The 57,671-nt window shown below is 30.6% G+C and carries 47 protein-coding genes and 1 tRNA gene (2 of these 48 cut by a window edge); 36 read left to right on the forward strand and 12 right to left on the reverse strand.

Going from position 1 to position 57,671, the window contains the following annotated elements:
* The 3 genes from KSU54_RS02730 to KSU54_RS02740 form a co-directional block, all read left to right on the forward strand.
* Nucleotides 1-304: the end of a glycoside hydrolase family 1 protein gene (locus KSU54_RS02730; protein WP_003538710.1), read on the forward strand. The gene continues 1,040 nt to the left of window position 1, outside the view; the window shows 304 of its 1,344 coding nt (coding positions 1,041-1,344); its start codon lies off the left edge, out of view; it ends in the stop codon at nt 302-304.
* A gap of 42 nt (nt 305-346) precedes the next feature.
* Nucleotides 347-1,369: a LacI family DNA-binding transcriptional regulator gene (locus KSU54_RS02735; protein WP_003538709.1), complete on the forward strand. Its 1,023-nt coding sequence runs from the start codon at nt 347-349 to the stop codon at nt 1,367-1,369.
* Between the two features lie 157 nt (nt 1,370-1,526).
* Nucleotides 1,527-7,040 (forward strand): discoidin domain-containing protein, encoded by a 5,514-nt coding sequence (locus tag KSU54_RS02740; RefSeq protein ID WP_117791976.1) that lies wholly within the window; start codon nt 1,527-1,529, stop codon nt 7,038-7,040.
* A gap of 35 nt (nt 7,041-7,075) precedes the next feature.
* Here the strand turns inward: KSU54_RS02740 and KSU54_RS02745 are convergent, their stop codons facing one another.
* From KSU54_RS02745 to KSU54_RS02755, 3 genes are all read right to left on the reverse strand, one after another.
* On the reverse strand, nt 7,076-9,493 hold the full coding sequence (locus KSU54_RS02745) for a CoA-disulfide reductase (protein WP_217746579.1): 2,418 nt from the start codon (nt 9,491-9,493) through the stop codon (nt 7,076-7,078).
* A gap of 640 nt (nt 9,494-10,133) precedes the next feature.
* Complete coding sequence (locus tag KSU54_RS02750) at nt 10,134-10,661, reverse strand: chromate transporter (RefSeq protein WP_003538706.1); 528 nt, start codon at nt 10,659-10,661, stop codon at nt 10,134-10,136.
* A complete protein-coding gene (locus KSU54_RS02755; RefSeq protein WP_003538705.1) occupies nt 10,655-11,224 on the reverse strand; it encodes a chromate transporter in 570 nt (189 codons plus the stop codon). The genes KSU54_RS02750 and KSU54_RS02755 overlap by 7 nt, the downstream gene beginning before the upstream one ends.
* A gap of 104 nt (nt 11,225-11,328) precedes the next feature.
* On the opposite strand from KSU54_RS02755, the gene KSU54_RS02760 reads away from it, so the two are divergent.
* Both KSU54_RS02760 and KSU54_RS02765 read left to right on the forward strand, forming a co-directional pair.
* Nucleotides 11,329-12,195, forward strand: coding sequence for a LysR family transcriptional regulator (locus KSU54_RS02760; RefSeq protein ID WP_003538704.1), 867 nt, complete (start codon nt 11,329-11,331; stop codon nt 12,193-12,195).
* Between the two features lie 223 nt (nt 12,196-12,418).
* Nucleotides 12,419-14,047 (forward strand): SulP family inorganic anion transporter, encoded by a 1,629-nt coding sequence (locus KSU54_RS02765; RefSeq protein WP_003538703.1) that lies wholly within the window; start codon nt 12,419-12,421, stop codon nt 14,045-14,047.
* Between the two features lie 12 nt (nt 14,048-14,059).
* Here KSU54_RS02765 and KSU54_RS02770 read toward each other — a convergent pair whose 3' ends face one another.
* The 4 genes from KSU54_RS02770 to KSU54_RS02785 all read right to left on the reverse strand — a co-directional run bounded on the left by KSU54_RS02770 (nt 14,060) and on the right by KSU54_RS02785 (nt 15,653).
* Entirely contained in the window at nt 14,060-14,929 is an 870-nt protein-coding gene (locus KSU54_RS02770; RefSeq protein ID WP_003538702.1) for an aminoglycoside phosphotransferase family protein, read from the reverse strand.
* Nucleotides 14,930-14,933: 4 nt separating this feature from the next.
* Complete coding sequence (locus KSU54_RS19380; protein WP_081446388.1) at nt 14,934-15,119, reverse strand: CatA-like O-acetyltransferase; 186 nt, start codon at nt 15,117-15,119, stop codon at nt 14,934-14,936.
* 22 nt (nt 15,120-15,141) lie between these two features.
* Nucleotides 15,142-15,366, reverse strand: a complete 225-nt coding sequence (locus KSU54_RS19385; protein WP_368735794.1) for a CatA-like O-acetyltransferase — start codon at nt 15,364-15,366, stop codon at nt 15,142-15,144.
* 202 nt (nt 15,367-15,568) lie between these two features.
* Nucleotides 15,569-15,653: transfer RNA gene (locus tag KSU54_RS02785), tRNA-Leu, on the reverse strand.
* A gap of 574 nt (nt 15,654-16,227) precedes the next feature.
* On the opposite strand from KSU54_RS02785, the gene pepD reads away from it, so the two are divergent.
* From pepD to KSU54_RS02805, 4 genes are all read left to right on the forward strand, one after another.
* Nucleotides 16,228-17,667, forward strand: coding sequence for a beta-Ala-His dipeptidase (pepD, locus tag KSU54_RS02790; protein ID WP_003538701.1), 1,440 nt, complete (start codon nt 16,228-16,230; stop codon nt 17,665-17,667).
* 108 nt (nt 17,668-17,775) lie between these two features.
* A complete protein-coding gene (locus KSU54_RS02795) occupies nt 17,776-19,146 on the forward strand; it encodes an MATE family efflux transporter (protein ID WP_003538700.1) in 1,371 nt (456 codons plus the stop codon).
* Nucleotides 19,147-20,466: 1,320 nt separating this feature from the next.
* Nucleotides 20,467-20,754, forward strand: a complete 288-nt coding sequence (locus KSU54_RS02800; RefSeq protein WP_008792158.1) for a hypothetical protein — start codon at nt 20,467-20,469, stop codon at nt 20,752-20,754.
* 537 nt (nt 20,755-21,291) lie between these two features.
* Nucleotides 21,292-21,444, forward strand: a complete 153-nt coding sequence (locus tag KSU54_RS02805; protein ID WP_003538698.1) for a hypothetical protein — start codon at nt 21,292-21,294, stop codon at nt 21,442-21,444.
* 224 nt (nt 21,445-21,668) lie between these two features.
* Here the strand turns inward: KSU54_RS02805 and KSU54_RS02810 are convergent, their stop codons facing one another.
* From KSU54_RS02810 to KSU54_RS02820, 3 genes are all read right to left on the reverse strand, one after another.
* Nucleotides 21,669-22,289: a hypothetical protein gene (locus tag KSU54_RS02810; RefSeq protein ID WP_003538697.1), complete on the reverse strand. Its 621-nt coding sequence runs from the start codon at nt 22,287-22,289 to the stop codon at nt 21,669-21,671.
* Nucleotides 22,277-22,789, reverse strand: a complete 513-nt coding sequence (locus KSU54_RS02815) for an NAD(P)H-dependent oxidoreductase (protein WP_003538696.1) — start codon at nt 22,787-22,789, stop codon at nt 22,277-22,279. The genes KSU54_RS02810 and KSU54_RS02815 overlap by 13 nt, the downstream gene beginning before the upstream one ends.
* Before the next feature lie 838 nt (nt 22,790-23,627).
* On the reverse strand, nt 23,628-24,623 hold the full coding sequence (locus KSU54_RS02820; protein WP_008792154.1) for an NADH:flavin oxidoreductase: 996 nt from the start codon (nt 24,621-24,623) through the stop codon (nt 23,628-23,630).
* 285 nt (nt 24,624-24,908) lie between these two features.
* Between KSU54_RS02820 and KSU54_RS18770 the strand changes: the two genes are divergently transcribed.
* From KSU54_RS18770 to KSU54_RS02850, 6 genes are all read left to right on the forward strand, one after another.
* Nucleotides 24,909-24,974 carry a hypothetical protein gene (locus tag KSU54_RS18770; RefSeq protein ID WP_230328614.1) on the forward strand — a complete coding sequence of 22 codons (66 nt, stop codon included), beginning with the start codon at nt 24,909-24,911 and terminating at the stop codon, nt 24,972-24,974.
* A gap of 526 nt (nt 24,975-25,500) precedes the next feature.
* Nucleotides 25,501-26,034, forward strand: a complete 534-nt coding sequence (locus tag KSU54_RS02830) for a GNAT family N-acetyltransferase (RefSeq protein WP_003538694.1) — start codon at nt 25,501-25,503, stop codon at nt 26,032-26,034.
* A 141-nt stretch (nt 26,035-26,175) separates the two neighbouring features.
* On the forward strand, nt 26,176-26,787 hold the full coding sequence (locus KSU54_RS02835; RefSeq protein WP_003538693.1) for a TetR/AcrR family transcriptional regulator: 612 nt from the start codon (nt 26,176-26,178) through the stop codon (nt 26,785-26,787).
* The gene (locus tag KSU54_RS02840) at nt 26,784-27,677 is read left to right on the forward strand and encodes an ABC transporter ATP-binding protein (RefSeq protein ID WP_009008740.1); all 894 of its coding nucleotides are present in this window, start codon (nt 26,784-26,786) and stop codon (nt 27,675-27,677) included. The genes KSU54_RS02835 and KSU54_RS02840 overlap by 4 nt, the downstream gene beginning before the upstream one ends.
* Entirely contained in the window at nt 27,667-28,467 is an 801-nt protein-coding gene (locus tag KSU54_RS02845) for an ABC transporter permease subunit (RefSeq protein ID WP_009008741.1), read from the forward strand. Before KSU54_RS02840 ends, KSU54_RS02845 begins: the two co-directional genes overlap by 11 nt.
* A 101-nt stretch (nt 28,468-28,568) precedes the next feature.
* Nucleotides 28,569-29,378, forward strand: coding sequence for a MurR/RpiR family transcriptional regulator (locus tag KSU54_RS02850; protein ID WP_003538688.1), 810 nt, complete (start codon nt 28,569-28,571; stop codon nt 29,376-29,378).
* A 53-nt stretch (nt 29,379-29,431) separates the two neighbouring features.
* Here the strand turns inward: KSU54_RS02850 and KSU54_RS02855 are convergent, their stop codons facing one another.
* Nucleotides 29,432-30,883 (reverse strand): alpha/beta hydrolase, encoded by a 1,452-nt coding sequence (locus KSU54_RS02855; protein WP_117791977.1) that lies wholly within the window; start codon nt 30,881-30,883, stop codon nt 29,432-29,434.
* A gap of 211 nt (nt 30,884-31,094) precedes the next feature.
* Here KSU54_RS02855 and KSU54_RS02860 point away from each other — a divergent pair, with 211 nt between their 5' ends.
* From KSU54_RS02860 to KSU54_RS02945, 18 genes are all read left to right on the forward strand, one after another.
* The gene (locus KSU54_RS02860; protein WP_217746581.1) at nt 31,095-32,933 is read left to right on the forward strand and encodes a putative bifunctional diguanylate cyclase/phosphodiesterase; all 1,839 of its coding nucleotides are present in this window, start codon (nt 31,095-31,097) and stop codon (nt 32,931-32,933) included.
* Between the two features lie 190 nt (nt 32,934-33,123).
* On the forward strand, nt 33,124-34,458 hold the full coding sequence (locus tag KSU54_RS02865; protein ID WP_003538681.1) for an FtsX-like permease family protein: 1,335 nt from the start codon (nt 33,124-33,126) through the stop codon (nt 34,456-34,458).
* Nucleotides 34,430-35,812, forward strand: coding sequence for an ABC transporter ATP-binding protein (locus KSU54_RS02870; RefSeq protein WP_117791987.1), 1,383 nt, complete (start codon nt 34,430-34,432; stop codon nt 35,810-35,812). Before KSU54_RS02865 ends, KSU54_RS02870 begins: the two co-directional genes overlap by 29 nt.
* 175 nt (nt 35,813-35,987) lie before the next feature.
* Nucleotides 35,988-36,368 carry a hypothetical protein gene (locus KSU54_RS02875; protein ID WP_117791978.1) on the forward strand — a complete coding sequence of 127 codons (381 nt, stop codon included), beginning with the start codon at nt 35,988-35,990 and terminating at the stop codon, nt 36,366-36,368.
* Nucleotides 36,369-36,499: 131 nt separating this feature from the next.
* Entirely contained in the window at nt 36,500-37,918 is a 1,419-nt protein-coding gene (locus tag KSU54_RS02880; RefSeq protein ID WP_003538675.1) for an amidophosphoribosyltransferase, read from the forward strand.
* Between the two features lie 25 nt (nt 37,919-37,943).
* Nucleotides 37,944-38,729 carry an AraC family transcriptional regulator gene (locus KSU54_RS02885; RefSeq protein ID WP_008792148.1) on the forward strand — a complete coding sequence of 262 codons (786 nt, stop codon included), beginning with the start codon at nt 37,944-37,946 and terminating at the stop codon, nt 38,727-38,729.
* Between the two features lie 77 nt (nt 38,730-38,806).
* Entirely contained in the window at nt 38,807-40,450 is a 1,644-nt protein-coding gene (locus KSU54_RS02890) for a glycoside hydrolase family 13 protein (protein WP_009008745.1), read from the forward strand.
* 67 nt (nt 40,451-40,517) lie between these two features.
* Nucleotides 40,518-40,886 (forward strand): fluoride efflux transporter CrcB, encoded by a 369-nt coding sequence (crcB, locus tag KSU54_RS02895; protein ID WP_003538669.1) that lies wholly within the window; start codon nt 40,518-40,520, stop codon nt 40,884-40,886.
* 27 nt (nt 40,887-40,913) lie between these two features.
* On the forward strand, nt 40,914-41,768 hold the full coding sequence (locus KSU54_RS02900) for a MurR/RpiR family transcriptional regulator (protein ID WP_003538667.1): 855 nt from the start codon (nt 40,914-40,916) through the stop codon (nt 41,766-41,768).
* 149 nt (nt 41,769-41,917) lie between these two features.
* Nucleotides 41,918-42,700: a MurR/RpiR family transcriptional regulator gene (locus tag KSU54_RS02905; protein WP_003538664.1), complete on the forward strand. Its 783-nt coding sequence runs from the start codon at nt 41,918-41,920 to the stop codon at nt 42,698-42,700.
* 331 nt (nt 42,701-43,031) lie between these two features.
* A complete protein-coding gene (gene trpS / locus KSU54_RS02910; RefSeq protein WP_003538662.1) occupies nt 43,032-44,105 on the forward strand; it encodes a tryptophan--tRNA ligase in 1,074 nt (357 codons plus the stop codon).
* Nucleotides 44,106-44,178: 73 nt separating this feature from the next.
* On the forward strand, nt 44,179-45,264 hold the full coding sequence (gene eutH / locus KSU54_RS02915) for an ethanolamine utilization protein EutH (RefSeq protein WP_054322719.1): 1,086 nt from the start codon (nt 44,179-44,181) through the stop codon (nt 45,262-45,264).
* A gap of 1 nt (nt 45,265) precedes the next feature.
* On the forward strand, nt 45,266-45,784 hold the full coding sequence (locus tag KSU54_RS02920; protein WP_226816556.1) for an HD domain-containing protein: 519 nt from the start codon (nt 45,266-45,268) through the stop codon (nt 45,782-45,784).
* Nucleotides 45,785-45,892: 108 nt separating this feature from the next.
* Nucleotides 45,893-46,582 (forward strand): HD-GYP domain-containing protein, encoded by a 690-nt coding sequence (locus tag KSU54_RS02925; protein ID WP_009299561.1) that lies wholly within the window; start codon nt 45,893-45,895, stop codon nt 46,580-46,582.
* Between the two features lie 100 nt (nt 46,583-46,682).
* Nucleotides 46,683-47,318: a YczE/YyaS/YitT family protein gene (locus KSU54_RS02930; protein ID WP_008792142.1), complete on the forward strand. Its 636-nt coding sequence runs from the start codon at nt 46,683-46,685 to the stop codon at nt 47,316-47,318.
* A gap of 98 nt (nt 47,319-47,416) precedes the next feature.
* The gene (locus KSU54_RS02935) at nt 47,417-48,958 is read left to right on the forward strand and encodes a plasmid pRiA4b ORF-3 family protein (protein WP_003538652.1); all 1,542 of its coding nucleotides are present in this window, start codon (nt 47,417-47,419) and stop codon (nt 48,956-48,958) included.
* Nucleotides 48,959-49,061: 103 nt separating this feature from the next.
* Nucleotides 49,062-50,258 (forward strand): FprA family A-type flavoprotein, encoded by a 1,197-nt coding sequence (locus tag KSU54_RS02940; RefSeq protein ID WP_029481683.1) that lies wholly within the window; start codon nt 49,062-49,064, stop codon nt 50,256-50,258.
* Nucleotides 50,259-50,346: 88 nt separating this feature from the next.
* Nucleotides 50,347-50,805: a hypothetical protein gene (locus KSU54_RS02945; RefSeq protein WP_009008750.1), complete on the forward strand. Its 459-nt coding sequence runs from the start codon at nt 50,347-50,349 to the stop codon at nt 50,803-50,805.
* A gap of 66 nt (nt 50,806-50,871) precedes the next feature.
* Here KSU54_RS02945 and KSU54_RS02950 read toward each other — a convergent pair whose 3' ends face one another.
* Complete coding sequence (locus tag KSU54_RS02950; RefSeq protein ID WP_008792139.1) at nt 50,872-54,555, reverse strand: EAL domain-containing protein; 3,684 nt, start codon at nt 54,553-54,555, stop codon at nt 50,872-50,874.
* Nucleotides 54,556-54,725: 170 nt separating this feature from the next.
* On the opposite strand from KSU54_RS02950, the gene KSU54_RS02955 reads away from it, so the two are divergent.
* From KSU54_RS02955 to KSU54_RS02965, 3 genes are all read left to right on the forward strand, one after another.
* Nucleotides 54,726-55,616, forward strand: a complete 891-nt coding sequence (locus KSU54_RS02955) for a MurR/RpiR family transcriptional regulator (protein ID WP_008792138.1) — start codon at nt 54,726-54,728, stop codon at nt 55,614-55,616.
* A 122-nt stretch (nt 55,617-55,738) separates the two neighbouring features.
* Nucleotides 55,739-57,172 (forward strand): family 1 glycosylhydrolase, encoded by a 1,434-nt coding sequence (locus KSU54_RS02960; RefSeq protein WP_009299564.1) that lies wholly within the window; start codon nt 55,739-55,741, stop codon nt 57,170-57,172.
* Nucleotides 57,159-57,671 carry the 5' portion of an RDD family protein gene (locus KSU54_RS02965; RefSeq protein ID WP_008792136.1) on the forward strand. Its footprint extends 18 nt past the window's final position, so the window shows 513 of its 531 coding nt (coding positions 1-513); it begins with the start codon at nt 57,159-57,161; the stop codon falls past the right edge of the window. The genes KSU54_RS02960 and KSU54_RS02965 overlap by 14 nt, the downstream gene beginning before the upstream one ends.

A 57,671-nucleotide genomic window follows, 5' to 3' on the forward strand; every position in this document is an offset into this window, starting at 1 on the left:
AAATGGTTTTGGTTATAATGATCAAATAAATGCAGATGGCCAAATTATCGATGATTATCGTATTGATTATATGAGGAAACATCTTGAGGAAATGAAATTAGCGATTCAAGAAGGTGTTGATTGCCGTGGTTACTTGTCATGGGGACCGGTTGACATTTTAAGCAGCCGGGCACAAATGAAGAAAAGATATGGTTTTATTTACGTCAATCGTGAAAATGATGATTTAAAAGATATGCGTAGAATTAGAAAAAAATCATTTGCCTGGTATCAACAAGTAATTGCATCAAATGGAGAAGTACTATAATCGAGGAGCATGTGCTATACTATTTAATGAGGTGAAACAAAGATGAAAGTGACGATGAAAGATATTGCTAATAAATTAGGAATTTCAATTAATGCCGTTTCAATTGCACTAAATGATAAACCTGGTGTCAGCGATGAAATGCGTTTAGAAATTTTAAAAATGGCTGATAAAATGGGTTACATTAATCAAAAAAGACAATATCTATCAGTTTATTCTAAATCAAATATTTGTATTTTAATGCAAAGTTATTATGCAGATACAGGACACTTTTATTCGATTGTTTTACGGTCAATCGTTGAACAAGCAAAAGTATTTGGTTATTTTTCAATTTTAAATTATTTTGAAGAAGGGCACTTCGTAGTACCTGAATGTATTGAAGAAAGGAAAGTGGCTGGAATATTAGTTGTAGGCAAAATATCTGATAGTAACCTGCTGCTGCTTAAAAATATTGGTGTACCCGTTGTTCTAGTAGATTTTACATCATTATGTACACCGTGTGATTGTGTTTTGACGCATAATAAACAAGGTAGTTATATGATGACTACGCATGTTATTAATAAAGGGTATCAACGGATTGGTTTTTTTGGAGATCTTGATTATTCCTTTAGTTTTGAGGATCGTTTTATTGGATTTAAACAGTCACTGTTAAAGAATAATATTGTTAGTTATTCAAAGGTTGATGAATATATTCAAAAATATTCTTTTCTACAAGGAATTGAAGAATATGTTTTAACTAATCAAATTGATAAAATAATTGAAATTTTGAATACTAAAAAATTACCAGAGGTCTTAGTATGTGCAAATGATTCTAATGCATTTGCTGTGATTACTGCGTTAAAAGATATGGGCTTAAAAGTCCCCAAGGATATTAGTGTCGTTGGATTTGACGATACACCGTTGTGTGTTAAATCAGTACCGCAGATCACAACAGTTCAAGTTCAAAAGGAACTGATGGGCGAGGTGGCGGTATCTAATCTAATTGATCGGATTCATCGTAAAGATAATATTCCGATGACACAATTATTAAGTGTGAAAATAGTTGAACGAACGTCTTTAAAAATTTAAAGACGTTTTCATCATTTATAATTCAACCATATTCTACTGATTATAAAGGTTTATAAAAAACTTTTTCAAGTGATTTTTCGTTGAAATTCAAGTGATAATAACTAAAAATAATAGATGTAGTAAGCGTTTTCAATATTATTTAAAAGGAGGATATTATATGATTAAAAAGGCATTGAGAATAATCCTGTCATTAGTTATGTCTTTTGGGCTTGTTTTAAGTTCCATGAATGTAACTTATGCAAGTGAGAGTGATTTTGCAACAATCAAAACGCGTTTAAAAGATTACTTTTTAACTTTAGACACGATTGATGATGGGTCAAAAGTAGAAACATGCTATGTTTCAAAAGCAAAAGATTATCTTGATTTGATTCAAGAAGATGGTGCTTTTGGGGATGTTGACTACAAAGCGACATCAAGTGCTGCTAATGGAACAGCATGGTCACCTTATTTAGCTCTTGATCGTCTACAAGCAATTACAGTTGCTTATCATAAAGAGGGAAACGCTCTTTATCATGACGAAGAAGTAATTAATAAGCTAAATAAAGCAATTGTTTATTGGGGAAAAATGAATCCATCTTCTTCTAACTGGTGGGAGAATCAAATTGGAGTTCAATTAAGATTTTCTAGAATTGCTTTATTTATGGAAAGCATTGTAAGTAAAGATGCAATGGATATTATGCTTAATAAATTATTGGAAAAAACACCAGTTAAATATGGTACAGGTCAAAATAATTTATGGTTTGATCAAAATTATGTTTATTACGCAATTATTACAGAAAATGGGACTAAACATACCAATTCTACAGGATTTAAGAAATTAGATTTAAAAGAACTTGTAGATGATTATTTAAGTTATTGCTTAGTTGTTCAAACTGATGATAATACTGCTGAAGCAGTTCAGGTTGATAACAGTTTCTATATGCATGGTAGGCAGTTCTATTCTAATGGATATGGAATGTCAATGTTTAGAGATATGAGTTTTTGGATTTATATGCTAAGAGAAACTAGTTATGCATTTGAACAAGATGTCATTGATTTAATGGCTGATTATATGATTGATGGGACAAGCTGGACAATCAGAGGAGATATTATGGAGCTTTACCTTGGATATCGGCCATATGATTATGATGTTGGCTATGATAACTATGCAGCAGAGTATATCGATCCACTTAAGAGAATGATTGAATCAGATCCTGATCGAGCTGATGAATATCAAGCAATCCTTGATAACATCCAAGGAAAAAATACAGTTAATGGAAAAAATGGTAATTATTATATGTGGCGTTCTGGTTATGCTTCTCACATGCGAGATGGGTACGGAGTTAATATTAAAATGGACTCTAACCAAATCATCGGTGGTGAATGGCGTGGCAGCTGGTCAGGTTATGATAAAGACGGAGGACAATTAATTTATTGGACATCATCAGCAGCTTCAACAATCACAGTTGACGGAGATGAATATACTAACGTTTATCCAACATATGATTGGGCTCATTGTCCAGGAACAACAACAGCAGCACGAATCGTTCAAGATTATGCTAATGCAGGTCGTTTTAAAAATGGAACTGAACATACAATTGGGGTATCCAATGGTAAATATGGAAATACTGCTTATGATATGAATAAAAAGGGGACTCAAGTAAAGAAAGGATATTTCTTCTTTGATGATGAATTTGTTGCTCTAGGTTCGGGGATCAATTCTACTGAGGGAGTCAATATCCATACAACATTAAATCAATGCGAAGCTGAAGATGTAAATGTTGGTGGTCAAAGTGTGGCTGAGGGAACGAAAGAACAAATTTATAACACTAATTGGCTATATAATGGAAAAGTTGGATATGTTTTCTTAGAAAATACGGATGTAGTTGTAAGTAATAGTGTTCAAACTAATAATCCGTCATTATGGGATGAAGCAAAAAAGAATGAAACTCCGGCTACTTTTACAGCCTATTTAGATCATGGATTAAAGCCAAGCAATGATAGCTATGCCTATATTGTCGTACCAAATACCACAGCAGGTGCAGTTAGTCAATATGCCGGTAATACACCAGTTACTGTAATTGCTAATAACGAAAAAGTTCAAGCGGTAAGACATGACGGTTTAAAACAAACTCAAATTAATTTCTATCAAGCTGGTTCATTGGAATATAAAGATGGCTATATAATTACTGTTGATCAACCTTGCAGTATTATTATTGATGAATCAGAGGATACAAGAAAAATCTCTGTAGCAGTCAATGATACAGCAGCCAATCAAACTGTAAATGTAAATTTAAATTATGATAATCAAGAAACACAAACAACATTTGTTTCAGGAGCATTACCATATGCTGGACAAACAATGACGTTATCAGAAGGCTCAGATAATCGTTATCATACTAATTCTTCAATGATTGGACACGAAGTCGAAAAAGCTTTTGATGGTGATGAAAATACATATTGGCAAAGTGAAGAAACGCAAAATGAATGGATCAGTATGTTTACTGGCAATAATAAACATTTAGCATCTATGAATATTCTTTGGGGTGATAATTATGCTAGTGCTTATGATGTTATGGTTTCTCAAGATGGTAAAAATTATGAATTATTGAAATCTGTAAGTAATGGTGATGGTAAGACAGACACGATTGAATTAAAAGGAGTCTACCCATATATTAAGATTATCATGAAAGATGGAAATGGAAATTGTTTTGAAATTAAGGAAATTACATTTAAAGCAAGTGATTCAATAGCGCTTAATAAATCTGTTGAAGCAAGCAGTACGTCAACAAATGACCCTGGAAATACTAAAGAATTAGTTGTAGATGGTAATACAAGTACAAGATGGAGTTCATTACGAAATGAAGATGAGAACTGGATCATGGTTGATTTGGGACAATATTCAGAAATTAATGCTATGAGCATTCAATGGGAATCCGCTTGTTCTGATGATTATGATATTCAGGTCTCTAGTGACAAAAATAACTGGATAACGGTTAAAAATAGTATGGCAACTGGAAGTAGCTTATTGGATGAATACAATTTTGATGAACCTGTATATGGGCGTTATGTTAGAGTTTCGTCACATAAATCAAGAACTTTAAAATATGGTATTAGTATTTATGAAATTTCTGTGTATGGTTCTTATAAAGATGAGGATATTGCAGCTAATAAAAATGCATTTTCAAGTACAATAAAGGATTTGAACTTACCGACTCATGCAATTGATAATAAAGCCAATACGTCTTGGATTTCGAGTGCAGCCGGTGATCAATGGATCTATGTAGAATTAAAAGGAATTTATAAAATTTCAAGTATGCAGGTTGATTGGGGAAATAATTATGCACCTAATTATGAAATTCAGATTTCTGATGATGCACAAATGTGGCAAACAGTAAAAACTATAATTGATGGACAAGGTGGTAATGAGAACATTTCAGATTTAGGTAATCAAGAAGCACGATATGTTAGATTAAAATTAAATGGTTCTAGTGGCTCATCATACCAAATCATCCAGTGGTCAGTTTATGGCGAACTTGTTGAAGCAGAAAATTTAGAGAATATTGCTTTAAATAAAACAGCAACAGCTTCTTCAGTTTATAACAATGTTTATACTGCAAATAGAGCTATTGATGGAAGTTTTGAAAATAATGGTGGAAATGATCAATCAAGATGGGTTTCAAATAGAAATTCGAATGATGAATATATTCAAATAGATTTAGAAGCGAATTATGATTTAACGGGTGTAAAACTTTATTGGGAAGGAAATGGTGCTAAAAAATATCAAATTCTTGTCTCTGAAGATGGAAAAACATGGCAAAAGGTTTATCTAGAAGAGAATGGACAACCTGGAATTGCAAATATCCCATTTAATGAAACTGTTACTGCTCGGTATGTTAAAATGCTAGGTATAGAATGTGCTTCTAAATACGGATATTCATTATGGGAATTTGAAGTGTATGGAAAATTACACCAAGAACCAGTGGTGCCTGAAGTAAATATTGCATTGAATAAAACCTCTAAGGCAAGTAGCGAGTTTACTGACCCTAATGATGGTAATAAAACATATCAATCTTTATTAGCGTTTGATGGCAAAGGTACAAATGAAACAGTTGATGGAAAGCAATCACGCTGGGTATCTTTAAGAACAAAAGATGATCCAACAGCAACATCACAATGGATCTATGTTGACTTAGAAGCTGATTACGATATTTCTAAAGTTGTTCTTAACTGGGAAGGAAATGGTGCTAAAGAATATAAAGTGCAAATTTCTAATGATGGTCAGAATTGGACAGATATATCACATATTACAGATGGTAAAGGTGGTATTGATGAACTGACATATAAAAATACAACAGGCAGATACGTAAGAATGTTAGGAATCGAGCCTGGAGGAATTTATGGATATTCATTATGGGAATTTGAAGTTTACGGGGAAGCTGTATTAGAACCTGAAAATCCAAATGTAAATTTAGCTTTGAATAAATCTTCGAATGCGAGCTCAGAATATGTTGATTCGAAAGATGGAAATAAAACATATGAATCTTCGCTAGCGTTTGATGGTAAAGGTACAAATGAAATAGTTGATGGAAAGCAATCACGCTGGGTATCTAATCGGAAATCTAATGATGAGTGGATATATGTAGACTTACAAGATATTTATAATATTTCTAAAGTTATTTTGAATTGGGAAGGAAGCGGTGCAAAGAAATACAAAGTGCAAGTTTCTAATGATGGTCAAGTTTGGACAGATATATCAGATATTAATGATGGCGATGGAGGTCTTGATGAATTATCATATAAAGATGTAACAGGACGATATGTAAGGATGTTAGGGATTGAAGTTGGAAGTGATTATGGGTATTCACTATGGGAATTTGAAGTTTATGGAACAACTTTAAAATCTAAGTTACAGGAAATTTATAAGAAATATAAAGATTTAGATATTTCATCATACACCCCTAATAGTATTGCGCGATATCAAGAAGCATTAAATAATGCTGTTAAAGTTTATAACGATGATGATGTTACATCTGAAGATATCTTAAAAGCAATTGATCAGTTGGAAGATAGTGTTAAAGGACTTACTAAGATTGTTGATAAAATGGAGTTGGAAGAAACAATCAATTCAGCAAGTAAACAATTAGATACAGCTAAATATACCCCTCAATCAATTGAATTACTTACAGTCACTTTACAAAAAGCTAAAGAAGTTTTCAATGATGATAATGCTACGAAACATGAAGTTGATGAAGCAATTAATAAATTAAATGAAGTAGTCGCAGCATTAGTTGAAAAAGCTGATAAAAATAATTTAATATCAATTTTTAATACTGCATTGAAACTTGATAAAGAAAAATATACTTCTGAAAGTCTTACTAAAGTTGAAGCCTTGTTAGAGAAGGTAGAATCAATTATTGATGATGAAAATGCTGCACAGGCAGAAGTCGATGAGATGTATGACCAATTGCATCAAGCGTTAGATCAATTAGTGATAAAAGAAGATGTAAATACAAACGATAAAGTTGAAGGTGATGTAACAGTTATTCCTACGCCAGAAAAAGAGATACCAAAAGATGATAGTACTTCAGCAGCTAAAACTGGTGATTCAGTATCTATTCAAATATTGGCGGGAACATTATTGATCAGCATCTTAGGAATTGGAATTTTAAGAAAAAAGAAACAATCATAAAAAGGAGACTTGGAATTAATTCCAAGCTCCTTTTGTTATATAAATAGTGACATATCAGATTCTTCTAACATAGTAGCAACTCCCGATAATGTAACACCATCAATCAATTCTTCTTGTTTAATGCCCATTACATCCATACTCATCGAACAGGCAATTAGTTCAACACCATTATCTTGAGCTAGTTTGATTAAATCTTCTAAACTGTCAATATTTTTATCTTTCATAATAGTACGGATCATTTTAGCTCCCATACCACCCATATTCATTTTTGAAAGCGATAGTTTTTTTGAACCACGAGGCATCATCATTGCAAACATTTTTGAAATAAAATTTTTTTTGATTTTAACCTTTTCTGGTCGTCGAATGATATTTAGTCCCCAGAAGGTAAAGAACATTGTGACTTTTCGTCCCATAGCCGCTGCGCCATTAGCAATAATAAATGATGCAATTGCTTTATCTAAATCTCCAGAGAAAACAATCATATTTTTATTATTTTTATTTCCGTTTGAGATACTGTTCTGTCCTTTCTTTATTTTAGCACTGCTAATTCCTTTATTACAGCTAAGTTCTATTAGTTCATTACCAGTACGACGACAATAGCCATCTAGATCTGTAGCAAAAGCCGGGTCCGTAGTTTGAATTTCAATAATATCGCCATCTTTAGCAGTTTCTAGTGATGCTGATAATTTTACAATCGGACCTGGACACTGAAGACCGCAGGCATTAATTTTAATTGTTTCTGGATTTTCTATGGGACAAGCAGGATGCATTGTCTTGATTTTGGGTTCATCATGTTCTTGATTAAAAATTGTATTATATAAGCGATATCCTCCATTGAGATTATAAGTATCAAAACCATTTTGACTTAAAATCCGTGATGCTATATAGCCTCTAAGTCCAATCTGGCAGGTTACATAAATAGGTTTATTTAAATTAAGCTCATGAAGACGAGTTCGCAAGGAATCCAATGGAATATTAATGTAACCATCGATGTGACCATTTGCATATTCTAATTCAGTACGAGTATCTAATAGAATCACACTGCCATCACGGGGCAGTGATGCAACATCATCCCAATTATATTGTTTGATCTTGTCAGTAAGAATATTTTCAATTACAAAACCAGCCATGTTAACAGGATCCTTTGCTGATCCATATGGTGGAGCATAGCAAAGTTCTAATTCAGTTAAATCAAAACCCGTCATTTTGGCACGAATAGCAGCTGCTAAAACATCCATGCGCTTGTCAACCCCATCATAACCAACTATCTGAGCCCCTAAAATGGTTCCCGTTGATTTATCAAAAAGGACTTTTATTGACATATTGACCGCACCTGGATAATAGCCGGCATGATTAGCTGAATATGTGTAGACTTTATCGTAATTGAGATTTAATTCCCTAGCAGTTTTTTCATTGATTCCGCTACTTGCAACAGTTAAGTCAAAGACTTTTAAAATTGATGAACCTTGTGTTCCTTGATAATGGCGATCAAAACCGCAAATATTATCAGCTGCAATTCGTCCTTGTTTATTAGCTGGGCCTGCTAGGGGTACATAACTTGCTTTATTAGTAACAAAATTTTTGATTTCAATAGCATCGCCTACAGCATATATATCTTTGATTGATGTTTCCATCTTATCGTTGACGATGATTGCTCCGCGAGAATTAGTTGCAATTTCTGTATTTTTTACAATCTTAGTTTCAGGTACCACACCAATTGCCATAATTACCATATCTGTATCTACAGTTTGATTATTTAGAGTAACTGTCAGCTTGTTATCGGCTTCATTAATAGCTTGAAGTTCTGTTTCTAAAACTAAGTTAATTCCTTTGCTTATAAGATGTTGATGAACTTCACAAGCCATCTCATAGTCAATCGGAGAAATGACTTGATTAGCCATTTCTACAATCGTTACATTTATTCCAGTTGAATGTAAATTTTCTGCCATTTCAATACCAATAAATCCCCCACCTACAACAATTGCATGTTTTGGTTTATGGGTATCAACGTATTCTTTTATTGCATAAGTATCAGGGATATTTCTAAGTGTAAAAACTTTATTTGAATTGATTCCAGGAATATTTGGCTTGATTGGTTTTGCTCCCATTGAAAGAAGTAATTTATCATAACTTTCCTGATATTCTTTTTGTAATTGATGATTATATACAGTAACGGTTTTAGTTTCAGGAGTAATAGCAGTAACTTCGTTAAAGTTGCGAACATCGACATTAAAGCGTGCTTTAAAACTGTCAGGAGTTTGTAAGGTTAAAGCCTCTTGATCAGTGATTTCACCACCAATATAATAGGGTAAACCACAGTTAGCAAATGATATATATTCATCTTTTTCAAACATAATAATGTTGGCAGATTCATCTAAACGTCTTAGACGAGCAGCAGCTGAAGCGCCACCAGCGACTCCGCCTACGATAAGAATTTTTTGATTAGTATTCATTTTTTTCCTCCATAATTATTAATCTATGATTCATTTTCAAGATTATTATAATTTTAATTTAAAATTAGTTCTGTAACTAGGTCACACAATTATAAGAATAGTGGTTTAGTAAGGAAAATTATTTAATAATGAGATATTCATGTATTTTGAATTATGTATACATTTATTATCTTCAATATTCAATGAAGTCAAGTATTGATTTATATTAGAAGTAAGATTGTTATCTTTCAATAATGTTAGGAAAGCTATACTAAAACTAAATATTTTGATAATTATCAAAGAAGTGATAAATATTTGTAATAAAAAATACAATTATTTTTATCTATTCAGAATAATTAATTAGAGTTTAGGATATGAATATCAGCGTTATTAATAAAGTAATTTAGAAGCTAGATAATTATCTATATTAAATTGATTGACTAATTTGTTGATGTAATGTAAAAAATGGATTGTTGATATTAAATTAGACAAGACCAAAACCATTCATATTAGACACTTCTTAATGTCATATAGGCAGTTTTTTTTGATTTTGTTAAAATGTTCATTGGAAATAAAGATAATCTTTAGTTAGGCATTTTAGAACTAGCTGAATAAATAAGAAATCAAAGGTCATTATTAGATTTAGTAACCGGGTTTTGTCTTAATATACGAAATATCCAATAATTCCTGTGATAATCATTAGGGCAATCGGATTAGGTTTCTTTTTTTGTAACCATAATAAAGAAATTACAAAAATAATTATTGCTAAAAAGTTGATAGAGTTATTTTCAACAAAAGTTAGAATTAAAATTGTTGCACCAGCAGACATGATCAAACCAACTGATGTAGCTTTTAAAGTATTTAGAATATTTGTAATTATTTCTAGTTTTTGATATTTAGTAAAAAGAAGATAAAGGATAATTGAAATTGTTGCTCCAGCAAAAATACAACCAATTGTAGCAACGATAGCACCACTAATTCCAGCTAGTTGAATACCCACAAAAGTAGAGGTATTAACTGCTAAAGGGCCAGGTGTCATTTGCGAAATTGTGATAATGTCAGTAAATGTATTGGCACTGATCCAATGATAGTTATTGACGACCTGTTCTTGAATCAAAGGAATGATTGCATAGCCGCCACCAATACTGAATAATCCAATTTTAAAGAAAATTATAAATAAATTTAACATTGGCAGTACCTCCGGCGATAGTATAGTTGAGCAGTGGCTACGATAATTGTAATTAAGATTATTACAACGATATTAACTTTAAAGATATAGCTGGCAATGAAAGTAATAGGAATCATCGCGGTTAATAATTTTGAATGTTGTTCATTAATAGCTCTTGTCATTCCTATTAGGATATCCACGATAATAGCAGCAATTCCGGCTTGCATTCCTTTTAAGATAGCCATAATGATGTGATTTGTACTAAAAACTTGATACCATAATGAAACAACTGCCAAAATAGTAATTGGCGGAATAATCGCTCCAATGCAACTAACGATAGTTCCAATGGTACCGGCAACTTTATAACCAGCTAATGCCGCAAGATTGATTGCGATTGCTCCAGGTGTTGTTTGGCTAATTGCCGACATGGTGATTAAGTCACTTTCATTGAAAATTTTTCTTTTTTCAACAAAATACTTACGAACCATTGATACAACCACATAACCACCTCCAAATGTAAAGCTGCTAATAAAAATATTGATAAAGAACAACCATGTAAGGTCTTTTAGTTTATTTGCTTTCATTAATATTCTCCTTTATATATCAAGATTATATAAGTTGTATATACATTAGTAAAATGATATAATTTAATGAAATACATTACTTTTATTCATGATAGGAGAAAGCTATGAACCTTAGACATTTATTAATATTTAAAACAGTAGTTGATACAGGGAGTTTTACTAAAGCAGCAAAACAATTATTTATTACGCAATCTGGAGTATCGCATGCGATTAGGGAATTAGAACAACAAACAAATGTTGTCCTATTCGATCGTTTATCAAAGGCAATTATATTGACTCCTGCAGGGAAATTATTATTGGAAAAAGTTATTCCAATTTTATCACTATATCATGACTTAGAAAAACAAATAGATGTTTTGGAAATGAGTGCGCCTCTAAAAGTTGTTTCAAGTATTACTATTGCAACCTTTTGGTTACCAAAGATTCTAAAACAATTTGCAAGCAGCTATCCTAATATTAAGGTTGAGGTGCAAGTGGTCAGTGCAAAAGAAGCATTGGCAGTTTTGGAATGTGGAGAAGCCGATCTTGCTTTGGTAGAGGGAGTAGTTCCACCAGGACCCTTTATTGTAATAGATTTTTCTTCTTATCAATTAAACGTTTTATGTGCACCAGATTATTTTGCGGATAATGAAATTACATTAAAAGAACTTTGTACTCATGATCTTTTGCTTCGTGAAAAAGGGAGTGCAACTAGAGATATTATTGATAGTTGTTTATATTTGCGAGGATTGGCAGCATATCCTAAATGGACAAGTGTAAATTCAAAGGTCCTGATTGAAGCATGTAAGGCTGGATTTGGTTTTGCGGTTTTACCTACTCTTTTAGTTACTGAGGAGTTAAAGCATGGTACTTTAAAAACGGTGGAAACAGATGAATTGCTTTATAATAAAACAAAGCTTTTATATCATCAAGAAAAATATATAAGTGAACCATTGGCTAAATTAATTGATATTATTGGAGAGGCTGAATAAAAGAGGCTATAAGGAATAAAGTTTTTTAAACTTTTAGGTGTTATAGCCTCTTTTAATGTATTTAGAGTAGAAGTAGTAGTCTTTTTATGGTTGATGATTTTATCGATATTTTTATAATAAGTTAGAAATATTAATAAAAAACAGTAAAATATTTATTTTTTACTTTAAATCACTAATATTTATCATTATAATAAAAAAGTATTTTGAAAGGATAAAGGGTAGGATGTTTAAAGATTATGTATTAAGTTTGAAAAAAGAATTTGCAGGTTATAATGGTCAAAAGCTAGTAATGGATATTTTGGCAGGATTAACCGTAGCTGCGGTTGCGTTGCCGTTAGCTTTGGCTTTTGGGGTGAGTAGTGGTGCTGATGCTGGGGCTGGTTTGATTACAGCGATTATAGCAGGATTATTGATCGGTGGCTTATCTGGGGCATCGTATCAAATTTCTGGACCAACTGGAGCAATGTCAGCAATTTTAATTGGATTGTCAACTACATATGGTTTACAGGGGGTGTTTGTTGCTAGTTTTATTTCTGGGGTAATGTTATTAATTGCTTCATTATTTAAGTTTGGTAAGATAGTATCATTTATACCAGCTAGTGTAATTACTGGATTTACGAGTGGAATCGCAATAATTATTGCAACTGGACAAATTGATAATTTTTTTGGAGTTACTTCGAAAGGAAGCAATCCGATTGAAAAAATCTTATCTTATCGTATGTTAGGCTTTAATGTAAATTTAGAGGCACTGTTTTTTGGGATACTAGTAATAGCAATTATTATTTTATGGCCTAAAAAATGGGGAAATATATTTCCGGCTTCATTAGCTGGAATTATTATTGCTTTGATTATTAATTTAGTATTTAAATTTAATGTAGCAGAGGTCGGGAGTATTCCATCTACATTATTGCCTAAAGCTCGTTTGTCATTGAATAGTTTAAATTTAACAGCAATAACAAATCTAATTATTCCTGCATTTAGTATTGCTATGTTAGGAATGATTGAATCACTTTTATGCGGTGCTAGTGCTGGAAAAATGAAAAATGAAAAGTTAAATGCTGATCAAGAACTTTTTGCACAAGGGATTGGTAATATGGTTATTCCTTTTTTTGGAGGTGTTCCTGCTACAGCTGCTATTGCTAGAACGAGTGTTGCGATTAAAGCTGGCGGTCAAACGCGTTTAGTTAGTATTTTTCATGCAGCGGCTTTACTAATTTCAATGTTTGTTTTAGGTCCATTTATGTCAAGAATTCCTTTATCAGCTTTAGCCGGTGTGTTAATTATGACCGCCTGGAAAATGAATGAATGGCATGAAATTAAACAATTTTTTTCGAAACGAATAAAAACAAGTATGACACAATTCTTAGTAACAATGTTAGCGACCGTTGTATTTGACTTGACAGTTGCAATTGTAATTGGAGTGTTTATATCTATGATTTTATTTGTAATCAATAATTCTGATTTAGATATTGAAACAAGTGATATTGAACCACAACGACTTGATAAGGAGTTAAATTATGATCATCAAAGGACTAAAGTAATTTATATGGCTGGTCCATTGTTTTTTGGAAATCAAGAACAAATAATTACAAAAGTTAATGAGATTTTAAATGAATGTAATAATATTATTTTTTCAATGCGTGGTGTACCTTCAATCGATGATTCAGGGATCCGGGAGTTTATTGATGTAGTAGAATTATGTCGCCAAAATAATATTAATGTTTTATTTGCTGGAGTCCAAAAAAATGTAATGAAACAATTCAAGCGACATCATTTCGTAGAATTAGCACAACCAAATAATTTTTGTTGGGATGTTATTAAAGCATTAGATAAAATTGAACAAAAAGGATAAAAAAACTTGGATTTAACCAAGTTTTTTTTCATCTTTAATAATTTCATTGATTGTATATTGAGCATTTTCCGCACGTTCTGCTTCATCGCTATTATATGTGATCAGGGCCTTCCATAAAGCCCAGCCACAAGCACGATCAATCATCCCTTGATCTAGTTTTTTTAAGAATCGCTGTCGGCTTTCTTCTTCAAAAAAAGTCCAAGCCATTGCATAATCACAAGAAGGATCTCCAACACCTAAAACACCAAAATCAATTACTGCTGCTAATTTACCATTTTTAACAAGTAAATTGCCAGGGGCTATATCGCCATGAACCCAAACATTTAAATCAGATACTGATGCATTAAGGGCACGTTGCCAGATTTTCAGTAGCAGCTCAGTTGGTAAAACGGTTTTAAGATTTTCTAAAGCTTCGATTGTTTCATTGTGATATACTGCTAGATAACCACCACGATAATAGTTGTGAAGTCCTGCTTGAGGACCATTGGTTGTATCAATTTTCTGAAATTCTTTTAAGAATTTAGCTAGGTCATCAGCAAATTCATTTAAATTATTAATGTTTTGCTTTGTTAAAGTATCACCTTCTATATATTTGTTGATTGACCAAGAAAATGGATATCCACAGCTTGGATAACCTTTAGCTATTGGCGAAGAAATTGTCATGGTTAAATGTTTTTGGAGATAAGGTAGCCATGTAAGTTCTTTTTCAACTTGGGCTGCATAGCCTTTACCACTAGGCAAACGGACAGTCATCTTTGATCCTAAATGAAATGTTCGATTATCATGTCCGCTTTTAGCGACTGGTTCAATTACTAAATCTTTCCATTGAGGAAATTGTTCATTAATTAAGTTTTGTACTAGTTTTTTATTAATTTCAATCATATCATTATTCCTTTATAAATTTATGTTCATTAATCATAATTTGTAATTCATTAATAAAATGAGAAACATGGTAAGCACCACATAATTGATGATGTACTCTAATTGATAGTGATAGAAGAGTTTTATCATTTTGTTTGTAGTATTTACCAATTGCGAAAATTGGTAATAAGTAATGTGGCTTATCATTAATTGTTAAAAAAACTCATTGAATGTTACCTAGGGTGGACAGGAAAAGTTAAATGAATTAACAGATTCTTGTTTAGGAAATATTTTTTAATTTCACCGTAAGTTTTAAGATTATTTAAGTAATTTGGATAGAAATATTTAAATTTATAATTATATTCACTCCATAGGATAGAAAAAGTTTCATCGTCGAAATGAAAAATAGTATAACTTAGATTCATTGTTTTATATGTTCCTAAAATTCCTTGATTTATATATAGTTAGTTTTTTTATTTTAAGAAGGCTGATCTTCGTGTTCTAATCATATTTATTTACCTCGCTTTTCTTATATTCTATCAGATAGTAACCTAGAGTAAAAGTTTTTTCACTTTAGTGTGAGTTTAGCAGGGGGCTTTAGGCTATTAAATAAATACAAAAAAGTTTGTAGATAACAATCGACAAACTTTAAATTAATTATGGTACAGGAAATGGGACTTGAACCCACACGAGAAAATCTCACTAGAACCTGAAACTAGCGCGTCTGCCATTCCGCCACTCCTGCATTATTAATAAGTACAATAATTGTTGAGAAGATCTTGAGATAATTTGATTGCATGGAGGATAGTTAATATTGAGAAAAAAGAGTAAGCAAAAACATATGTTTTAAAAACAAAAACCATTACTAAACCAATGAATCCTTCTACAAGAAATATAATTAAATAAATGTAAGGGAGGCAGGTTATTAAAAATGGTTTGCTAATGGCAATGTTTTTTAACAAACTGAATTTTTTTTAGTATTAGCAAGACAATATATAATCCATAGCTAGATATTGACCATAAAACTGTTCTAAAGATCAAATCAAAAAGAATTGTTTCTATTTTGAAAAAAGGATAGCACCAAATATAACCTAGACACATTATAATCAAATAAATACTGCTTAGTATTAATGCCTGTCTTTTCATTGGCTAGTCCTCCTAAAAGCTATACATGATTGTGATATTTAATGACAGGTTAATCTAAATTAAAATAATTATTAAAGTCCTTTAATAATATTATTATACATCATTTAATTTGATTTGTTAATTAGTTAAACATTTTGTTATAATAAAAATAGTGAAAATGGAGGTTAGGTATAATGGCTGTTTTAGACACAGAGATTTTAGTTAATTATTATTTTGAGGAAATTTGTAAAATTCCCCATGGCTCTTATAATGAAGAAAAGATTGCTGACTTTGTTGAAGCATTCGCGAAAGAAAAAGGTTTTAGATATCATCGGGATCACTTAAATAATATTGTTATTTACAAAGAAGCTAGTCAAGGATATGAAAATCATGAAACACTGATGTTGGAAGCACATATGGATATGGTCAATGAAAAGAATAAAGATAGTAATCATGATTTTGAACATGATCCATTAGATTTGTATCTTGAAGATGGCTATGTTAGTGCTAATGGGACGACATTAGGAGCAGATGATGGCTATGGAGTTGCTTATATGTTGGCAATCTTAAGTGATCCTAATGTTAAAAATCCACCTTTAGAGTGTGTTTTTACAGTTGCCGAAGAAGTTGGTCTTGATGGAGCGTTAGGTTTTGATGCAAGTTTATTAAAGGCGACAAGAATGATTGGGCTAGATAGTGAAAATGAAGGAGAAATTTGCACAACTTCATCAGGAGGCTGTGATGTAATGATTACTAAGGAATTATATTTTACTAGTAATGAAAATCCAACTTATACATTATTAATAAAAGGATTATCAGGAGGACATTCTGGAGGTGAAATTCATCGCGGTAAAGGAAATGCCAATAAATTGGCTGCTCGAGTTATGTATGGTATGATCAAGGCAAATTTAGATATCCAGCTAGTGGATCTAAATGGTGGATTAAAAAATAATGCGATTCCCCGTGAATGTGCAATTGTTTTTGCTAGTACAAGTGATTTTAAGTTACTTCAGGAAGTGGCAGATGAGTATCAAGATTATTTTAGTGAAGAATTTGAAATTAGTGATCCTGGTGTTAAAGTTGAGTTATCATTAAATAATGATATTGCACAGCAAACGTTGAGTATAAAAGAATCAAAAGATATTATAAAATTAATGATGGCAGCTAAGAGTGGTTTTGTCGAACGTTCATTAGTGATTGAAGATTTGACAACGGTTTCATTAAATATGGGTGTAGTATCAATTAAAGATAAACAATTAAAAATAGATTATTTACTACGTTCACCAATGAAAAGCGCTGTGATGAACATGGTTGATGAATTAGATATTATTGCAGATGCCTTTGGTGGCACAATTACTCCAGCAAATTATTATCCTGGTTGGAATTACGACCAACATTCAAAATTACGTGATTTATTTAAAGTATTTTATTTTAAACGTACTGGAGCAGAAGTAAAAGAAGTAGCTACTCATGGTGGACTAGAAACGGGAATCTTTAAAGGAAAGATGCCAGCGCTAGATATTATTACGATGGGTCCTAATATGGCAGACATCCACACTCCAGATGAACGTATGGAAGTTGCATCATTTGTAAATTGTTACGAAATATTAAAAGATTTTATTGCGACATTATAAACCAAGTGTTAACTTGGTTTTTTCATTCTTTGAAAAGGGATATTGTTGAAAAGTGGCGATAATAGGAATACAATAATATGAGTTATAATAGATAAAAGAGGGAAAATTATGTTTAAAATGAAAGTTGATTTAACCAAAGATCCAATTTTAAAATCATTGTTGATCTTTGCGTTTCCATTATTTGTGGCTAATGTTTTTCAACAACTTTACAATACCATGGATACGATGATCGTAGGAAACTTTTTAGGGGATACATCATTGGCGGCAATTGGAGCATGTGGTGCTATTTATGAATTATTAGTTGGTTTTGCTTTAGGGGTAGGAAATGGATTAAGTATTGTTACAGCACGAAGTTTTGGTGCTAAAGATGAGAACTTGTTAAAAAAATCAGTTGCGGGATCAATCGTAATAGGAATCTTGTTAACTATTATTTTAATGCTTTTTTCACAGTTTTGTTTATATCCGCTATTAGAATTATTAAATACACCAGCAAATATAATTAATGAGGCATATGATTATATTTTTATGATTACTATTTTTGTTGGGGTAATGTTTGCTTATAATTTGTGTGCTGGATTATTGCGAGCAATTGGCAATAGTGTAATGCCGCTTGTTTTTTTACTTATTTCTTCAGTCTTGAATGTAGGATTAGATTTATTATTTATTACTCAATTTAATATGGGAATTCAAGGTGCTGCTATTGCAACTGTTATTGCTCAAGGAGTTTCGGCAATTCTTTGTTTTTATTATATTTATAAAAAATGTCCTATTTTGCTTCCTCACAAAGAGCATTTTAAAATTAGCAGGGAACTATATCAAGAATTGGCAGGGCAAGGTTTTTCGATGGGATTAATGATGTCGATTGTTTCTACAGGAACTGTTATTTTGCAAACCGCCATCAACAAATTTGGTTATTTAATTATTGCTGGACATGTTACTGCTCGTAAATTAAATAGTTTTTGTATGATGCCTGCAGCAACATTGGGTCTAGCCCTATCTACTTTTGTTTCACAAAATAAAGGGGCAAATCAAGGATTGCGAATTCGACAAGGGGTCCGTTATGCTAATTTAATTGCAGTAGGGTGGAGTGTTATTGCAACAGTTGTATTATTCTTTATTGCCCCAACTCTAGTTCAATTATTGTCAGGGTCAAGTAGTGCAGTAGTAATTGATAATGGTTCATTATATTTAATGCTAAATGCTCCATTTTATTGTATGTTAGGAATCTTATTGAATCTTAGAAATTCTTTACAGGGATTGGGGCGTAAGATTATTCCTTTAGTTTCAAGCATAATTGAATTTATTGGGAAAATAGTATTTGTTTGGCTGTTTATTCCATTGTTAGGATATTTTGGGGTTATTATTTGTGAACCGGTAATTTGGTGTTGTATGTGTTTACAGTTAGCTTATTCTTTTTATCGGGATCCATACATTAAAGAATATAGAAATATTAAGAAAGAGGCTGTAACGGGTAAATAATTATGTTGTGGTTTTGTCTTGTGCAAAAAGCACTCTATGATGAACGCTTTTTCAGACTTTTGACAAAGTGATACTCCAAAACGAGTATCGCTTTTTTTATATTGACTAACTTATAGAAAAATAGCGTTTTTGGATTACATACAGTGTTGTTCCCCTATCTTGCTATTATTTTTAGAATGTGATACGCAAAAATCATTAGTCCTTGATGCTGATTCTCCTTAAGACCTTTTTACTCTTGTATATCTCAAATTGTGATGTTTTTTGCAATTCTATGGATTTAATTTGTATTTCCTATATCCTAACTTATTTGTAGCGCTGTATTCTAAAATCTTTATGTTGGGACATACATATTCATATTTTTTAATGTAGCTTTTTTTGTGATTGATCTTTTATATGGTGCATACATCTTTTGTTTGTTTTCTAATATCGTCTTACAAATTGTCAGTGTGATATATTCTGGATTTAAACATATATTTTTTGTCCTATCTTTATATTCTTCATTTAGTAACGCATACGTTGGAAAAACGATACACTGTTATGCACGTTGCCTGTGACGCAATAGTTTAATCCAACCAATCTGTTTTTATCACAAAATGTTTGATGGGAATATACTATTCATATAGATATGCCGGGAAACCGTAACAGCTGTTTCAAAATAGATCTTGATGTAACATTTATGCATATAAAATACGATTACTATAAGCATACAAATGTATTTAAATCTGAATATAATATCCAATTTGGGATAAGTGATGGAATTATAAGAATTATATATATCAGCGTAACGGTAATGATTTAAAAACATATATACCATCGATGAAAAATATGAAGCAATCTATGGAAAGCTTCCTAAAAGAACACCAGCAGGTGTAAAATTAGAGATATAAATTTTTTCAAAAATAAGGTAATTCTTTTAAAATGCGTCAAAAAACAGTAAATTAATGAGGAAAAGACAGAGTAAAAAGGCTAAAATTTTATCATTTATTTTAATTTACAAAAAAAGAACTGTAATACTCTAAAATAGCTAAAAAACTACACAATCATTACAGCCACTTTTTATCATATGTTTTTTTATAAAAAAATAACAATTCAATGCAATTAATTTTAGATAATTCCTTTGAATTAAAATGTTGTCATCTTAATTTGATGGTATTGGTAAAATTATTTTCTTTATATATATTTCTTAATTCTATTTTGATAATTTTGTTTTGAATATCAAACAAAATCTTATTATATAAATTTACAACTTATTGAATATTAGTATAATTAAAGTATAAAGACATTTTCGTTGCACTGCTATTGCAAGGAGGTATGATGTTTATGAATGATACCATAAAAACAATTAATCACAAGATACAAGAAATGTCTTTTGAAGATTTAAGATTGATTTGCACAAAACATAGTATTGATATTTCAGATGGAAATCTCAATGCAATTTTGTCACTCATAAAAAATAATCCATCAACTATTATGTTTGCTGACTATCATCCAATTATCTATATTCAGATTTTGAATAAATTAGATGATAATATTTTAAATATATTCAAGCCTCTAATAGAGAAGGATTATTTAATGCATGATATCAAAAAGTTGTGTAAAATCAATTAAGGATTTATCATTTTGACGAAGAATGTCTTTAGGTATGATAATAAATGATATATAATTTAATGCATATGACAATTTTAAAAATGTTGCAGTTTGACATTGTTTGAAATCATCAGATTCAGACTAATTTGACTATCATCGATATGGAATACTAAGATAGAACTGAATAGTATAAAATAGTAGTTATCATTCCATATATTATATTAATCTAGCTTACAGATAAAGAAAAAATATTATGATTGTTATATCTGCTGCAAAAGCATCTTTAAAATTTGCTAACATTTTTATAATATAAAATTTCTCTTTAGATAAACAAAACTAAAGAGATTTTTTGTTTTAATATTCTAAAAGCAGTAAATAAATACATATTTTGATAGAATACAATTGGCGGTAATATAATGTATGCAGCTGATTATTTATTAAAAAAGGATTGTAGCAATATGAGTTTTGTAGGCATACATAATACAAAAAAACAATATAGAGGATTGTATAGGATTAATACTTACTGCAAATATAAGCTATATTGAGTTCTTTTCTTTAATGCATAAAGCTATTAAAAAGAATATTACTGAGTATAATGATGGAATATATAATTTTATTGTTGATTTAATAGATGAAAATAATGATTATTTTGTACAAAAAGTTCAAATAGATGCTAAGGATGATGCTCCGAGATTTTCAAATAAAGATTAGCTAATAGAAAATGGGACTAAAATTCTAAAACAGAAGATATTGAAATTAGTTGGGCTGTTTGGACTTGATGTAAAATATAATCTAGTTGAGCTCTCGATAAACACTCTAAACTTCTATCCAAAAACACAATATATGAATAATTGCTAGTATAAAAGAACATGGAGCGCAGCTTCATCAAAACTAACTACATTTAAAATCATAAGAGCTCCTTTTTGATATAGCTGTTAAACTAAGGTATTGTCATCCTCTATACTCATTGTATCCATTTGTTCTTTTGTGATACCATTTCTGTTTCCATATTTAATCCAATATTTTGTTGATGCTTTAATAAATAATTTTGGGGTGAGCGGCATTGTTATATGGAGTGTTTTATAGTTTTTTGATAGGATTGAATTTGCTAATTTCTTTACTTTTCTTGTTACAAATATTTTGAAAGGGGTTTTTAGGATTGCTTCTCCACTACCAATTTTTAAAACAGATCCAAACTCACAATTTGTTTTCTTACAAAACAGCTCTATCATTTTAACTGCTAAATCATTTTGTGTATATTCTAAAAATCCACAATTTATTATTACTGAAATTACTGGTTTTTTATCTGGTAAGTTGTTTTCAAGACTTTTAAGAAAATTTAAAAGTGTAGCAGGAATCCCGTCAGCATATAATGGAAAAACCAGTAACATATCGGAGAAATCATTCATTTTAGAACATAATTTATCATGATTTTGCTTTGTTATATTGTAATATTCAATGTCTTTATTATATTTTTTTGAAAAAATGTCTGCATAACATTTAGAATTTGATTTAGGTGCTCGCGGACTTCCGTTTAATATCACTATTCGCTCCATTTTATCATCTCCGTTTTCACAGTTTTTTCTAGGTTTTGTTCATTTGTAAATAATATTTTATAGTGTTTAAAATTCATGTTTTTAGCATTTCTTTCAACCAGAGCTTTAAATATCTCTTTTTCTTCAGTGTCTATTTCTCCATAGGCAATAATTGTAGCATTTTTCAATTCTACACTTCTTTGAACATGATGTGTTTCTCCGTTTAGTATTCTAATAAATGCCTTTTGAATCGGAATTGCACGTTCAAGCATTGTCTTCATAGGGGTATCATAACCACCATATAATATTTTACTGATATAAATTAAATTATCACTCTTGGCAATGTACGGATATACTTTTGTTGCATCGTCACGTATAACACATTTCCCCGGTGTCTTAGTCCAACAGCCAAAGCATCCAGTGCAGTTAGCTATATTTAATGATGATAGATCTATAAATTTTGTATTAGAATGATCTGATACGTCAAGATTTAGATATTTATCACTTAATATTAATTTCATTTTTACCTCCTTTTAAAAAATACTATAGCAATTGATAAAAATATATCCCATTATATTATTATGTCCCAAATATACTGAATAATTTTCCAAAATTAAAATAGTAAACTTACATTACAATTTAAACTTTTTCAGTACTTATTATAGCATGGTATTTATTTCTTGTCTTTTTTGATTATTTAGAAATTATATAGTGAAAATAATATCAAAAAATCGTAATTATAGCGATAGTGGTAACATTACTCTTTGAGATAATTATAGAAAAAATAACTACCTTACTCACAAAAGAAAAAGATAGTTATTATATTAATCCCAAAATCCAAGAAATAATTGTTTATCAGCTGTATCGCTATTCATATACACTGTAATCTATATTTTAAATAAGATTAAATATCAAAATATATACTTAAAAATACATTATTTTTATTATCTTATAAATCTTATGGCATGTGATTTCAAACAAGTAATCAATTCCCCATTATATTCAAAGCCCCATATAAAAGGTATGTATCTTCTCCTTTATAATTTTTCTAATATATTAATGAATAATGTTTTTCTTAGGTACATACAAATTTATCTGTTTTTAATTGTAATAAATTTTATAATTTCAAAATACATTTTAAATTAATAATAAATATGATATGGTAAAGAAGAATTACCATCTTAAAAATGGTTTTAAATATAAGTTTTAGGCAATTTTTCCTAACTTCTTGGAAACTTTTCTTACTTTCTTTTTAAATTTTTTAGAGGTCATTGCCGCATTTCCGGAGATAGTATTCATCTCCGAATTTATTGTATCGTAATTCAACAAATACTTGTATTATAGATACCAGTATTTGCATTATTTTTGTTCCATTGCATTTTTTGCCCAACTATCATCTTTTAGAATAGCTCTACCAACACCAATTAAATCTGCTTTGTTTAATTGCAGTAGTTTTTCAGCATCCATGGCATTAGTTATTCCACCTGTCAAAATAACTGGAATAGAAACTTTTTCCATAATATGCTCTGTCATATCTGAAAAATATCCTGGCTCTTTATTCCATGGAATCATATAGCGATTTATTCCACCAGTTATATCAAGGATATCTACACCATAACTTTCAAGCATTTGAGAGGCTTTAATGGAATCTTCAATTGTTGAGCCGCCAGCCATATAATCACACCCACCTAAGCGTAAAGCAATTGGGAAGTCTTCTCCAACTTCACTTCGAACTGCTTCAATAACTTCCTTATGAATTCTCAATCGACCTTCAAGTGTTGTACCAGTATATTCATCTGTTCTATGATTGGTTATTGGCGAATAGAACTGATTTAAAAGATATGCATGTGCAGAATGAATTTCTACCCCATCAAAACCTGCTAACTTTACGCGTCTGGCTGCATCAGCAAATCTTTTTACTATATATTGAATCTGTTCTTTACTCAATTCTTCTGGTATTTCGATATTGGATTCTTTCATTGTTATTGGTATTGTATTACTTGCACTAACAGTAGGTAATCCTGTTCCTCTTGCCATTGAACCGGCATGATTTATTTGAGCAAACGCCTTGCTTCCATTGTTATGAATTATATTTACCAATTGCTTTAATCCTTTTATATCGCTATCCTTTGCTACTGACATTTGTTTAGGATTGGCCATTCCTTGAATATCAATGTAACTGTGTTCAGTAATGACTAATCCAATATATCCACCTTTTGTTTTCTTATCATAATAATCAAGAATTCTTTGACTTACTTCACCATCATTAGCACTTGATGTTGCCATTGGGGGCATTACTAATCTGTTTTTTAACGTCAATCCGTTGATTGAAATTGATTTATCTAAATTTCTCATCATCATTACTCCTTTTTTCTTTTTATTAAGTGTAATATAGCACTACCTTAACAAAAATAACAGTATGCACTTTTAGGTAAGATACTATCTAAAAGGAGAGTTTAAAATGGAAGAAAAAATAAGTATAGATGTAAACAAATGGAGCAGTTAATTCAAAACCATCTTGAATATACAATGTCAATTATAGGTGGCAAATAGAAGATGAATATTTTATTTTAGCTTTGGAAAACTGAATTAATGCGATATAGTGAATTAAAACGTCCATTGGGGACTATATCACACAAAATGTTAAGTACACAATTAAAAGAACTCGAGGCTGATTATTTCATTATAAGAAAAGAATATCCTTAAATTTCTCCAAAAGTAGAATACTATCTTTCAAAGCGGGGGAGTCTTTAATGCCTGTTTTGCAGGAAATATGATATTGGGGTGATATGTATATAAATGATTTAATAAATAAGTATTTTAAATAGCTAAAAACTGGACTCTTTGTTAGAATACTTTTGAGGTAAATCTATATGATAGCTAGCAGTTCTATTAAGAAAGGAAAGTGATATGAGCTTTGTAGGCATGAAGGGCTGATTGCTTTTTTTCATTTAACTGGTACAGTTTTTATTCTAGTATCACATTTCTTGAAAACCAACATAGAAAGTATCGAAAAGAGAAATAATTATTTATAATAGTTAAAAATAAAGATATTTACATTACATTTATGAATATCCAAAAACAGTTGAAATAAAAAAGAGGTATAACCCCTCTAGAATAAATTTATTCTATTTAGTTACAGCCTATTTTTATATTATTAATAATATAAAAATAAGAATTAAGCAGCTTAAAGTAAAATAGATGGTATTATATAAGTAAAAGGGGTGAAAATATGGAAATAATTAAGTTAACATCTAATTTAACCTATTATCGTCAGCAGGCAGCTACATTATTGATTGAAGCATTTCCATATGCATATAAAGATTGTGCCGAGCTAGAAATAACAAAATGTTTATCGACAAATAGAATAATGCTGGGGGCAGTTGAAAATGATATATTGATGGGGTTGGTTGGGGCTATTCCCCAGTATGGAATCACTGCTTGGGAATTGCATCCTTTGGCGGTTTCTAAAAAGTGGCAAGGTCAAGGTATTGGTACAAAGCTTTGTACAGCATTAGAAAATGAGCTTAAGAATTGTGGCTGCTGTACCATTTATTTAGGCAGTGATGATGAATTTGATAAAACAACATTGGCTAATACTAATTTATTTGATGATCTATATTCAAAGATAAAAAATATTAGGAATCTTGAACGACATCCCTATGAGTTTTATCAAAAGATAGGATATCAAATAGTTGGGGTGATTCCTGATGCCAATGGTTTAGGAAAACCAGATATTTGGTTAGCTAAGAGTTTAGTAAGATAGGATGATGAAAAGATCAAAATATTTCATTTTGGTCTTTATTTTTTGGACTATTAAGATTGCATAAAGATTGATACGAGGGGTTGTTGAAACGAGTCAATTTGCTATAATTTAATTAATCAAGTCAGTCAAAGGGGTGATAAAATGAACCAAAAATTCTTTGAATTAAACGAAGAAAAAAGACTGGCCATTATTAATGCAGGGTTAGAAGTATTTAGTAAAAATGATTATAAACATGCATTAACCGATGATATTGCAGCCAAAGCGGGAATATCAAAGGGACTATTGTTTTATTATTTTCACAATAAACTAGAGTTGTATCAGTACTTAGCACAATATAGCGCTAGACTAGTGATGAAGTTATTTGAAAAAATGAATATTATAGATGGTAAAGATTTTTTTGATGCAATTAAATTAGCAGTGTTAGGCAAAATGGAAATGATGTCTAAATATCCATATATTTATGGCTTTTCACTGCGCTATTACCAAAATCGTAAGGAAATAGTAGGAAATAGTTATGAACAATTATATGCAGAGGTAATAGCATCATATAATTTAATTAAACGTGCTGATATTAGTAAGTTTAAAGCAGGAGTTGATCCTGAAGAAGTTTGGAACATAATTTATTGGATGTCGCAAGGGTATATGGATAGATATCAGGATTTAGAAAATGTTAATATGAAAGAGATTCAAGATGAGTATTTTAGATATTTGGATATTATAAAAGAGAATTTCTATCGGGAGGAATTTATATGAGTGTTGTTGAGATTAATGGTTTAACAAAAGATTATGGTAATGATAAAGGAATATTTGATGTCTCTTTTAAAATCGAAAAAGGTGAAGTTTTTGGCTTTTTAGGACCTAATGGTGCTGGAAAAACTACAACAATTAGACATTTGTTAGGGTTTATTATTCCTGAAGAAGGAACCTGTTTAATTGAAGGGATGGATTGTAGTAAGAAAATTGCAGAGATTCAAAAGAAGATTGGTTATATTCCAGGAGAAATTAATTTAATGGAGGAGGTTACTGGAATTCAGTTTATTAAATTTATGGCTGAGTATCGGGGAATGAAGGATTTGGGGCGTGCTGAAGAAATAATTGAACGCTTTGATCTTGATCCTCATGTAAAAATCAAAAAGATGTCAAAAGGGATGAAACAAAAGATAGGTTTGGTAGTAGCTTTTATGCATGATCCAGCTGTTTTTATTTTAGATGAACCAACTAGTGGACTTGATCCTTTAATGCAAAGTGAGTTTATTAATTTAATTATTGAAGAAAAGAAGCGTGGTAAGACTATTTTGATGTCCTCACATATGTTTGAAGAAGTAGAGAAAACATGTGATCGGGTAGGAATTATTCGTCAAGGACGAATGGTGAGTATTGAGGATATTGACACATTAAAGAAATCGAAACAAAAGATATATATAATAACATTTAAAAATCATCAAGATGCTTACAAATTTCAAAAAGAATCTTTTACAATTAGAAATGCTGATGATAATGTTGTTGAGGTTGTAATAAAGCATGAAATTAATGAATTGATCAGTTGTTTAAATAACTACGAATTAATGAATTTTGATATTGCACACCAAAGTTTAGAAGAAATTTTTATGCAATTTTATGGAGGAAATCAACATGTTCAATAAAGCGCTATTTAAATTAGAATGGAAATCTAATTATAAGATACTAGTTATTTTTTGTTTGATTTTGACAATGTATACAACGATCATGTTAGCAATGTATGATCCTAAGCTAGGAACAGCGCTAGAAACATTTGCTAAAAGTATGCCTGAAATAATGGCAATGGTAGGAATGAGTGGTACCCCGACAACACTGATTGATTTTCTCTCTACTTATTTATATGGTTTAATCATGATTGTTTTTCCTTTGATTTTTGGAATTTTACTAGCATTACGTTTAGTTGTTCGAAAAGTTGATAATGGTGTGATGAGTTATTTATTATGTAGTGGCGTTGAACGTAGATCTGTGTGGTTTACACAAATGCTGGTTATCATAACAAACTTATTTGTTTTAATTGCTTTTTGTACAGGTTTAGGGCTTGGATGTAGTGCTTTGATGTTTCCTGGTGATTTGGATATTGGAGCTTATTTGGTTTTAAATTTAGGAGTTTTCATTTTACAGTTAACATTAACAGGAATTTGTTATATGTGTTCTTGTATTTTTAATGAGTACCGCTTAGCATCGTTATTTGGAGCGGGAATCCCGATAGTTTTTATTATGATTCAAATGCTTTCGAATATGCAAGGAAGTATGGAAGGACTTAAATTTGCAACATTATTAACTTTATTTGATCCTCAAAAATTGATTAACGGTAATAATGAAGGTTATTTAATGTTAGGAGGATTACTTGTAGTAATGATTGTTTGTTATGGGGTAGGTGGAATAATTTTTGACCGTAAAAGTATGTCTTTATAAAAATAACCGGTCCCGGTTATTTTTATGTGTCTAGACATTTAAAGAGAATTCCTTTTAATTAAGATATTTAATTGATATAATATAAAAAATGGAGGGAATTTATGAAGAGACACGAGCAGTTGGGATTTAATTTTTTTAGATATTGTAATGAAAATCTTTCTAATACTAATGAATACAATATTGCTAGAATTATCATTGAACATATTGGTGATATTAAAACCGTTTCATTAGAGCAGATTGCTCAAGAAGCAAATATTTCTATTGCTTCGGTTAGTCGCTTTGTTCAAAAGATAGGATACAGTTCTTTCCAGGATTTTAAAGATGGTTTAGACTATTTTATTCGTAATTTAAATATGGTAAGAACGGTATCTAATATGCAGCAGTTTATGCGTACATCATTGGATAATTTAGCTGATTCTTTATATGTTGAAGCTATCAGCAATCTTCGTCAGACAAAACTTAATTTGGACATGGAAAAACTTGTTGCTATAACCAAATTATTGCTTAATAGCCGTAGTGTTACATTTATTGGTGATACTCATGAAATGATTGACTTTTATACTGTGCAGTTAGATTTGGTGGCGAATGAAGTTCCTGCATATTTATTTGATTTACAGGAATTTCAAGATATTCATAGTGATTTTTTTAAAGATGGAGATACTTTGGTTTTGTTAAATGTGTCCAATGATTTTTATAGTGAAATTCAAAAACGAGTAGTAGAGAAAGCTAGTCAGAAGAATTTAAAACTTGTTGTTTTTGCTCAAGATGATTTAGCTGAGCAGAAAATATTTGATTATATTTATCAATATGGCATTCCTAAATCAATTAATGATGGCTATTATTCGTTATTTTATTTAAGTCAAATTATTTCTGAATTAATTTATAAAGTACGAGTAATAAAAAAATCGTAAGTTTGATATCTTCTTTGTTAAGAGATATCATGAACTTACGATTTTTATTGTATTTAGTAATGTTTTTTTATAACTACACCAGTTGTCACTGAGATGATGATAAATAATCCAGCAACAGCAAGATTTAAATCGTCACTTGTTTTAGGTGCAGTAGTAGTATTTGTTGATGAAGCAGGTGTTTCTGGTTTAATAACAGGAGTTTCACTAGGCGTTTCTATCTTAACATCTTTAGTCCACAAGTGATCTTTTACAAAGTTAGTGAACGATTCACGCCAAACGTACCAGTCATGAGCACCATTTAAAATTTCTAATTTGTAATTGGTTAGATTTAATGTATTTAGCTTATCTACGAATCCAGTTGTAGTACGATCGCTCGCAGTATTATAACTATCATTCATTAAGGCCATATCGATGCAGCCAGCAGTAATATATAAGTTTGGTTGATCAAGATGTGCAACTTTACTTACATCAACTGGAACATTAGCTCCTGAAAAGCAGCCAAAATATCCAAATTGATCAGGATGGGTCTGGTATAAAGTCGTAGTTGTCATAGATCCCATTGATAATCCACAAAATGCCCGATCGTTTACTTCTTTTGATACATTGTAATGTGTTTCGATATAAGGCAAAATATTATTAAATAGGTTATTAATAATACGATCATAGTCCCAATTGAAGTATGTATTATCCATTGTAACAACAATTGCTTCTTTAGTTAAACTATCAGCAATTAAATTATCCATGATATTTGGAACTGCACCAATAGTCATCCATTCTACCTCATTACCCCCGCCACCGTGAGAAACATAGATTGTTTTATATGTTTTATTAGCATCATAACCATTCGGTAGATAGATTCCTAAAGGTTGAGTAGTTCCATCTTCAGCTAAATAATTGACAAATGAGTAAGTACCTGTTTTACCATCGGTACGAGGGCTGATATATTCTTGTCCTTTAGTCTCACCATTACCTACATAAAATAGGCTCCATTTAGCATCTGAACCATCATTAGCAAGTGCGGGATTAGCAGGATCTTTGACATTAGTTTCACTACTGCCATCTGAATATTCAATATTGAAAGCATAAAAGTATTCATTTGCAGGTAAAGGGATCGTTACCTCAAAGATTTCATCTTCAATTTCAGTCATTGAATAATTTGCGGCATCACCATTAAGATTGTACCCTCCAGCGAACATTCCATCTTGATATTGATAAGCATTATAACATGGGATATTAGCCCCGTCACCAGTATTTGCAAATGACTGTACTTCTTCGGGTTTATAAAATTGGAAACCACCGCTTACGCTAACATTTGTTGCATCACGCGCATCTTTATCTTTGTAAATGAAGGTTGCTGTATAGTCTGCTTCCCATTCTGGATTAGTATTTTTCTCTACCGTCACACCGGGTGTGTATGTTTGTTGTGCTGATAAAGGGGTGGCAACTATTCCTAGCATCATTGTAAGTGCTAATGATGATGTTGCGATTAAGTTTCTTGTTTTCATGATATTCTCCATTCAATCATATTTTGCAACTAGTTGTTTTAAACATATATGTTAATTGTATTATAAAAGTAAAAATTTGATATTTAAATCTTTTCTTGTGTAAATCACTTGATAAAAATGTAAGCGTTTTACAAAAAATGTAAAAATGAGGGCATTTGCTTGTTTTATCCTAATGATTAGCATATCATTAAGGTGATAGGGTGTGATAGAGATGAGACTAAAGAGATTGGGGTTACCCGCTTTTTTATTAACATTAATACTATTATGCTCAATATCAGTTCACACTTTATATAAAATTCGTGATTATGGGACATTGATTAATTATGTTGGGATTGTTCGTGGTGCGAGCCAGCGTTTGGTCAAATTAGAATTAACTGATCAGCCAAATGACGAATTAAAAGATTATATTGATGAGATTCTTACAGAGTTAGATATGGGAGTTGGTAAATATAGTCTAATTAATCTTGATGATGAAGATTACCGGACAGATTTAAATAAATTAAAAAATATTTGGGAAGCAATCCAAATGGATATAGTTCTAGTACGCGAAGGAAATGGTCATGAGAAACTGCTTAGTGATAGTGAAGATTTATTTGAGATAGCAAACGATACTGTCTTTGCAGTTGACTATTATACTACGACACAAAGTAATTATCTATTAATGATGTTGATGATTTTATCAGGAATTTCATTAGTGACATGGTCTATAATAATTATTTTTTATTTACGAAGCATGATAACATTGCAACGCAAAAATAATACTTTGAGTATCGTAGCTTACCGTGATAACTTGACCGGGGCAAATAATCGACTTAAATTTGTTTTAGAGGCAAGAAATATTATTAAGAAAACAAAAGGTCAATTTGCTTTTTTGTATATTGATATAGAGCATTTTAAGTATATTAATGATGTCTTTGGATATCAATTTGGTGATAAAATATTAAAAAAGTATGCAGCTGTATTAGCAAATAGTATTGATAAAAATGAAACTTTTGCTCGAAATAATGCTGATAGTTTTATTATATTGCGTCATTATGAGAGTAAAGAAATGTTAAAACAAAAACAAATAGAAATTGATCAAATTTTGATTGATTATGTAAAGAAAGCAAAGAATGGTTATCAAATCAGGCTTTGTTGTGGTATTTGCTGTTATGAAGATGTTATTGAAAAACTTACTATCGATGAGTACATTGATCGTGCTATTTTTGCTCAAGATACTATAAAAAGAACTTCTGAAGAACACTATGCTTTTTATACTGAAGCAATTAGAAATAAATTGCATATGGAGAAAATGATTGAAAATAGGATGCAAACAGCTTTAGACAATCAAGAATTTCTTGTATATTTGCAACCTAAAGTCAATATTAAAACTGGTAAAATCGCATGTGCAGAAGCATTAGTTCGCTGGAAGAGTGAAGATAGATTGATTTATCCCGATCTGTTCATCCCTATTTTTGAAAAAAATATGCATATTAAGGAGATAGATAAATATGTATATCGTGAAGTTTGTAGCTGGATTAGAAAACGAATTGATGAAGAGTTACCATGTTATCCTGTTTCGGTTAATGTATCTAAAGTGCAGTTTTACAATTCTAAATTTGTGAATGAGTATTACCAAATAAAACAAGAATTTGGTATTCCCGATCGAATGATTGAGATAGAATTCACTGAAAGTGTTGCTTTTGAAAGAACAGATTTACTAATTAAAATTATTAATGATTTAAGAAATTATGGTTTTATTTGTTCTATGGATGATTTTGGAAAAGCGTATTCTTCATTAAATTTATTGAAAGATCTACCAATAGATGTTTTAAAGTTGGATAGTGCTTTTTTTGAAGATTCAGATAATCCGGATAAAGTTAAATTAATTATTAAAGATATTATTAAGATGGTCAATAATTTAGGAATTAAAACGGTTGCTGAAGGTGTAGAACAAGTTTCGCAGGTAGAATTTTTGCGTGAAGTAGGATGTGATTTGGTTCAGGGATATGTGTACTATAAACCAATGCCTATAAATGAATATGAAAAATTGATTGATAAAAATAGTTAGCCCATATGAATGATATGTATCATTTGTAGGGGCTGTTTTATTAAAAGATGAATTTAATTACTTTTTTTACATATGATTAATATAAATAATAGTTATTCACTTAAAAATAATTATAATAATATTTGTAATTTAAAAAATGTAAGCGTATACTTAAAGTAGATAAAGAATTTAGTGAAGGGAGGATTTGGAAATGATTACATTTATTAAAAAAATTATTTCCGGGCAGAAAAAACTGTATTTAGGGATATTAGCAGTTTTATCACTGTTATCATCATTCGAATTCATTTCGGTTGTGATGTATTCAACTAGTAATATTGAAGTGGATTTTGCAAATGGCTATATTCTGCAGTTAGTCACGGGAATTGTAATCATGATTGCATTTGCATTGACCTTGTTTGTGAATAATTACATTATTAATAATAAAAACGAGGAGTTTTCATTATTACTGCTTTGTGGTCGAAATATGAAGCAGATAATTCGCTATATTTTAATTCAATTTGGATTGCTATTTCTAATTTCCTATGCGCTTGGATTTTTAATTGGCTGGGGTTGGGTTTATATGTATAGTGCTATTTATGATGCTGTGATTACAGTTGACCTAACGAATATTTTAATTATTTATGGCGCTTTATTCTTAACAAAAATGATCTATGTGGTCGTTATTGATATGGGAAAATTTATGAGGATCAAAACTGATATTGCTGGCTATATGAATCATGTGCCACGAAAAACAACTAATTTTAATCCATTTAAATTAATGTCAAGTGGTTTAGCTTTAAAGGGGGAAAAGCCAAAAACTATTGATATGCTTCCAAAAGGAAAAATATTATCAACAATACTAGGAATATTACTAATATATATAGGTTTTACGCCAATGTTAAGATCAATTGAAAATAATAATTTACCTACTTATTTTGCTTTTTCATTATTAGGTGAGGTCCTCATCATTGATAATACATTTCCTTTATTATTTGACTTATTGCATAATAAAGTCTTACTAAAATCAAAGAACTGGATCATATCACTTAGTAATCTAAAAGATCTTACTGACGTAATGACAGCAATGATCAATATTTCAGCTGTTGTTGTACCAATAATTATTAGTTTCTTATTCTTGCAGTCAGTTTCGATTGACGTGCAAAATGCAATGATGATGAGTTTTTTTGCATTAATGGCGTCAATGTTCCTTTGTTTTATTATTCGCTTTATGATCTATTTGCCAACCCGAGCTTCAGTAATTGCAACAATGCGGGCTTTAGGTTACAACAAAAAAAGTATTTTTAAGATTCATTACCAAGAGATGATGCTGTTTATTATTTTAATTGTGATATTCCCAATTGTTATGTATGGATCCTTATTATATCAAAGTTATTTAGTTAATATGATTACTTACAATACTTTTATCACAATGATTGCAATTTATATTATTTTATATACATTTATGTCAATATATATGATCGTCAGTTATCGTAAATTAATCAAGGAGGTGTACGATGATGTCAGATATCTTAATCACGGCGAATAATATTAGTAAAATATATGATCAGGATATTTTATTAAAACGTGGCGCTAATTTTTATGCATTGCGAAATGTCGATTTCATCTTAGAGGAAGGGGATTTTATTAGTGTTATGGGGCCAAGTGGTTCCGGAAAATCAACATTATTAAATTGTTTATCAACATTAGATGAAGTAAGTAGTGGAGCAGTTAAAATATTTAATCGTTTTGTCGGTGAGATGAATGATGCTGAACTAAGTGACTATCGTAATCGATATTTGGGATTCATTTTTCAAAATCACAATTTAGTTCCATCATTATCTGTTTTTGACAATATTGCTACACCTTTGATTTTAAATGAAGTTTCTCCACAAGAAATTAAGGAACGCGTTAATGAGATTGGTGAACGCTTAAATATTAGCCATACTCTATATAAAAAGCCAAATGAATGTTCTGGTGGAGAACGGCAGCGTGTTGCTATTGCTAGAGCAATAGTAACGAAGCCAAAAATTGTTGTTTGTGATGAACCAACAGGGAATCTGGATTCTAAAAATTCACATGAAGTACTAGAAATCTTAAGAGAACTGAATCAACAAGGAACCTCAATTATCTTAGTAACTCATGATAATATGATTGCCAGTTATGCAAAGAAATTTCTTTATTTACGTGATGGACAAATTATTAATCGGATTGATTGTCAAAATGGCAGTCAAGTTGATTTTTTTAATGAGATTGTTAAGATAACAACACAGGATAGTTTATTAAAATTGTTTAATCCTCAAAATAATCTTAAAAAGGAATCTAAAAAAGAATTTCAAGAGAGGGAAATAAAAAATTCTGTTGGCGAAAAAACAGAAGATAGGAAGAATGAAAATACTACCAGTCAAGTAAAAGTTGAGACGTTTGAGCCCAAAAAATCTACTACTGCACGATTGATTGTTTATGCAATTTTTGATGGATTGGAATATGATGAAGCGTCTGCATTACGTAATCGTGTTTTAAATTTCGATAAGGATGCTGTCAGGTTCAATAATACTAATTATGAGGAGATTGAAATTCCTTACGATGAAATTAAGAGTACAAAAATCTCAATGTGTTCAAGATCAATAATTTCATGGCCGATGCCAGAATTTAGATTTTATCTTGATCTAGATATAATTACTAAAGATAATAATATATGTCGCTTTGAAGTGTTAAATCAAAGAAATGCATTAAGTTTATTTGATACATTGGAGAAGCATCAAATTGTAATGGAGGATCCTTATGGAATTGTAACATTGTATCGTAGTAAGCCGGATGATTTAGTACGTCATCGCTACCTTTTATATAATTTCAAAAAAATTGCTAAAGAATATAATCTTGATAACCCAAGAAATTTATAAAGGCAGTCAGCAGCTAATAAAATAAGATTAAAAAAATATTGAATTGATAGGATAGAAATATATTGGATACTAGGTATACTCTTATACCTAGTTTTTTTATGATTATTATCTAACTAATGGGGTATAATAAGATATAATTTTCATATAATTTAGTATTAGTGAAGGAGGAATTTAGTTGCCAGAACATAAGCTAATTTCTTTGTGCTTAGAAACCTCAGATAGAATAGTCGTGAATGTAACGTTGTTGAAAGAAGCGTCTCATTATAAAATGAGGACAGAGTATTTAAAAGAAGATGATAAAATCAAAGAAACTAATGATGAAGTAGCAAGAAATCTTGTTTATCAGCTTTTTGGTAATCTAGAAATAGCTGATTTTGAATGGTTAAATGATCTAGAAGCTAATTCTATTGGTAGTTTAAAAGTCTATTATGGTAGTCATGATTATTTGGAAAGACATTTTGACCAAGAAACTTTAAAGAAGTCAAATGAGTTAAAAGAAGTAATTATTTCTTTATTAGAATTTGTAGATAATAGTATTGATAAGCAAATGTTTTGATATTTTACCTGTTATTATAACAGGTTTTTCTTTATTTCCTGGGCAATATTTTAGCGAAAATAAGATTAAATATAGGAAATTTGTTACAAATAAGATACAATGGGTGTATAAAGTTTGGAGGATAGATATAAATGAGTGGATTTTTTGGTGTTGCATCAAAAGAAAGTTGCGTTTTAGATTTGTTTTTTGGGATTGATTATCATTCCCATTTAGGAACAAGACGAGGAGGAATGGCAGTTCATGGAAATAATGGTTTTCAAAGATCGATTCATAACATTCAAAACTCGCCGTTTCGAACTAAATTTGAAAAAGATATAGAAGAATTTGAAGGAAACTTAGGAATTGGTTGTATTTCTGATAATGAGGCACAACCGTTGTTGGTTAGATCCCATGTAGGATCTTTTGCCATTACAACAGTAGGTAGAATTAATAACTTGGAAGAGTTAAAAGATGATTGTTTTGCTAAAGGGGCAACTCATTTCTTGGAAATGAGTTCGGGTGAAGTCAATCCTACAGAATTAGTAGCGGCATTGATTAGTCAAAAGGATAGTATCGTAGAAGGAATTAAATATGTTCAAGACGTTGTTAAAGGCTCAATGAGTATTATGATATTAACATCTGAAGGAATTTATGCTTCACGTGATAAATTAGGAAGAACACCAGTGATTATTGGGGAAAAACCAGAAGGATATTGTGCGACATTTGAAAGTAGTGCATTTTTAAATTTAGGATATCATCATTATCGTGATCTTGGACCAGGGGAAATTGTTTTCATGACACCAAGTAAAATTGAAGTTAAACAAGGTCCTGGAGATAAAATGAAAATTTGTTCATTCTTATGGGTTTATTATGGATATCCAACATCAACTTATGAAGGAATCAATGTTGAGTGTATGCGTAATCGTTGTGGTAATTTATTAGCAAAACGTGATGATGTACAGCCAGATAGCGTTGCTGGGGTACCGGATTCAGGAATTGCCCATGCAGTAGGTTATTCAAATGTTTCAGGTATTCCCTTTGCTCGTCCATTTATCAAATATACACCGACTTGGCCACGGTCATTTATGCCATCTAGTCAAAGTCAAAGAAATATGATTGCTAAGATGAAATTAATTCCGGTTAAAGAATTAATTAAAAATAAAAGTTTATTATTGATTGATGATTCAATTGTTCGGGGAACACAATTAGGTGAAACAACAGAATTTTTATATGAAAGTGGGGCTAAAGAAGTTCATGTTCGTCCTGCCTGTCCCCCAATCATGTTCGGGTGTAAATATTTAAATTTTTCACGCTCTAGTTCAGAATTAGATTTAGTGACTCGTCGTGTTATCCAAAAACTAGAAGGTGATAATGTTAGTGATGAGATTTTAAAAGAATACGCTGACCCAGATAGTGAAAGATATAAAAATATGTGTGAGGAAATTCGTCGCCGCTCTAAATTTACATCATTGCGTTATCATCGTTTAGATGACATGATCGAATCAATCGGTTTAGATAAATGTAAATTATGTACATATTGTTGGGATGGGAAAGAAGATGAGGATTGCTAAGCAATCCTTTTTGTGAGGCATGATAATGCAGCATTTATATGAAGTTGTTGAAACTAGCTTTAAATATCCTATTAAGATTTGGAATCATCAGTTTAATCGCAGTAAAGTAATGAAGCCGCATTGGCATGACGAAATAGAGTTAATTTATTGTAATCAAGGTTCTTTTGAACTATCAGTGAATGGGGAAAAGAAGTTTGTTAATACTAAGCAGTTAGTATTGATTAATAGTAATAGTATTCATAGATTAAGATTTTTAGAGGATCAAACGAAAATAATAACATTACTTTTATCAACTGAGTTATTTGATGAATTTAAACTGGTACAATGTGAATTTGATTTATCTTTAATAAAGGATCAAGAGCAATTAGAACAGCTAATTATTTATTTAGGTGATCATCTTGATCAAGAAACTTTAGTTATACATAATCGAATGATGCAAATATATGAGCTGCTGCTGGAAGAATGTAGTGTTTATAAGTTGGCAATCACAAAAAAGAAACTACCGATAATTAAACAAATCGTCACTTATATTGAACAGCATTATGATGATGAATTGAATTTGACGATTTTAGCTAATCATTTTCATTTTAGTGAGGTTTATTTATCAAGAATGTTTAAGGAAAAGACGGGGATTACATTATTATCTTATATTAATAAAATTCGTTTAAATCATGCTTATAATGATTTGATGAATACTAGTCTCACAATTAATGAAATTGCATTAAATCATGGGTTTAAAAATGTGAAAGCATTTAATAAAATATTTAAAGAATATTATCACGATATTCCTTCAAAATATCGAAAAGGTTAAAATTTTGCCTATTATAGTATAAAAGGGCCAAGATTTTGACCTTTTGTTATGTTTAAATATAAAAGAGGTGAAGGATAATGCAAAAAAGTTGGTGGCAGGAGGCTGCTGTTTATCAGATTTATCCGCGGAGTTTTCAAGATAGTAATAACGATGGGATTGGAGACTTGCAGGGAATTATCAGTCGTTTAGATTATATTAAAAATTTAGGGGTTGATGTTATTTGGTTATGTCCAGTATATCAATCACCAAATTATGATAATGGTTATGATATTAGTGATTATCAGGATATTATGGCTGATTTTGGAACAATGGCTGATTTTGAAGAATTATTGAAACAAGCACATCAAAAAGGTTTAAAAATTATTATGGATCTAGTTGTAAATCATACTTCATTTAAGCATCGCTGGTTTGTTGAAAGCCGTAAATCTAAAGATAATGAGTATCGTGATTATTATATTTGGCGTGAGGGGAAAAATGATCAACCGCCTAATCTTCAGCAATCGGTTTTTGAGGGATCGGCCTGGCAATATGATGAAGATACAGAAATGTATTATTTACATTTATATACAAAGGAACAACCTGATTTGAATTGGGAAAATGAAAAAGTTAGAAATGAAGTATATAAAATGATGGAGTGGTGGCTAGACAAAGGTATCGATGGTTTTAGGATGGATGTTATTAACCAAATATCTAAAGATTTTGAAAAAATGGATAAAGCCATTATTAATGATCCGCATATGTATGAAATTATTTCTAATGGACCACGAGTACATGAATTTCTTCAAGAGATGCATGATCGTGTTTTAGCTAAATATGATACGATGACAGTGGGAGAAACAGCTGATGTCAGTGTAGAAGATGCTCTATTATATGCAGGGTTTGATCGTCGTGAATTGAAGATGATTTTTCAGTTTGAACATATGTCGTTAGATAAAGGACCAAATTTAACTTATCAGCGTCCTAAATTAGCAGATTTAAAAGTAGTTTTTGAACGGTGGCAAACAGGTTTGAATGGTAAAGCATGGAATGCTTTATATTGGGATAATCATGACCGCCCACGTGCAGTTTCTAAATATGGTGATGATTCAACCCCTTTTTATCTTGAAAAATCTGCGAAAATGCTAGCATTATTCATGTTTTGGATGCAAGGAACACCATATATTTATCAAGGTGAAGAAATTGGAATGACAAATGCATATTATCAATCAATGACACAGTATCGCGATGTTGATGCATTAAATAAGTATGAAGTTTTTAAACAGAATTATGATGAAGAAACGATCATTGCTTATTTTGGTAAACGTTCCCGTGATAATGCTCGGATGCCAATACCGTGGGATAACAGTAGGTTTGGAGGTTTTAGTATTGTTCAGCCGTGGCTCGCTCCAAGTCAAAAATATACAAATATTACAGTTGAAAACGCTTTAAAAGACCCTAACTCGGTATATTATTTTTATCGTGATCTACTGCGATTAAGAAAAGAATATGAGGTATTGATCTATGGTGACTATCAGCAGCTTTTAAAAGAACATCTCCAAGTTTATGCTTATCGAAGAACATTAAACGAACAACAGGTTATAGTTATTTGTAATTATAGTAAAGATGAAGTGGAAATAGATTTAGAATTTATTCAAGGAACTTTGCTGATTAGTAATTATGAAGATGATTTAAAACAAATATTAAGAAGCTATGAAGCAAAAGCTTATTTGGCAGGGAAGTAAACTTCCCTTTTTTACTTGCTTAAATTTTTGAATAATCATAAAATAAGATTATATAGAGGAGATAATTATGTTGGAATGTTTAGCAGTTGGAATTGGTGGCTTTATTGGTGCTGTATCAAGATATTTAATGGGATTAATTATAATTAAAGATACTACTTTTCCTTTTATGACTATGATGATCAATATCATTGGGGCATTTGTAATTGGATTAGTTGTAGCGTTAGCAAGTAAGTATAATCTTGAATCACGCTGGATTTTATTTTTGAAAACTGGGGTATGTGGCGGCTTTACAACATTTTCAACTTTTTCACTAGAAAGTATGAATCTGCTTAGTGATGGTAAGTTTTTGATGGCGGGAGGATATATTTTACTGAGTGTTAGCTTATGTTTATTATTTGTTTATTTAGGAAATTTATGTGTCAAAGTGTTATTATAATGATACGAGGATAAGGGGGCTGAGAAAATGAATATATTTAGTCGATTGGATAATTTAACAGATTTAACTACCAATGAACAGACTTTAGTTGATTATATGAAAAATAATCCAGAACGCTTTATTAATATGAGTGCTGATGAAATTAGTGCTGCTTGCTTTATTTCAATACCAACGATTTATCGTCTGTGTAAAAAACTAGAGCTTAATGGTTTAGCACAGCTTAAAGTAATGGTATCAACATCAATAAGAGATTATTTGAAAGAAAAGAAAACAATTGATTATAACTATCCATTTTCACAAAATGAGACGCAGTATCAGATTACAATGAAAATGAAAGAATTATACGAGCAGACTTTGATTGCCTCGAATAATCTAATTGACTTGGATCAATTACGACTGATTGCTTCAGCTCTAAAAAATGCTCAGTTCATCGATATGTACACTTCAGCTGGTAATCTTTACTTTGTTGAAAACTTTAAGTTTCAAATGTCAGAAATCGGTCGTTTTGTTAATGTTCCGGTTGAAGAATATCAACAGCTTTTAGCAGCTGCCTCAAGTGACAAGGAACATATTGCAATTGTTGTTAGCTTTGAAGGACGGGGAATGATTGTTGACAAAATTGTTAAATTGTTGAAAAAGAACAATACTCCAATCATATTAATTTCTTCAACGACGCTAAAGTCATTAGTTAGTCTTTGTGATTATAATCTTTACTTAAGTCCATATGAAAATCATTATAATAAGATTTCTTCATTTTCAACAAGGTTATCATTACTTTATTTGTTAGATTGCATTTATACATGTTATTTTAAATTAGACTATGATAAAAATGTTAAATATAAAACAGAAACATATTTGAAAATGACAAACCATGACGAATGAATGTAACGATTATAACAGGATTGTTTTAAATTAAAAAGAAACATTGAAAAAATATTTTCAATGTTTCTTTTTTAATATCGCCTGACAACAAAGATTGTTATAGTATAAGTGTAGAAAAGTAAATATTTGCTTGAAGGGAGAATTGTGTTATGGGTGATGTATTGTTATCAAGAATTATTAAGTATTTAAATGGCACTTTATTTTATGACGGTTACTATCAATTTTGTACTTTTGTAATTGCAAATTATCATCGAATGATTGAATATACATTTGCACAAGTTTGTAAAGAAAGTGATCTTGATCCACGAACGATCCTAGGATTTTTAAATTATCTTGGTTTTGATAACTATGAGGACTTTCATCGTAAGCTGGTAGCTGATGATATTTTACGTAATGACCAAATTCGAGCAAGATTATTAAGTATGAGCTATCGTGATTTATTCAGATTGATTGAAGTAAATGATTATGATATTTTTATGGATAATATTGTTTCTATATGCCATGATATATATGATGCTGATCGAGTAATTATTGTTGGAGGACTGTTTCCAACTAGTATTGCTGTTGAATTTCAAACTGATTTAATTACATTAGGTAAAAATGTGGTTCAATATCATGCTTATGATCCAAATATTAAATTTGATGAAAATGATTTTGTAGTATTCTTTTCATCTACTGGGCGTTCATTAAGAGATTTCTTAGCGAAAAAATCTTTAGGGCACTTAAGCAAGAGTAAGACATTATTGATTACCCAAAATCAACTACTTGAGAATGAAAACTTAAGTTGTATTAAGTATTTCTTTAGTTTACCGGGTAAGTTTGATGGAATTAGTTTTAATTATCAAATTATGGCAATCTTAGATTTAATTAGAATTATTTATTATCAAGAGTATTTTGTTGAGTATACAGAAGAGGCATTGGAATCAAGATAGATTGTAGAAAAAAATAAAAATAATTGAAGATTATTAATAAACTATTGACATCATTTTATATCCGTTTTATGATTTTAAGTATAGTAAATTCGATAATCTAGGAAGAGTAAACAGCTAATCTTTATTTAAGAGACTTGGTGGCTGGTGAGAGCCAAGATAAAGATACTGATGAATGGGCCTGGTTAGAAGCAAAATGAAACTTAACTGGAGTAGTGGCGCCGTGCTTTTCGCGTTAAGAAAAACAGACATGATGGTGTCTTACAAGGTGGCATAATGGTTTTTATCCTTGAGGATAAAAGCCTTTTTTATTTAATCAAAGAAGGAGATTTATATGAAAAATATTATTTTAACAGGCGATCGTCCAACAGGAAGATTACATTTAGGACATTATGTTGGTTCCCTAAGACGACGAGTGGAATTACAAAACTCAGGAGAATTTGATGAAATTTTTATTATGATTGCTGATTCTCAGGCTTTAACAGATAATGCTGATAACCCTGAAAAAGTCCGACGAAATATTTTAGAGGTTGCTTTAGATTATTTATCAGTTGGTTTAGATCCTGAAAAAACCACAATGTTTATTCAATCTCAAGTACCAGCATTATTTGAGTTTACGGCTTATTATATGAATTTAGTTACAGTTTCAAGATTACAACGTAATCCAACGATCAAGGAGGAAATAAAACAGCGTGGATTCGAAACAAGTATTCCAGTTGGTTTTTTAAATTATCCGGTTTCTCAAGCTGCCGATATCACAGCTTTTGATGCCACTTGTGTTCCTGTTGGTGAAGATCAAATGCCGTTAATTGAGCAGACTAAAGAAATTGTTCACAGTTTTAATCGGATTTATGGTGATGTTTTGGTAGATCCAAAAATTATGTTGGCTGAAAATGAAGTTTGTCAAAGATTGCCGGGAACAGATGGCAAAGCAAAAATGTCAAAGTCAATTGGAAATTGTATTTATCTTGCGGATACTAGTGAAGATGTTCGGAAAAAGGTAATGAGTATGTATACAGATCCAAATCATTTAAAAGTTGAAGATCCGGGAACCGTTGAGGGAAATACAGTGTTTACTTATTTGGATTGTTTTTGCAAAGATGAATATTTTGAAAAATATTTACCTGATTATAAAAATCTTGATGAATTAAAAGAGCATTATCGTCGTGGTGGTTTAGGTGATGTTAAAATAAAAAAATTTTTATTTAATGTTTTAGAAGAAACATTAAATCCAATTAGAGAAAGAAGAGCTGTTTTACAAGCTGATATTGCTGCTGTTATGAAAGTGTTAGAAGATGGTTGTGTTAAAGCTAATGAAAAAGCGAATGCAACACTTAAACGTGCTAAAGATGCAATGAAGATCAATTATTTTGATGATAAGGATAATATTACTGAATATTTTAAATAAAAGCCGAATAGGCTTTTTTGTTTGAGGTTTGTTTGGTAAAATATTGGAAGAATATGGAAATTGAGGTACGATAATGAATTTTTTTATATTAATAATGCTTATTTTGTGCTTGATTGGCTTGATTGACAAGATCTTGAATAATAAGTTGGGACTAGTAGCTGCTTTTGATAAAGGGATGGATTCGATGGGTGGAATTGCCATGAGTATGATTGGGTTTTATTGTATCGCAATTACATTGATTCAAAATAATGTAGATGTGATTACTAAAATAAGTGCCGATTCATCATTAGATCCATCAATTGTTGTTGGGAGTATTCTTGCACCTGATATGGGTGGGTTTTCAATTGTTTCGGGACTTGGTAATAGTACTTTTTTGATTTTTTCAGGGGTTATTTTGACTGCAACATTAGGACAAACAATTAGTTTTCAATTACCAATTTTTTTAGCATCTTTAAAAAAGGAAGATTTAAATCCATTTATTAGTGGATTAGTTTATGGGATTTTAAGTTTACCAATAATTCTAGTGGCAGTTGCCTGGTATTTACAAATTCCTAATTTATTAATTAACTTATTACCAATAATTATACTTTGTGTTATCTTGGTAATTGCTCTATATGTTTCTTATGATAAAACCATTTTTGTTTTAACATTATTTGGTTATTTGATTAGAATTATTAGTATCTTGTTGTTTGGAATGGTTGTTTTACAGCTGTTTTTTGATACATTGCCTTTTACTACAACTGCTTTAATTAGTGATGCAATGGTAATTGTTTTACGGATGTGCATTGTTGTGTGCGGATCAATGATTTTAAGCGATTTGATTATTAAACGTTTTTCACGAATGATTTTCATGATTGGTCAAAAGTTGGGTGTCAATAGTGCTAGTGTGATGGGACTACTATTAAGCCTTGGGACAAGCATTGCAATGATTCCATTGTTTTCACAAATGGATCGTAAAGGGAAGATGATGAATGCCGCTTTTAGTGTAAGTGGAGCTTATGTTTTAGGGGGACAGCTAGGATTCATTTCTAGTGTAGTCGATGGTAATGGCGTCATAATCTATATGATTAGTAAGATAATCGCAGGTTTACTGGCAATTGTTTTTGTATTGATATTTTATCGAGAGGAAAAAGTGTCAGTGGATGCGATGGAAAAATAAGTTGAATAATATTGCAGGAGTAAATAATGAAGGTTTTATTGAAATTATAAGTAATTGTTTGAATTATGTTGATTCGCGATTGATTGATCATGGTTTACGAGTAGCTAATATGACATATCGTATGCTTGAGGCTCAAAATAGTCATGAACAAAAGTACTTGCAAGATGTTTTTATGTTAGCAATGCTACATGATATTGGAGCATATAAGACAGAAAAAATTGATCAAATGTTTATTTTTGAGACAAAAAATATATGGCAACATGCTATTTATGGTTATTTGTTCATAAAGAACTTTTCACCACTAGATAAATTGGCACCTGCTATTCTTTATCATCATCTTGATTATCAAAAAATGATTTATATTGATGACGAAATTAAAAATATCTCTCAGATTATTAATTTGTGTGATCGAATTGATGTATTTTTACAAACTTCAAATGATTATAGCATGCTTAAAGATTACTTAGATAAGGAGTCAGGAACTAGATTTGTAGAAAATTTGATTACTACTCTTTATTGACAGGTTGATCAAGTCTATCAATTTACAACTAATCCATTTTCAAAATGGCAAAAAGTAACTAGTTTAAATATTTCGCTTTCATTAGAATAGTTGGATAGTTATTTAAATATGTTAGTTTCTCTAATTGATTTTCGTAGTTATTTTACAGTTACACATACTATTACCACATGCACGATATCTTTAGAGTTAGCAAGATTATTAAGCTTAAGTTCTGAACAGACAAAAAAGATCTATTATGGTGCAATGATGCACGATCTTGGTAAAATTGGAATTCCAATTGAAATATTAGAATATCCGGGTCAACTGACTCAAGAGCAAATGATAATAATGCGTAGTCATGTTCTTAAAACGAGAGAATTATTAGAAGAAAAAATAGATCAAGAAATTTTAGAAATTGCGTGTCGGCATCATGAAAAACTGAATGGTTCAGGTTATCCGCATAGTTTATGGGAAAACCAGTTGACTCAAGAGCAGCGGATTGTAGCAATAAGTGATATTGTAAGTGCACTATGTGGAAAGCGCAGTTATAAAACTTCTTTTAGTAAAGAAAAGACTTGTGAAATTTTAAATCAAATGGCACAAGCAGGAGAAATAGACTCAATGATCGTTGCTCAAGTAATTGATAACTACGATTTAATCGAGGGAAAAGTCTGGAAAGAGGCTGCGGCAGTTTTAGAAAAGTATAATACTATTATTAGTGATCTATTGAACAGAAAACAAGAGTTGATTAAAGCAAAATGGCTATATTTAGTTTTTCGATATTCAAAAACTGGAATTGTCAATTTAAAAATTGATTGATGAAGTATTCTTCTTTTGGAAGGATATTTTTTCTTTTGTTGAAAAAGAACTGATAATATCAAGTAATATTGTAAAATAAAGAAAAATAAGGAGGGTGTTTATGGCAAAAAGGTTAGGATTATATTTTTTAGGAATATTGATTTTAGGATTTGGAATTGTTTTAAATACAAAAACTGGTTTAGGGGTTGCGGCAATTAATTCAGTTCCATTTGGAATTAGTGAAATGACCAATTTATCATTAGGGATGGCAACAACTATTTTATATATTATTTTTGTTGGAGTGCAATTATTGATTTATCAGAAATTAGATTTTAAAGTTTTATTACAAATTCCATTTTCTTATTTTATGGGATATGTTTTAGATTTTTATAATAACTTATTAAATTTTACAGTTACTTCATTACCTGTTGCATTAGTTCTATTAGCGATTGCTATTTTAGCTACTGCTTTAGGAGCATATGTTGTTGTAACGTTAGATTTAATTCCTAATCCTGCTGATGGTATGGTCAAAGCATTAAGCCAGGTGATTGACAAAGAGTTTGGTAAGACAAAATTATTATTTGATTGTGGAATGATGCTTGTCACAATTATTACTACATACTGTTTGGCGGGGAAAATTATTGGAATTGGGATAGGAACAATATTATCTGCTGGATTTATTGGCCAAATTATTGTGATTTATAATCGTTATTTCACAAAACATTTAACATTGATTGTTGAAAATAGTCGAGCGTGATAATTATTTATAAATCCCTTTTATCTTCTCAATATAAAGGCGTTACTTCAATAATATAATTTGTTATAATAGTTTATATAGAACTGAGGAGATAAAAGATGAATGGATATCAATTGAGGATAGATGTGGAGGGGTGTGCGGATCCTATATGGCGGCGTATTAAAATACCTGCAATAATTAGTTTTGAAGATCTGCATCAGTTAATCCAAACTTTATTTGGTTTTGAAGATTATCATCTATATGAATTTAGGATCAAGGAATTAGGGATCTGGATTCCTGGTGGTGAAACAGATATTGAAAATCAGATAAATGATGACGTTGAGATAGTTGATAATCTTGAACGGATTGCGGATTATTTAAAAAAAGAAATGGTAATTTACTACCATTATGACTTTGGTGATGATTGGCAACTTTTAATTACGGTTGAACAAGAGTTAGAGGGCGTTGAGCACTATCCTGTTGTAGTTGAATTTTGTGGTAATAATTTGATAGAGGATTGTGGGGGAATTGAACGTTATCAAGAAATTATATTAAGTCGAGATGATCTGGATATTAATTTTGATCTAGAAGATATTAATAGTTGTTTATCATTGTTAGGGGTTGATGAAATATTAAATAATAGCCCGTTAAAAAATGAGTTTATTGAAATTTTAGAGCAGTTAAAAGAATTAGTGAAGAAACGTGAGTTTACTGATAATCAAGTGATTAAACTAGTATCTAACCAAACTACATATTGGGTTATTTTAAAAACATTAGAAGGTTATGTGATTGAATTATTTGAAACTTATAATGATCTTTTAGAGGGTTTTTATAATCTTGCTAATGAAGGAATAAATAATGCATTTTGTAACTGCTGGACTATTTTATTATCTGAACAGGAACTTGATTTTGATGTGGCATTAGATGAGGATAACTATTTGGCTGCTTTTCGTAATGAAGCGGGATATATTCCATGCTTATTAGAAGTTGAGGAAGCAAGGGTAATTTTAGAATTATTAAAAGAATTTGCAAATGGGATTAAAGAAGATCAAAATCGTAGTGAGTCTGATGAAATTATTGAAATATATGTTGAAGATGGTAAATTTAAGGAGAGTGCTATTTTTGTTCATGAACCACAAATTGACTTAAATCGCTATGATTTTGGCTATTTAGGTGAACATGAGCTTGAAACTAAGCGTGAAAATACAGAACGTTTATGTGTTGATGTTGTCTGTTTACCAATGACTAATACAGATAAAACCAATGAGTTAAATGTTTATGCTGTAATTGCCGGAGAAAGCGATTATTTAATTAAAGAAGTTGATTTTCCTAGTTTACAAATTATTGGTGAAGCTTTAATTGATGGATTGCTTGAATATGCTAATCGTTATGGTAAACCACAACGAATCGTAGTAAATAATTTAAATGTTCTTTTCTTAGTCTTGAATTTTATTAGTCAATATGATATTGATTATTTTGAAGATGAGATAACGCTAGAAATTGAAGGGGCGATAATGGATGCTTTTGGCCTTGAAACTGCTGATGAGGCATTTAATGATCCTTTTATTCAAGAATTGTTGGAGCAGTTAGATGGTAAAAGTGAAGAAGAAATTGAAGAAAAAATAAATGAGATATTAGCTAATATGGAGCTGCTAAACTAATCTTTGAGGGATAATAGTTTAGGGTTTGGAAATAATATAAGCATCATATTAGTAAAATTAGAATATTAGGTTTATACTAAAAGTGATTTAGGAGGCTGTGATGATGAATTGTATTAGAGAAGTAAATGAGAATGTTTATTGGATTGGCGGGAATGATCGTCGCTTAAGTTTATTTGAAAATATTTTTCCAATTCCAAGGGGAATTTCATATAATGCTTATGTTGTGTTAGATGAAAAGACCATTTTATTAGATACGGTTGATTGGTCGATTGGACACTTATTTTTTGATAATCTTGAAACAGCATTGCAAGGAAGAACATTGGATTATATTGTTATTAATCATATGGAGCCTGATCATTGTGCATGTTTAAAAGAAGTGATAAATCGTTATCCTGAAGTCGTGATTGTAGGAAATGCTAAAACATTTACAATGATTGATCAATTTTTTGGGATTGAGATCAATAAGTTAGTAGTTAAAGAGAATGATACTTTAACTACAGGAAAACACACTTTTACTTTTGTGATGGCACCACTCGTACATTGGCCAGAAGTAATGGTGACATACGATAGTTATGATAAAACATTATATAGTGCTGATGCTTTTGGAACATTTGGAGCATTAGACGGAGCTTTATTTAATGATGAAGTTGATTTTGAACATGAATGGCTTGATGATGCTAGGAGATATTATGCTAATATCGTTGGAAAATATGGACCACAAGTTCAAATGTTATTAAAAAAAGCTAGTAGTTTAGAAATTGCCACAATTTGTCCGCTTCATGGACCTGTATGGCGTAATAATATTGATTACATAGTTAGCAAATATGATTGTTGGTCTAAATATGAACCAGAAGAAAAAGGTGTTGTTTTAGCTTATGGTTCGATCTATGGTAATACTGAAAATGTAATGGAAATAATTGCTTCAAAATTGAAGCAAGCCGGGGTAAAAAATGTTAGAATGTATGACGTATCTAAAGTGCATGTTTCTAATTTAATTAGTGAAGTGTTCCATTATAGTCATTTGATTTTAGCAGCGCCAACATATAATAGTGGAATTTTTCCACCAATGGAAAACTTCCTTAGTGATATGATTGCTTTATCATTAAAGAAAAGAAGTGTAGCGTTATTAGAAAATGGAACATGGGGAGCATTATGCGCAAAACACATGCGTACTAAATTAGAGACGATGAAGGATATGGAAATCATCAACGAACCAATCACAATTAAGTCAACTTTGAAAACTGAGCAAGTGGATGATATTGATAATTTAGTTACTACAATAGTTGCTTCAATTGGATAATAGAAAGCCGGTGATCATTATGATCAGGCTTTTTTATTTTCTAATAAGTTATATAATAAATATATAACTTATTAGAAGGAGAACAATTATGGATATAGATGGTCTAAGAAATATGATGTTTGTTTTTAAAACAAAATCAAAGAGGAATATAATTCAGTTATTTAATTTTCGAAGCTCAAAAGCAAATAATATTGATGAAACTCAAATTAAAGAAGTAAATGATTATTTATATATTCCGATAGATTTAAAGAATTGGCTTGATATTGATACAAACAAATGTTTGGAGAGAGTTTTAACAACGTTGTTGCATTTAACAGATCCTAAAAGTGGTAGACCTGGCGCATCAATAGCGACGATTGTGGCAGGATATGATGAAAATCATCAGTCAAATTTTATTTTTACAACTGATTATATTGATGGAAAGCATACTGTTATAGGTTATTACGAAAATGGTGATGAGGTTATTTATCGTGACAGTATTGTTTTAAGAGGAAAGAATTGTTTAGATAAGTATAATGATTTAAGTAGCAAATGGCAAATTAAATAAAAAGTAGACGTTGAAATAAATCTATATGGTTTATTTTAATGTCTACTTTATTTTATTAATAATTAGCTAATGATACTCTTTTTCTTTAAATGCGGTAATATCGCTAGAGATATAAAGGTATTGGATTTCTTCTGCATCAGCTTTAACAAACTCAAAACTAGTTTTAAACCAAACTGTTTTTGAATTAATATTAATTGATAGAATTTCGTAATAGTCTGTTTGTTGTTTGAAGGCTTTAATAATATTTTGTTCAAATATCTTAAAGGCATCACGATTAAAGTTATATTCAAATTCTTTATTATCAAGATATCGCTGATATTGTTCTTTATTATAACCATATTTAGAAATTAGACCATTAGTAATGATTGTATGTTTTACATTATTTTTTCTACAAGTTATTAAAACAATATCAACAGGAGAGTATTTCTCTAATAGCTGCATTTGATTACGTAATTCAATATTTTTAGTAACGTTAGTAACAACCCCTTGAAAAAATCTTGTGCCATTATATTCTAATACAGATGTCTGGTCAATTACCCAAATATATCCATCTTTAGCAAGCATCCGATATTCTAAGTCGAACGATTCATCTTGCTGAGATAAATTTTCAGTTGTACGAACTGCTTTAGCACGATCATCAGGATGAATCATATTTATAAATTTATCATTAAAAAGTTCTTTTATCTCTTGCCGGGTATAGTTGAAAAATTCTAAGAAGCGATTACTAATATGAATAAAATCATAATCAGGTGTATCGGCACAACGATGATAACCGCCAGGTAATTTATTATTCAAATAATAAAGCTCCTGATTTACTTTTTGTAGTGTTTCATTGTGTTTAGCTAGTTTTTGTTGAGCAGCAATGGTTTCTGAAATATCAATACAGGCACTGACAATCGCTAATCGTCCATCTTCTGTTTCAATAACTTTCCCTTTATCAAGCGTCCAGAACCAAGTACCATCTTTTTTAGGCATTCGATAAGTTGTAGTGTATTCTAATCCAGAATAGTAATTGGAACCAATATCTTTAGCTACTTGTTCACGATCATCAGGATGAATTGTATTAATAACCTGCTCCTTGATAGCTATTGCGAATTCTTCATAAGTTTCATAACCGAGTAATTTGACTAAGGCATCATTAGCGAAGAAAAGTGGAAAGCCATCTTCACAATAACCGCCAATCATGCCTCCGGGTGACATTTGAGAAAAAATGGAGGAAGCTAAGGCTTTATTTTCTTCAGCTAAATTCATAAAAGAATCATCGTTTTCTGAAATATGAACAGCAGCAGCTAGAGCTTTTTGAGAAGATTCTAACTGTTTTTCTTTTTTCTTTTGTTCAGTAATATCAGAAACCTGCGCATAATACAAATTCGAGTGATCTAGTTTTTTTAACAAAAATAAATAAATATTTAACCACTTATAAGTGCCCTTAGCAGTTAAGTAACGGATTTGTCCCTTCGTACCATTGATTAGGTGGACTGTAGCTTGTTCAAATAGGTCGAGAAAAATAGTTTGATCAGGCTCATAAATATTTTCTAATATTTTTAGTCGCTTTTCTTCAACATCAACGCCACTTTCATCAACAATTTTACAATAATTTTGATTAACGTTTAAAAGTTCTATATTATGACCATCAAATTCAAAAAATGCAATACCACCTAAAATATTATTTAACATGGCATCGCTCAATACATGATGATCAACTAAGGTCTTAATACTAATATAATTGATTTGCTTTGCCTGGATACCACGATAGTCAACCTTATCGTCATTTTTAATAATTGCTTCAAATTGTTTGCTAGTCATTGGTTTGTAAAAGTAATAGCCTTGAGCATATAGGCAGCCCAAATCTAAAAGAAGTTCAACTTGCTGGCTGGACTCGATTCCTTCAGCAATGACTCTAAGCCCCATTAATTTAGCCATATTGATGATTGCTTCTAAAATACCAATTCCTTTATCACTACTTTGCTCATTCATGTTTAAAAAATTCATATCAATTTTTAAAACATCGACATTAATATCTTTGAGCATATTGAGGGATGAATAACCACTGCCAAAATCGTCCATTGAAACTAAAAAACCTTCTTGTCGTAATTCTTTTATTATTGTTTTGACTTTATCATATTCTTCAACATAGGCGCTTTCAGTAATCTCAATTTCAATTAGATTATGATTAATTTGATATTTGTTTACTAAATCTTTGAAACATTTAACTACATCGAGAGTAAACATATCAATTCGTGAAACATTAACGGAAATAGGAATTGCCTTATGTCCATTATCGATCCACTTTCGAAGATGTTTATACACACAATCCCAAATATAATAATCCATTTTGCCAATTAGGCCATTTTTTTCAAGAATTGGAATAAACTCATTAGGAGGAATAATTCCTTTTTTAGGATGTTGCCAGCGAACCAGAGCTTCAGCCCCAACAATTTTTCCAGTTTGAATATTACATTTTGGCTGAGCATAAAAAGTAAATTCGTTGTTTTCAATAGCATTTTGAAAATCAAGGAGCAGTTTATGTTCTTCCTCCATTTGTAATTGCATTTTATCTTGATAGTAGGCAATTCGTTTAGCATAATTTCCTTTTATTGATGTAAGGGCGATGACTGCTCGGTCATAAATAGTTTGGGAAGGCATATTTCTATCATCAACGAGGCAAACTCCCAAGGCTGGATAAAACCCAATTTTATCTTGAAATTCTTCAATGTAGTGCATTAATTTGTCAAGAATCATTTTTGTATGATTATTATGATAAGGAATTAAAAGTGCAAAATCATCACCTAATAAATACCCGGCAATACCCCTTAATTGTTGACTGATTGTTTTAAGTTCTTTAGCAATTGCACGTAAGAATAGATCACCTGCTGCAATTCCATACCATTCATTAAATAGTTTGAAATGTTCAATATCGATAGCGACCATACAATATTGATGGGAAGTATCAGTTTTCAATAAATTATCAGCAATTTGAAAAAATGAATTTGTCTGATAAAGTCCAGTTAGTTCATTGAACTGTTTTTTATCAGGAAGCTGCTGAAAAGTTGGGGGTTCATTTATTTCTTGGATAAAACACATGATGATTTCATCATTCATTTGGGAATTTTCAATAGCTACAACGGTTTGTAAGACCCAACAGTATTTACCATCTGTTTTCTTTTTTCTGAAATAGCCTTTTAGAATTTGATGCTGATTAGAGCTAAACGTTTCATGAAGTTTTGGAAGATCCCAAAAGTTTAAAAAATTATCATGATCATCGGGGTGAATCATTTCTTCATCGATTATTTGATTGATCATTGTATTAATTTTTCCTTCAGTCGGAGGAATAATATATTTATTAGGAACATGATAAAGAATTTTATATAAGTTACGAGTGATATTTAGTTCAAATAATTCATCGTAAGCGTTAAGGTTAGTAAAATTGTAAAACAAGTTTTTATCTTCTTCTTGAATATCTCTTATCATGATCAGATTAACATCTTTATAATTTAACCAATCAATAATAGCACTATTGATTTCCTGCCATTGATTTATTTTGCGATTATAAAAAATAGGTCTTGTACTATTACTATTTAGCTGTAATGGACAATCATGACAAGGCTTTTTTTCGTCTCTAACTGCATGATAGCATAATTCACCAACTTTAACACATGGGAATTTTTGTAGAGCATTATCATTACAATACAAAATTTTATAATTTTTATCAATTATGTAAATATAGGTATCACCATCACCTTTTAACATGAAATCACCCCTTTTACCCTTAGTCTTATAATATTATTATAGGTGATTTGTTTTATCATAGCAATAAACGCAATAATTTAAATTTTAGACATCAGATTTTATGATTATTATAAATTTAACTAAAATATATGGTTTAAATATGATAGGATTAGAAAAAGGTGATGATTGAAATGTTAATAATTGAAAAATTAAACTTAAAAGAAAAGATGTCTGATGGTGAAGAAAGTATTGCAGCTTTTATCTTGACCTTAGGTAAGGAACTTCATAAATATTCAACTCGAAATATTGCCGAAGCAACTTTAACCTCACCAGCTACTGTAATTCGTTTGTGTAAGAAACTTGATTTTAAAGGTTTTGATGATTTTAAGGAACAATTTTTAAAAGAAATGAATTATCTTGATCAACAATATGGAAAGGTTGATGCTAATTTTCCTTTTAATCGTAATGATACGATGATGAAGACTGCTCATAAGATATCACATTTATATGAAGATACAGTAACAGATACTATGACATTGTTGCATCATGATGATCTTCAAAAAGCTTTACGGTTATTAAAAAATAGTAATTCTATTCATATTTTTTCTACAGGAACAGCTTTAAATTTAGCTGAGTCTTTTAAAGAAAAGATGTTGAAAATTGGTAAGAATGTAGTAATTTCAAATAATTTAAATTATCAATTGTATGAGGTTAGCTGTATTCCAAAAGGAGATATCGCCATTATTATTTCCTACTCGGGTGAAACGATCAATACAATTAAAATTGCTCAAACTTGTAAAAATAATAAGATTCCGATTATTGCAATCACTTCATTTGGTGAAAATACTCTTGCTAAGTTAGCATCATGTAAATTGACCATTTCAACAAAAGAAAGCTTATATCATAATCTTGGGGATTTTAGTACCCATCTTGCGACACATTTGATGTTGGATATTTTGTATTCGGTTTTCTTTCTTGAAGACTATGATCAAAATTATGATAATAAAATTAAGATTACAAAAGATTTAGAAGCGTTGCGTAGTTCGACTAATCCCATCATTAATGATGGGATTGAAAAATGAAACACTGTTTCATGAATTTTAATATTGAGATGATCTAAATTTAAACAGTGTTAAAATCTCTTTAATTTCTATATAGTAATGACCTCCTTATTGGTATATTAAGCTAGTAAGGAGGTTTTTTAATGAAAATAAAGGATAATTTTTTATGGGGTGGTGCTACTGCCGCAAATCAATATGAGGGAGCTTACCGTGAGGATGGTAAGGGACTAAGTATAGCTGATGTCGAAATGGGATCGAGTCACGGAGTTCCCCGTGAAATTCATGATAGGGTTCAATCAGGCTGTTATTATCCTAGTCATGAAGGAATTGATTTTTATCATCATTATCAAGAGGATATTGCCTTGTTTGCTAAAATGGGATTTAAGTGTTTTCGAATGTCGATCAATTGGCCCCGGATTTTTCCTAATGGGGATGAGTACGAACCTAATCAGGCTGGTTTAGAATTTTATGATCGTGTTTTTGCTGAACTAGCTAAATATCAAATTGAGCCAATCGTTACATTATCACATTATGAAACACCTCTCTATCTTGTTCAAAAATATGGATCATGGCGTAATCGAAAGTTAATTGATTTTTTTGAACGCTTTTGTGAAGTTATATTTACCAGATATCGAGAGCAAGTAAGATACTGGATGACATTCAATGAAATTAATGAGGTAATGAATCAAGAGATGCCTTATCATCAAGCAGGAATCATTTATCAGCCGGGAGAAAATCATGGTGATGTAAAGTTACAGGTTTCTCATCATTTGATGATTGCAAGTGCGAAAGCAGTAATTTTAGGACATCGAATTAATCCGGAATTTAAAATTGGATGTATGTTGCAGTATCCAATGACTTATGGAGCAACGTGTAGACCGCAAGACGAATTAGCAAAACGTCTTTCGATGCTGCCTAATTTTTATTATAGTGACGTAATGGTTAGGGGGCATTATACTAATACTTGCCGAGCTCAAGCAAAGAGATTAAATGGTAATTTTATAACGATAAAAGGGGATGAAGAAATTTTACAGGCTGGTAAAGTGGATTATATTGCAATTAGTTATTATTTTTCATCAATTGCTTCGTATTCAAAAGATTCAGAAATCAAAGTCACAAGGGATAATCCCTATTTATCAGTAAATGATTGGAACTGGCCAATTGATCCACTTGGCTTAAGATTATCGTTAAATGAATTATATGATCGCTATCAAGTACCACTTTTTGTTGTTGAAAATGGTTTAGGCGCAATCGATGAAATAGAAGAAGATGGAACAATCAATGATGATTATCGAATTGCTTATTTAGCTAGCCATATTGATGCATTGCGTGATGCTATCGAAATAGATGAAGTTGATGTCATTGGCTATACTTGTTGGGGTCCAATCGATATTATTTCAGTAGGTACTGGAGAGATGAAAAAACGCTACGGTTTTATATATGTGGATAAAGATGATCAGGGTATGGGAACATTAAAACGTAGTAAGAAGAAAAGTTTTGACTGGTATAAGCAAGTTATTGCTTCAAATGGTTATGACACTTCTTATAAGGGGATGAAAAATAATGAAACAAAATAGTTTACTATTAAAAAGGGGAATTGCTTTTCTAGTCGATTTGTATATTGGAGCATTATTGGGATCACTGCCAATTTCAATAATATCATTAATAACGATAAAGCAGATGACACAAAATATCTTTTTATTAAATCATCAAATTGCCATCATAGCAGCATTGCTCAGTCTTTTATTACTCGGATTTTATTATTTATATATACCTTGCTGGATTTATTCGGGTCAGACTCTCGGAAAAAGACTAATGGATCTTAAGATTAATAATAAGGGAAAAAAATTTTTAGTTAAACGTCAATTATTTGTGCTCCTTATTTTAACTTCAGGAGGAAGGTTAGTTGCACAACTATTAAGTTTGCTTAGTGGTTATAGTTTAATTGAAATTAGTAATGATATCACAATGTATCTTTCGCTTATTTCAATAGGAATGCTGCTACTAAAAAAAGAAACTTTACAAGATCGTTTGTTTAAGACTACAGTAAAAGATATTTCAAATAAAAATATATTA

Origin of the sequence: Erysipelatoclostridium sp. MSK.23.31 (assembly GCF_019125875.1) — a bacterium.
GTDB classification, from domain to species: domain Bacteria; phylum Bacillota_I; class Bacilli_A; order Erysipelotrichales; family Coprobacillaceae; genus Thomasclavelia; species Thomasclavelia ramosa.

What these genes read in the sequence shown, in the direction of transcription:
- KSU54_RS02830 (WP_003538694.1), top strand. Translation starts at nt 25,501, where the DNA reads ATGGAAATAATTAAGTTAACATCTAATTTAACCTATTATCGTCAGCAG.
- KSU54_RS02855 (WP_117791977.1), bottom strand. Translation starts at nt 30,883, where the DNA reads ATGAAAACAAGAAACTTAATCGCAACATCATCATTAGCACTTACAATG.
- KSU54_RS02940 (WP_029481683.1), top strand. Translation starts at nt 49,062, where the DNA reads ATGAATTGTATTAGAGAAGTAAATGAGAATGTTTATTGGATTGGCGGG.
- KSU54_RS02770 (WP_003538702.1), bottom strand. Translation starts at nt 14,929, where the DNA reads ATGATTGAAATTAATAAAAAACTAGTACAAAACTTAATTAATGAACAA.
- KSU54_RS02890 (WP_009008745.1), top strand. Translation starts at nt 38,807, where the DNA reads ATGCAAAAAAGTTGGTGGCAGGAGGCTGCTGTTTATCAGATTTATCCG.
- KSU54_RS02945 (WP_009008750.1), top strand. Translation starts at nt 50,347, where the DNA reads ATGGATATAGATGGTCTAAGAAATATGATGTTTGTTTTTAAAACAAAA.
- KSU54_RS02815 (WP_003538696.1), bottom strand. Translation starts at nt 22,789, where the DNA reads ATGAAATTAATATTAAGTGATAAATATCTAAATCTTGACGTATCAGAT.
- KSU54_RS02845 (WP_009008741.1), top strand. Translation starts at nt 27,667, where the DNA reads ATGTTCAATAAAGCGCTATTTAAATTAGAATGGAAATCTAATTATAAG.
- KSU54_RS02740 (WP_117791976.1), top strand. Translation starts at nt 1,527, where the DNA reads ATGATTAAAAAGGCATTGAGAATAATCCTGTCATTAGTTATGTCTTTT.
- KSU54_RS02795 (WP_003538700.1), top strand. Translation starts at nt 17,776, where the DNA reads ATGTTTAAAATGAAAGTTGATTTAACCAAAGATCCAATTTTAAAATCA.
- KSU54_RS02805 (WP_003538698.1), top strand. Translation starts at nt 21,292, where the DNA reads ATGCATAAAGCTATTAAAAAGAATATTACTGAGTATAATGATGGAATA.
- KSU54_RS02880 (WP_003538675.1), top strand. Translation starts at nt 36,500, where the DNA reads ATGAGTGGATTTTTTGGTGTTGCATCAAAAGAAAGTTGCGTTTTAGAT.
- KSU54_RS02935 (WP_003538652.1), top strand. Translation starts at nt 47,417, where the DNA reads ATGAATGGATATCAATTGAGGATAGATGTGGAGGGGTGTGCGGATCCT.
- KSU54_RS02820 (WP_008792154.1), bottom strand. Translation starts at nt 24,623, where the DNA reads ATGAGAAATTTAGATAAATCAATTTCAATCAACGGATTGACGTTAAAA.
- KSU54_RS02840 (WP_009008740.1), top strand. Translation starts at nt 26,784, where the DNA reads ATGAGTGTTGTTGAGATTAATGGTTTAACAAAAGATTATGGTAATGAT.
- KSU54_RS02850 (WP_003538688.1), top strand. Translation starts at nt 28,569, where the DNA reads ATGAAGAGACACGAGCAGTTGGGATTTAATTTTTTTAGATATTGTAAT.
- KSU54_RS02750 (WP_003538706.1), bottom strand. Translation starts at nt 10,661, where the DNA reads ATGTTAAATTTATTTATAATTTTCTTTAAAATTGGATTATTCAGTATT.
- KSU54_RS02885 (WP_008792148.1), top strand. Translation starts at nt 37,944, where the DNA reads ATGCAGCATTTATATGAAGTTGTTGAAACTAGCTTTAAATATCCTATT.
- KSU54_RS02900 (WP_003538667.1), top strand. Translation starts at nt 40,914, where the DNA reads ATGAATATATTTAGTCGATTGGATAATTTAACAGATTTAACTACCAAT.
- KSU54_RS02865 (WP_003538681.1), top strand. Translation starts at nt 33,124, where the DNA reads ATGATTACATTTATTAAAAAAATTATTTCCGGGCAGAAAAAACTGTAT.
- KSU54_RS02925 (WP_009299561.1), top strand. Translation starts at nt 45,893, where the DNA reads ATGTTAGTTTCTCTAATTGATTTTCGTAGTTATTTTACAGTTACACAT.
- KSU54_RS02810 (WP_003538697.1), bottom strand. Translation starts at nt 22,289, where the DNA reads ATGGAGCGAATAGTGATATTAAACGGAAGTCCGCGAGCACCTAAATCA.
- KSU54_RS02905 (WP_003538664.1), top strand. Translation starts at nt 41,918, where the DNA reads ATGGGTGATGTATTGTTATCAAGAATTATTAAGTATTTAAATGGCACT.
- KSU54_RS02755 (WP_003538705.1), bottom strand. Translation starts at nt 11,224, where the DNA reads ATGAAAGCAAATAAACTAAAAGACCTTACATGGTTGTTCTTTATCAAT.
- KSU54_RS02800 (WP_008792158.1), top strand. Translation starts at nt 20,467, where the DNA reads ATGAATGATACCATAAAAACAATTAATCACAAGATACAAGAAATGTCT.
- KSU54_RS02860 (WP_217746581.1), top strand. Translation starts at nt 31,095, where the DNA reads ATGAGACTAAAGAGATTGGGGTTACCCGCTTTTTTATTAACATTAATA.
- pepD (WP_003538701.1), top strand. Translation starts at nt 16,228, where the DNA reads ATGGCTGTTTTAGACACAGAGATTTTAGTTAATTATTATTTTGAGGAA.
- KSU54_RS02930 (WP_008792142.1), top strand. Translation starts at nt 46,683, where the DNA reads ATGGCAAAAAGGTTAGGATTATATTTTTTAGGAATATTGATTTTAGGA.
- crcB (WP_003538669.1), top strand. Translation starts at nt 40,518, where the DNA reads ATGTTGGAATGTTTAGCAGTTGGAATTGGTGGCTTTATTGGTGCTGTA.
- KSU54_RS02960 (WP_009299564.1), top strand. Translation starts at nt 55,739, where the DNA reads ATGAAAATAAAGGATAATTTTTTATGGGGTGGTGCTACTGCCGCAAAT.
- KSU54_RS02835 (WP_003538693.1), top strand. Translation starts at nt 26,176, where the DNA reads ATGAACCAAAAATTCTTTGAATTAAACGAAGAAAAAAGACTGGCCATT.
- eutH (WP_054322719.1), top strand. Translation starts at nt 44,179, where the DNA reads ATGAATTTTTTTATATTAATAATGCTTATTTTGTGCTTGATTGGCTTG.
- KSU54_RS02735 (WP_003538709.1), top strand. Translation starts at nt 347, where the DNA reads ATGAAAGTGACGATGAAAGATATTGCTAATAAATTAGGAATTTCAATT.
- KSU54_RS02950 (WP_008792139.1), bottom strand. Translation starts at nt 54,555, where the DNA reads ATGTTAAAAGGTGATGGTGATACCTATATTTACATAATTGATAAAAAT.
- KSU54_RS02745 (WP_217746579.1), bottom strand. Translation starts at nt 9,493, where the DNA reads ATGAATACTAATCAAAAAATTCTTATCGTAGGCGGAGTCGCTGGTGGC.
- KSU54_RS02870 (WP_117791987.1), top strand. Translation starts at nt 34,430, where the DNA reads ATGTCAGATATCTTAATCACGGCGAATAATATTAGTAAAATATATGAT.
- trpS (WP_003538662.1), top strand. Translation starts at nt 43,032, where the DNA reads ATGAAAAATATTATTTTAACAGGCGATCGTCCAACAGGAAGATTACAT.
- KSU54_RS02760 (WP_003538704.1), top strand. Translation starts at nt 11,329, where the DNA reads ATGAACCTTAGACATTTATTAATATTTAAAACAGTAGTTGATACAGGG.
- KSU54_RS02955 (WP_008792138.1), top strand. Translation starts at nt 54,726, where the DNA reads ATGTTAATAATTGAAAAATTAAACTTAAAAGAAAAGATGTCTGATGGT.
- KSU54_RS02765 (WP_003538703.1), top strand. Translation starts at nt 12,419, where the DNA reads ATGTTTAAAGATTATGTATTAAGTTTGAAAAAAGAATTTGCAGGTTAT.